The following is a 57,671-nucleotide window of genomic DNA, read 5'->3' as shown; positions in this document are numbered from 1 at the left end:
GTGGTTCCTTGGTCGTTCAGCCTGAAGAGCCGGGACGCCTATTACATGGCTTACCCGGAGCACATGGCGGACCTCTACAAGGTGCGCGCCTTCATCGATTGGATACGGGAACGCATCGTCTGAAGGCGAAACGCAAACGCCCCTGCCGAGGCAGGGGCGTGACGGCCGTCAAGGCATCGCCTTGTCAGCGGTTCAGGCCAGGCCGAGCTCGTGGGTGGCTTCCTCACGCATCTTGAACTTCTGGATCTTGCCGGTAACGGTCATCGGGAACTCGTCAACGAACTTCACGTAGCGCGGGATCTTGTAGTGGGCGATCTTGCCCTTGCAGAACTCCTTGAGCTCGTCGGAGGTAAGCTTCTGTCCATCGCCGAGCTTGACCCAGGCCATGACTTCCTCGCCGTACTTTTCGTCGGGCACGCCGATCACCTGCACGTCGGAGATGGCCGGATGGGTATAGAGGAAGTCCTCGATTTCACGCGGATAGATGTTTTCGCCGCCGCGAATGATCATGTCCTTGATCCGCCCGACGATGGCCACGTAGCCCTCTTCGTCCATGGTCGCCAGGTCGCCGGTGTGCATCCACCCCGCGCTGTCGATCGACTTGGCCGTGGCTTCCTCGTTGTTCCAGTAGCCGAGCATCACGCTGTAGCCGCGGGTGCACAGTTCGCCGGTTTCGCCGCGCGGTACCACCGCACCGGTCTCGGGGCTGACCAGCTTGACCTCCAGGTGGGGATGGATGGTGCCCACCGTGGTCACCCGCTTCTCCAGCGGGGCATCGGTCTGGGTCTGGAAGCTCACCGGGCTGGTCTCGGTCATGCCGTAGCAGATGGTGACGTCTTCCATGTGCATCTTGTCGATGACCTTGCGCATTACCTCGATGGGGCAGATGGAGCCAGCCATGATGCCGGTGCGCAGGGAGGAGAGATCGTACTGGGCGAAGTCGGGATGTTCCAGTTCGGCGATGAACATCGTCGGCACGCCGTAGAGCGCTGTGGCCTTTTCCTCGGAGACCGCCTTGAGCGTGGCTTCCGGATCGAAGCCGTCGCCAGGATAGATCATGGTGGCGCCGTGGGTCACGCAGCCCAGGTTGCCCATCACCATGCCGAAGCAGTGGTAGAGCGGCACCGGAATGACCAGGCGATCCTTCTCCGAAAAGCCCATGGTGCGGGCGACGAAGAAACCGTTGTTGAGGATGTTGTGGTGGGAGAGGGTGGCACCCTTGGGCGCACCGGTGGTGCCCGAGGTGTACTGGATGTTGATCGGTTCGTCGAACTGCAGCGTGGCCTGAATGTCGGCAAGGTGTTCATCCGAGACTTCATCGGCATGCGCCAGCATGCTCTGCCAGCTGAACATGCCGGTCAGGGTGCGGTCGGCATCGAGGCACACCACGCGCTTGAGCTCGGGCAGCTTGGCGCAGGAAAAAGTGGAGGGCGCGCCGTCACGCAGCTCCGGCGCCAGCTCCGCCAGGGTGGCCACGTAGTCGGAACTCTTGAACTGGCCCTGAAGGATCAGGGTGGAAGTGCCGGACTGCTTGAGCGCGTACTCGAGTTCGTGGGTGCGGTAGCTGGGGTTGATATTGACCAGGATGGCGCCGATCTTGGCTGTGGCGAACTGGGTGATGGTCCACTCGGCGCAGTTGGGTGACCAGATGCCGACTCGATCGCCTTTCTTCACGCCCAGCGCGAGCAGGGCTCGGGCGGCCTGATTCACCGACTGTTGAAGCTCCTGCCAGGTATAGCGCAGCCCTTGATGCAGACTGAGCAGCGCTTCGCCATCGGGAAAGCGCGCCACGGTCGCGTCGAAGCAGTCGCCGATGGTTTCGCCCTTGAGCGGTGTATCGCTGATGCCGCTGACGTAACTGTTCGATACGCGTTCAGGAAGTGCTTGGCGTGTCATCGTATTACCCGTCTTGTTGTGCAGTTGGCTGCGGTAGTCGATTGCCGATGAGCGCCATCACTGGCGGCCCATCCGTTGAACGGCGTGGCGAGGACGTAACGTTGCGGTGACCCGGCCTTAGGGCTGGGCGAGACGTTCGAGCACTTCGCGGGCGCGCATCTCCACGTCATCGAGTTCGCGCTGCATCAGGCGAATGTCCTCGAGCTGACGCTCCATGTTGCTGCGCTTGTCGGCCAGGATTTCCAGCAGGCGCTTGAGCTGTCGCGCGTTGCCGTCGGGCATGGCGTCGTACATCTCGATGACCTCGCGAATCTCGGCCAGCGAAAAGCCCAGACGCTTGCCGCGCAGGGTCAGCTTGAGGCGAACCCGGTCCTTTTCGTGGTAGATGCGGGTCTGGCCACGGCGCTCCGGCGCCAGCAGCCCCTCCTGCTCATAGAAGCGGATCGTGCGGGGGGTCACTTCGAACATCCGGGCCAATTCGCCTATCGAATAGGTACGGCGATGCCGGGGAAGGCTGTTGCCGTTGGCCGGGGGGGCGACTTCCGCTTTGGGTATGCTCATCTCATTCGTTTCCTATGAGTTGGACGGGCCGTCTGGCGATGTCCCTCCACTAATCGCAACACTAGACGACGTTGACGTTAACGTAAAGTGGTTGTCGACCAAGGGAGGTATGCGATAAAACCTAGCAAGTGCTAGGTTGGTTGGCGATGAGGTGCGGCCTCGTTGACCCAGCCAGCCGGTTTTTGCTGGACGAACGGACCGCCAAACTGCTTGAGGACAGCGCAATGGATTTCTCCCTTACCGACGATCAGAAGGCACTCGTCCAGGCCGCCGCGGATTTTTCGCGAGCGGAACTGGCCGATCACGCTGCCGAATGGGACGCCACTTCTCACTTTCCGGTCGATGTCATTCGCCGGGCAGGTGAGGCGGGCTTCCTCGGCATTTACATCCCCGAGGAGCGTGGCGGCCTGGGCCTGTCGCGGCTCGATGCCTCGCTGATCTTCGAGCAGCTCTCCCAGGGCTGCATCTCGACGACCGCCTATCTTACCATCCACAACATGGTGGCCTGGATGGTGGCCAGCTGGGGCAGCGAGGCGCTGCGCGAGAGCTGGGTCGAGCGCCTGATCAGCGGTGAGTGCCTGGGCTGCTACTGCCTGACTGAGCCGGGCTCCGGTTCGGATGCCGCCAGCCTGCGGACCAAGGCCGTGCGCGAGGGTGACGAGTATGTCATCACGGGTTCCAAGATGTTCATCTCCGGAGCCGGGGCCAACGACGTGATGGTGGTCATGGCACGCACCGGTGCGCCCGACAGCGGCGCCGGCGGCGTGTCGGCGATCCTGGTGCCGGCGGATGCCGCTGGCATCGAGTACGGCAAGAACGAAGAGAAGATGGGCTGGAAGAGCCAGCCCACCCGGCTGATCAGCTTCGATGGCGTGCGCGTGCCGGTGGGCAACCGGCTCGGCGAGGAGGGTGAAGGCTTCAAGCTGGCGATGAAGGGGCTTGACGGCGGCCGGCTGAATATCGCCAGCTGTTCGTTGGGCGCCGCTCAGCATGCGCTGACCTTGTCACGCAACTACCTGCAGGAGCGCAAGCAGTTCGGCCGAGAGCTGGCGCAATTCCAGGCGCTGCAGTTCAAGCTGGCCGATATGGCGACCGAGCTGGCGGCGGCGCGGCTGATGGTTCGCCACGCCGCCTGGCGCCTCGACCAGGGCGACCCGGAAGTCACGGCCTATTGCGCCATGGCCAAGCGTTTCGCTACCGATATGGGCTTCAACGTCTGCAACGAGGCGCTGCAGCTGCATGGCGGTTATGGTTACCTTAGGGAGTTTCCCCTGGAGCGCATGGTGCGCGATACCCGCGTTCACCAGATCCTCGAGGGTACCAACGAGATCATGCGTGTGATCGTGGCACGCCGTCTGCTGGCGGACGGCGTGATCGAAACGCTGCAATGAGCATTGGCTGCAACGAGCATAAGGAGAAAGCAGGCATGACGGATCTAGCAGTCATCTTCGATGAGCTGCCTACTCGCGACGGCGGACGCATCGGTGTCGCCACCCTCAACGCGCCCAAGTCGCTCAATGCCCTGTCGCTGGAGATGGCGCGGCAGCTCGATGCCAAGCTCGAGGCCTGGGCGGTGGATCGCAGCATCGTGGCGGTATGGCTGGAGGGGGCCGGAGAAAAGGCGTTCTGTGCCGGTGGTGATGTGGTGGCGCTGTACCGTTCTATGACCGAGGAAGGCGACGATCCCGGCGCCGGGCGCGACAGCCTCTTTGCCGAGAGCTACTTCACCACGGAATATCGTCTCGATTACCGCATCCACACCTATCCCAAGCCGATCCTGGTGTGGGGCGACGGCATCGTCATGGGCGGCGGCCTGGGTCTGATGGCGGGTGCCTCGCGGCGCTTGGTAACCGAAACCACGCTGATCGCCATGCCCGAGATCACCATCGGGCTCTATCCGGACATCGGTGCCAGCTGGTTCCTCAATCGCATGCCGCCGGGCGTTGGCGCCTATCTGGGCATTACCGGGGGCCAGCTCAATGCCCGCGATGCGCTCGATCTGGGGCTGGCCGACCACTTTGTGCCGCGCGAGCGACGTGAGGCTTTGCTGGAAGCGCTGGGCGAGACCGATTACGGAACCCGCAGCCCCCGTGACCTGCAGGCCGGAGTGCAGCGGGTCCTGGACGAGCTCGAGGCGCGCGACCGGGCACCAGCGCCGCAGGTTGCGCCGTTGATCGATCATATTCAGGCGCTGGTGGGCCAGGTCGATGCCGTCGCCGCGGTCGAACGTATCCTCGAGGACGCACGTGACGACACCTGGCTTGCCGCTAACCGCAAGCGGCTGGCGGCCGGCAGTCCGCTGAGCGCCCATCTGGTCTGGCGCATGCTCGAGCGACATCGCCACACCTGCCTGGCCGATGCCTTCCGCGAAGAGTTGAACCTCTCGGTGCAGTGCTGTCGCCTGGGCGATATCGCCGAGGGCGTGAGGGCCCTGCTGATCGACAAGGACAAGAGCCCCAAGTGGCAGCACGAAAGCGTTGCCCGCGTTCCTGAAGCGGACCTCAAGGCCCTGCTGGCGCCGCTGTGGAGCGAGGAGGAGCACCCGCTGCGCGACCTCGGCCGCGCCAAGCAAGGCCACTGACCCAGTCACTCATTCTCTCGCATAACGACAATCAGGAGCAGCACGCATGAAAATCGCCTTTATCGGCCTCGGCAACATGGGTGCGCCGATGGCCCTCAATCTTGTCAAGGCCGGCCATGAGGTCAGCGTATACGACCTGGTCGATGCCGCCATGCGGCGCCTCGAAGAAGCCGGCGCCCGGGCCGCCGCCAGCGCCCAGGACGCGACCAACGGGGCGGAGGTGGTCATCTCGATGCTGCCGGCCGGGCAGCATGTTCGCCGCCTCTATATGGGGCAGCCGGACGCCTCGGGACTGTTCGATGCGCTCGAGGGCAAGCCGCTGATCATCGACGCCTCCACCATCTCGCCGCAGGATGCACGCACCGTTGGCGAAGCCGCCGCCGAGCGCGGGCTGTCCTACCTCGACGCTCCGGTTTCCGGTGGGGTCGGCGGCGCCCAGGCCGGTACCTTGACCTTCATCGTAGGCGGCAGTCAGGCCGGTTTCGAGCAGGCCAGGCCGGTACTGGAAGCGATGGGCAAGAACATCTTCCATGCCGGTGAGGTCGGGGCCGGCCAGGTCGCCAAGATCTGCAACAACATGCTGCTCGGCATTCTCATGAGCGGCACCGCCGAAGCCTTGGCCCTGGGGGTCAAGAACGGTCTCGATCCGGCTGTGCTCTCCGAGATCATGAAGCAGAGCAGCGGCGGCAACTGGGCGCTCAACGTCTATAATCCGTGGCCCGGGGTGATGGAAGGGTCCGCCGCCTCGCGCGACTATCAGGGTGGCTTCCTCACCGACCTGATGGCCAAGGACCTGGGGCTGGCCTGGGAACTGGCGCTGGGCTGCAAGGCCACGGTGCCGATGGGCTCACAGGCGCGCAACCTGTTTGCCCTGCATGCGGCGCAGGGCAACGGTGGTCTCGACTTTTCCAGTATTCAGAAGCTCTATAGGGCTGGCGAATAGCCACATAGCCTTTTGGCGCTTTCCCTCGCAGCGGGCACAATCTTGTGCCCGCTTCTGCTTTTCGAGGCTTCATGAAATCCACCGTTTCCCCTTCTGGCGCAGGCGAGCGCCGCCCCATGCGACGGGAGCTGCTCGAAGGCCCCATCGCCCTGACCCTGCTGCGCAAGTGTCTGCCGGTGGTCGGCGGCATGATCGCCATGATGAGCTTCAACCTGGTCGATACCTGGTTCATCGCTCGGCTTGGGCCGCAGCCGCTGGCAGCGGTGTCGTTCACTTTTCCGGTGGTGTTCACGGTGATCAGCCTGGCCATCGGGATGGGTATCGGCACCTCGGCGGTGGTGGCCCGCCTGCTGGGGCGGGGCGATCACGCCACGGTACGGCGCAGGGCCACTGATGCCGCGCTGCTGGCGCTGGCGGTCGGCGTGCTGCTGAGCGTGCTGGGCCTGGCCACCCTCGAGCCGCTGTTCCGCCTGCTCGGGGCCGACGCCGCACTGCTGCCGCACATTCGTGACTACATGGGTACCTGGTACCTGGGCGCGGCGGCGGTGATCGTGCCACGAGTGCTCAACAGCGTGCTGAGGGCCCAGGGCAACACCCTTATCCCCGGACTGATGATGGCGCTGGCCGCGCTGCTCAACGGGCTGCTCGACTGGCTGCTGATCTTCGGCGTGGGGCCGCTGCCGGCACTCGGGGTGCAGGGGGCGGCCTTGGCCACGCTGCTGAGCTGGAGCGCCATGACTGCGGCGTTGTTCGGCCAGCGCGAGCTGCGCGAGTGTCTCGACCTGCGTCATCTCACTCCGGGCGGGCTGCTGGCGTCGTGGCGGGAGCTGGGTCGCATTGCCGTGCCGGCAGCGATAACCAGCGTGTTCACGCCGTTGGCCCTGGCACTCGTGACGCGCATCGTCGCCGGCCATGGCCACCATGCGGTGGCGGGCTACGGCGTGGGCACGCGCATCGAGGCCATTGCTCAGATCGGCGTACTGGCGCTCTCGATGACGCTGCCGCCCCTGGTCAGTCAGAACGTCGGGGCCGGGCAACACGAACGCGTGCGAAGGGCCATCTTCGGCTGCTTCGTCTTTGTGCTGGCGTGGCAGTTAGGTGTCTGGCTGCTATTGCAGCTATTGGCGCCCTGGCTCGTGGCCAGCTACACCCCGGGCGGCGAGATGAGCGAGGTACTGCGCAGTTTTCTTTGGTGGGTGCCGCTGGGGCTGGGGGCGCAGGGCGTAGTGATCCTGGCGGTGTCGTCGTTCAACGCCTTGCATGAGCCGGCCCGGGCCATGCGCCTCTCGGTGATCCGGCTGTTCCTGCTCACGGTGCCGCTGGCGTGGCTGGGTGGCGTAGTGGGCGGTATCGAGGGAATTTTCATTGGACTCTTGCTGGCCAATGTGGCGGTGGGCTCGGTGGCCTGGGGTGCGCTGCGTCGACGTCTCGCCGGCATGGAGATGGCAGCGCATGACGCCGGCCCCATGCGGCCAAAAGTGTAAGGAATGGAGGCAAGAAAGGGTTGGCTTTACGGCTTGTTTGCTCTACATTCGATAAAAATGTCGAAATTCCTCCAGGAGAGCCGCCATGAGCCAGATTACCCCCGTCACTTGGGAAGACCCGTTCCGCCTGATCGACCAGCTCGACGAAGACGAGCGCATGGTCCTGCAGACCGCCCATGACTACTGCCAGGACAAGCTCATGCCGCGCGTGCTCGAGGCCAACCGCCACGAGCGCTTCGACCGCGAGATCATGAGTGAAATGGGCGAGCTGGGCCTGCTCGGCGCCACCATCGACGGCTACGGCTGTGCCGGCATGAACTACGTCAGCTACGGCCTGATCGCCCGCGAGGTGGAGCGCGTCGACTCCGGCTACCGCAGCGCCATGAGCGTGCAGTCGAGCCTGGTGATGTACCCCATCCACGCCTTTGGCAGCGAAGCACAGCGCGAGAAGTACCTGCCCAAGCTGGCTAGCGGTGAGTGGGTGGGCTGCTTCGGCCTCACCGAGCCGGATCACGGCTCCGACCCGGGCGGCATGTCCACCCGTGCCGTGCGCACCGACAACGGCTGGCGCCTCAACGGCACCAAGACCTGGATCACCAACTCACCGATCGCCGACGTCTTCGTGGTCTGGGCACGTGACGAGGAGGGCGTGGTCAACGGCTTTATCCTCGAGAAGGGCATGAAGGGACTCACGGCGCCCAAGATCGAAGGCAAGTTCAGCCTGCGCGCCTCGATCACCGGGCAGATCGCCATCCAGGATGTGGAAGTCTCCGACGACCAGCGCCTGCCGGGCGTGACCGGCCTGAAGGGGCCGTTCTCGTGCCTCAACCGGGCACGCTATGGCATCGCCTGGGGTAGCATGGGGGCCGCCGAGGCTTGCTGGCACGCTGCCCGCCAGTACACTCTGGATCGCAAGCAGTTCGGCCGCCCCCTGGCCGCCAACCAACTGATTCAGAAGAAGCTTGCCGACATGCAGACCGAGATCGCCCTGGGCCTGCAGGCCGCGCTGCGGGTCGGCCGCATGATCGATTCCGGCCAGCTGGTGCCCGAGGCGATCTCGCTGATCAAGCGCAACAACTGCGGCAAGGCGCTGGACATAGCCCGCGTTTCCCGTGACATGCACGGCGGCAACGGCATCGCCGACGAGTACCACGTGATTCGCCACGTGATGAACCTCGAGGCGGTGAATACCTACGAGGGCACTCACGACGTTCACGCGCTGATTCTGGGTCGCGCGCAGACCGGTCTTCAAGCCTTCGCCAACTAATTCGCCAAGCGCCAAACGTTACCTCTAACGAGGAGCGACGCAGCGACGAATGTGGAAGGAGTCAAGATGAGTCGACCGCTGGAAGGCATCACGGTGCTCGACATGTCGCGAGTGCTGGCCGGCCCCTGGGCCGGCCAGCTGTTCGCCGACCTCGGCGCGCGGGTTATCAAGATCGAGCATCCCGAGCGCGGCGACGACACCCGCGGCTGGGGGCCACCTTGGCTCGCCGAATCTGACGAGGCTGAGAGAGTGGCGGCATATTTCCTGTGCGCCAATCGCGGCAAGCAGTCGCTGGCAGTGGATGTGGCAAGCGATAGGGGCCAGACACTGATTCGTCGACTTGCCGCCGGCGCCGATATCGTGCTGGAGAATTTCAAGGTCGGCGGTCTGGCCAAGTACGGCCTCGATTATGCCAGCCTCAAGGCGCTCAATCCGCGCCTGATCGGTTGCTCGATCACCGGCTTCGGCCAGGATGGCCCCTATGCGCATCGCGCCGGTTACGATTTCATGATCCAGGCCATGGGCGGATTAATGAGCATCGGCGGTGAGCCGGACGGCATGCCGATGAAGACTGGCGTAGCGATCACCGACGTCATGACCGGGCTCTACGCCACCATCGGCGTGCTGGCGGCACTGCACGAGCGCGACCGGACCGGGCAGGGGCGGCACGTGGACGTGGCGCTGCTCGACGTGCAGGTGGCGGCGCTCGCCAATCAGGCGCTCAATGCCCTGGTCAGCGGCGTCTCGCCCGAGCGCCACGGCAATGCCCACCCCAACATCGTGCCCTACCAGGCCTTCGCCTGCGCCGACGGGCATCTGGTGCTGACCGTGGGCAACGACAGCCAATTCGAGCGCCTGGCCGAGCTGCTGGGCCAGCCGCAATGGGCCAGCGACCCGGCCTATGCCACCAATGCGGCCCGGGTGGGCAATCGTGCAGACCTGGTGCCGCTGATTCAATCCATCTTCCTCACCCGCGGACGCGACGAATGGCTGGCCGAACTGGAGGCGCGGGGCATTCCCGCCGGGCCGATCAATACCATTGCCGAAGTCTTCGACGACCCTCAGGTGAAATATCGCGGCATGCAGCGTTCACTCAAGCGCGGCGAGCTCGACGTGCCCCAGGTAGCCTGTCCGCTGCGCTTCGACAGTGAGCCCGCCATGAGCGAGGTCGCGCCGCCCCGGCTGGGCCAGGATAGCGACGCGATACTCGCCGAAATGGGCCTGACCGCCGAGGACATCGAGCGGCTCAGGCGCGAGGGTATCGTTCGTTAGGCTCTCTCGTTCAGCGCGGCGAGAAGCGTCGCGTCAGCCCCGTCTCGGCGATCATGCGGGTGGAGATCTCCTCGATCGAGAAGCGCGTGGTATCGATGTAGGGAATGTGCATCTGACGATACAGGCCCTCGGCCTGTTCCACTTCCTGCACGCACTGGTCCAGCGAGCTGTAGCGGCTGTTGGGTCGCCGCTCATGGCGAATCGCAGCCAGCCTGCGTGGGTCGATGGTCAGGCCGAACAGCTTGTGACGGTACTGAGCGAGGGCGCGGGGCAGCTTGAGGGTTCCGTCCTCGTCGAGGTCGTCCTCGGTGAGCGGATAGTTGGCGGCGCGGATACCGAACTGCAGGGCGAGATAGAGCGAAGTCGGCGTCTTTCCACAGCGCGACACGCCGACCAGGATCACGTCGGCCTGATCGTACTGGTGCGTGCGGGCACCGTCGTCGTTGTCCAGGGCGAAGTGGACCGAGTGGATGCGGTCCATGTACACCTCGTCCTTGCCGATGGAGTGGGTGCGCCCCACGGTATAGCTCGAATGGGTGCCAAGCTCCTTTTCCAGTGGCTTGAGGAAGGTCGAGAAGATGTCGATCTTGAAACCGGGCGCGCTGCGGATCACCTCACGAATCGACTCATCGACGATGGTGTCGATGATGATCGGCTCCTCACCATCGCGCATCGCGGTGTCCGTAATGATCTCGACCAAGGTTTGGGCCTTGTCGAGCGAGTCGATGTAGGGCTTGGTCAGCATGCGCAGGTCGACGTTCTCGAATTGGGCGAGCAGACTGCGGCCCAGGCTCTCGGCAGTAATGCCGGTGCCGTCGGAAATGAAGAAGGCGGTACGGGACATGGCGTCGGCGGTATCCGTAGAGGGTTCGATGGAACATTGTCAGGGCTGGTGTCGGCGACGGCAAGGCGTGGTTCCTGCCGGTGGCACAGCGCTCGACTACAGAAACGGCTCGAAACGGACGATTGTTGTAAAAAACCTCCAGTGACTTCGATGTTAGACCAATGGCGAATATGGCCGCTTGCGTTTATGGTGGGCAGCATTGCGCACTTTGCCAGAAACCGGGCTTCGGATAAGCCTGGGCAACGAAGATTCAAGGGGGTTACGTGGAAGAGTACATCCTGTGGTTCGATCAACTCGGCATGGACGACGTCGAGCGGGTAGGCGGCAAGAACGCTTCGCTCGGCGAGATGATCTCCAACCTGTCGGGAGCCGGCGTCACCGTTCCTGGCGGCTTTGCCACGACTGCCCATGCCTATCGCGAATTCCTGGCCCATGAAGGGCTCAATGAGCGTATCAATCAGGCGCTGTCACGACTCGACGTGGACGACGTCGGTGAGCTCTCACGCGTCGGTGCCGAGATTCGCCAGTGGGTGATCGACACCCCGCTGCCGCCGACCTTCGAGGAACACCTGCGTACTGCTTACGACAAGCTGTCCAGCCTGCATCCCAGTCTCAAGGTGGCGGTGCGCAGCTCGGCTACCGCCGAGGATCTCCCCGATGCCTCTTTCGCCGGCCAGCAGGAAACATTCCTCAATATCGAAGGCTTCGACAACGTCAAGCGTGCCGTGCACGAGGTTTTCGCCTCGCTGTTCAACGACCGTGCCATCTCCTACCGCGTGCATCGCGGCTACGCCCACGAGAACGTGGCGCTGTCGGCGGGCATCCAAAAAATGGTGCGCTCCGAGACCGGAGCCTCGGGCGTGATGTTCACCCTCGACACCGAGTCCGGCTATCGTGACGCGGTGTTCGTCACCGCCTCCTGGGGGCTGGGGGAAACGGTCGTTCAGGGATCGGTCAATCCCGATGAGTTCTACGTGCACAAGCCGACGCTGGCCGCGGGACGCCCGGCCGTGCTGCGGCGTAACCTCGGCTCCAAGCTGATCAAGATGATCTACGGCAGCGATGCCAGCGCCGGCAAGTCGGTTTCCACCGTCGACGTACCGCTCAAGGACCGCGCGCGCTTCTGCATCAACGATGACCAGGTGATGGCATTGGCGCGCCAGGCGGTGACCATCGAGCAGCACTACGGCCGCCCCATGGACATCGAATGGGCGCTCGACGGCGATGACGGCGAGCTTTACATCGTCCAGGCGCGTCCGGAAACCGTGGTCTCCCAGCAGGAGGGCGGTAAGCTGGAGCGTTTCCATCTCAAGGAGAAGGGACGCACCCTGGTGAGCGGGCGCGCCATCGGCCAGCGTATCGGTCGCGGTGCGGTGAAGATCGTCTTTACCCCCGAGGAGATGGACAAGGTCAATGCCGGCGATGTGCTGGTGACCGACATGACCGATCCTGACTGGGAGCCGATCATGAAGCGTGCCTCGGCGATCGTCACCAACCGCGGCGGGCGCACCTGCCATGCGGCGATCATCGCTCGTGAGCTGGGTATCCCGGCGGTGGTTGGCTGCGGCGATGCCACCGAGATTCTCGAAGATGGTCGCGACGTCACCGTCTCCTGTGCCGAGGGCGACACCGGGCATGTCTACGAGGGGCTGCTCGACTACGACCGTCGCGTCACCAGCGTCGATTCGATGCCTGAGATCCCGTTCAAGATCATGATGAACGTAGGCAACCCGGATCGCGCCTTCAGCTTCGCCAGCCTTCCGCATGCCGGTGTCGGCCTGGCACGCCTGGAGTTCATCATCAATCGCATGATCGGCGTACATCCCAAGGCGCTGCTGGAATACGACACCCTGCCGCTGGACCTGCAGCAGACCATCAACCTGCGCACGGCCGGCTATGCCAGCCCGGTGGACTTCTACGTCGACAAGCTGGTCGAGGGTATCTCCACCCTGGCGGCGGCGTTCCATCCGCAGCGGGTCATTGTGCGCCTCTCCGACTTCAAGTCGAACGAGTACGAGAACCTGATCGGCGGCAAGCTCTACGAGCCGGGCGAAGAGAACCCCATGCTCGGTTTCCGCGGTGCCTCTCGCTACATCTCCGATGCCTTCCGCCCCTGCTTCGAGCTGGAGTGCAAGGCGCTCAAGCGTGTGCGCGACGAGATGGGACTCGACAACATCGAGATCATGGTGCCGTTCGTGCGTACCACCGACGAGGCCCGCGAGGTCGTGGAGCTGATGGCGGCCAACGGGCTCAAGCGCGGCGACAAGGGCCTCAAGATCATCATGATGTGCGAGCTGCCAGCCAACGCGCTGCTGGCCGATGAGTTCCTCGAGTATTTCGACGGTTTCTCTATCGGCTCCAACGACCTGACCCAATTGACGCTGGGCCTGGATCGCGACTCGGGTATCGTGGCGCACCTGTTCGACGAGCGCAATCCGGCGGTGAAGCGACTGCTGGCCATGGCCATCCAGGCCTGCCGGGCCAAGGGCAAGTACGTCGGCATCTGCGGCCAGGGCCCGTCCGACCACCCCGATCTTGCGAAGTGGCTCATGGAGCAAGGCATCGATTCCGTGTCGCTCAATCCCGATGCCGTACTCGAGACCTGGTTCATGCTGGCGGGAGAAACGCTCTCGTAGCTAAGTTTGCTTAATTTACAAACTTGCCCGATTGATGGCTCTCAATCGGGCATTTTTTCGCCTATGCTGTACACCTCTTACATGGAGTTACCGAGGGGCCCGCTCATGGACTTCCGATCAGTTTCCTTTCGTCGATACTGGTTAGTTACCGTTGCTTCAGCGTGCGTGCTGGGTACGCCGCTGTTGGCAACATCCGAGGTGGCCTTTCAATACGAAGCCCCGGCCATCGAGCCGGAGGCCGCGTCCGGCTACGAAGAAAAAACCGGCTGGGCCACCGAGCGCTTTGCCGTGGCAGCCGCCAATCCGCTGGCCACCGATGCCGGCTATCAGGTACTCAAGGCGGGTGGATCCGCCGTGGATGCCGCCATCGCCGTGCAGATGGTGCTCACGCTGGTGGAGCCCCAGTCGAGCGGCATCGGCGGGGGTGCCTTTCTGATGCACTACGACGGCAGCGGGGTGAAGGCCTACGATGGCCGCGAGACCGCCCCCCGTGCCGCCAGCGAATCGCTCTTCCTCAACGGCGGGGGCGAGCCCCTGGAGTTCATGGAAGCGGCAGCCAGTGGTCTGTCGGTCGGCGTACCGGGCACCGTGCGCATGCTCGAGATGGCTCATGAGAACCATGGCAAGTTGCCTTGGGCGGAGCTCTTCGCTCCCGCCATCACCCTGGCGGAAGAGGGCTTCGAGGTCAGCCCGCGCCTGCATACCAGCCTGGCCGCCGAAGAGCGGCTGCGCGACGATCCGCTGGCCAGCGAGTTCTACTACACCGAGGAGGGCGAGCCGCTGCCTGAGGGGCATCGCTTGCAGAATCCGGCACTTGCCGAGATTCTGCGGGAAATCGCCGAGAACGGCAGCAAGGCGCTGCATACCGGACCAATCGCCGAGGACCTCGTGCAGCGGGTGCAAGGCCATTCCTCCCGACCGGGGGCAATCAGCCTGGAGGATATGGCCACCTACGTGGCGAAGGCTCGTGACCCGTTGTGTACCGACTGGCAGGCATATCGTGTCTGCGGCTTCCCGCCGCCGTCCTCGGGGCACCTGACCATCATACAGATACTGGGCATCATGGAACACCTGCCGGATCTAGAAGAACCGCTTGAAGAGGATCGGCCCGGTACCGAGTGGCTGCACCGCTTCCTCGAAGCGTCACGGCTGGCATTCGCGGATCGAAACAAGTTCATCGCGGATCCGGATTTCGTCAGTCCTCCCGGCGGCAGCTGGAATAGCATGCTCGACGAGGACTACCTGGCCGAGCGCGCCGAGCTGGTCGGTGAGCAGAGCATGGGGCCCGACGGGGCACAGGCGGGCAATCCTGGCGAGGTGGAGACTGCATGGGCCGTTCAACCCATCCAGCCCGAGTACGGCACCAGTCATATCAGCATCGTCGACGAGGAAGGCAATGCCGTCGCCATGACCACGACCATCGAGTCAGCGTTCGGCTCTCGCATCATGGCCGATGGCGGCACCGGGCTGCCGGGCGGTTACCTGCTCAACAACGAGCTCACCGACTTTTCGTTCCGTCCGCTCGATAGCGATGGCTCGCCGATCGCCAATCGGGTCGAGGCCGGCAAGCGGCCCCGCTCGAGCATGAGTCCGACGCTGGTCTTCGACCGCGAAAGCGATGAGCTGATCGCCAGCCTGGGCTCGCCCGGTGGGGCGGCGATCATTCACTACACCGCCAAGGCGCTGGTGGCCATGCTCGACTGGGGCCTGGATGCCCAGGAGGCGCTCGACCTGCCTCACGCCATCACCTTGGGTGGGCCGGCCTATCTGGAAGAGGGCCGATTTCCTGCGGAAGTGATCGAGACGTTGAATGAACTGGGTCATGAAGCCAGCGAGCGCGAATTGACCAGCGGTTTGCAGGCAATTCAGCGCACCGAGGAGGGCTTCTTTGGGGGGGCTGATCCACGTCGTGAAGGCGTGGTGATGGGCGACTGACGAGACTTGGTGGCGCCCCCTGGGCGCCACCGTTCAACGTCGCAGCCAGTTGCGCAGCTTCACCAGCAGAATCGCCCCGTCGCTCAGCTCTCGACGATCGCGGATGAGTTCCGCGAGGCGTTCCGGGTGGTCGGTGATGATGGCATCGACGCCGAGATCGATCATCTGCGACATGCGCGCTCGGTCGTTGACTGTCCAGGCATGCACTTCGTAACCCAGCTCACGCGCCAGCCGGATCTCGTTCTCGGTGATGCGGTTATGGCGTAGCCCCAGAGCATCGAAACCGCGTCGATCGAGAGTCCCCGGCATGACCAGCTGTGCCAGCAGGGTCACGCGGAGATCCGGCTCCTGTTCCTTGATCATGTCCAGTACATTGGTCGACATCACCGCCAGCCTCGTCTCTCCGCTGACGTCGGGGCTGCCGCAACGGGCGGCTTGTGCTGGCGACACATGAGACAAGCACTCGCGGCGCGCTTCGGTTTCCCGCCGCAGTGACTCGAGTACGGCCTTCACCAGAGCGGCTTCTTCCCCCGGTTCCGGTTTCATGTCGATCATCAGGGCGCTCTTGCCGCGTACCGCGGCGAAAGCTTCGTCGAGGGTCGGAACACGTTCTCCGACGTAAGCGTCGCCGAACCAACTGCCGACATCGAATCGCCGCAGCGCCTCGAGGGACATTTCGTGCAGGAGGCGTGAGTCGCCGGTCAGACGCTGCAGGCTACGGTCGTGGTAAAGCACCGCCTCCCCATCGGCCGTCAGGCGCACATCCACTTCCACGTAGTGGGCGCGATCCGCGCTTGCCTGCTCGATTGCCGAAAGCGTGTTTTCGGGAGCGGCTGCCGAACTGCCACGATGTGCAATGATGGCCACATTGTCGCGAAGTTCGAAGCTGTTGACGATCCACCAGGCCTGAACCAGGGCGAACAGCACCACGGCCAACTCCACGCCCCAGGCGAGCCGGCCGGGGTGGGCATCGGGTGGTGGTGGGGCGGGGCGAGGCTCACGGTGGGCCAGGCGCAAGTAAAGGCAGGCCGAGAGCAGCGCATTCGCCGCGATACCGACGAAGGTGATTGCCAAGGTGGCCAGCACGTAGCCCGTGGCGTACGCCAGCATGGCCGGAATCAGCACCGCATTGCGTTCCGGTAGCCACCACAGTAGGGGGGTGAAGACATGATCGAAGATTGAGCTGGTCATGAACGGCAGGGCGACGATCACCAAGAGCATGGAGATCACCACCAACGCGACCTTGCCCCGATGGCCGCGGGTCAGTTCACGGCTGCGCTGCAGGGCGGCGAGAGGCGACAGGTTCTCCAGCATCGCAGTCGGCAGTGCCAGGATCCAGCGGACGTAGAGCCAGCCCGCGATGAGCGCCCAGGCGAGAGACAGAGGTATGGCACCAGCCAGGAAGAGCCATAATGCGGGCGGTCGCATGCGCAGCACGAAATAGGGGTCGACCCCGCCGATGACAATCTCGTATAGCCAGCCGAGCAGCAGCGCGACGGGAATCAGCAGCAGCAGGTGCGTGCCCACTTGCAGCACCACCAGGCCGGCTAGCACGGGGAGGCGGCGCAGAGTTTGCCACAGCGCGATGAAGGCCAGTTGGTAGTGATTGTCGCGACGCTTCACCGCCACCAGGATCATCCCGGCCTGTTGCAGGTAGAGCACCAGGAACGTCAGACCGATGGCCGCCAGTAGCCAGAGTATGCCCCCTGCGCTGAACAGCAGATCGAGTAGCGCGGCATTGGTCACGACCGTTCGGTCGAATCGCCTGAGCAGGCTGGTCAGCGTCCAGGCCACGCCCGGCAGCAGCAGGCTCGAGGCCAGCAGGGTGAAGAAGAGATGGTACGCCACCAGCGGACGCAGGTGCTCTCGCAGGCTGCGAAGGAGATCCACGCCTAGTGACGTCATCGATACGGAGGCTCCCGGTCAGAGTGCTTGCCACAAGCGTGGCACCGCCGCTGGCGAATGGACAAGCGCCGCCACGCGGCGCTTGGCATCAAGCGTCGAGAGGCAGGCGCTCTTCGGCCACCACGATGCCATTGTTGTCGGCATACAGCCACTGCCCCGGACGCAGGGTAGCGCCGGCAAACGTGACTGGTATGTCGCGGCTGCCTTCACCGCGTTTTTCGCTCTTGCGGGGATGGGCACCGAGGGCCTGAACGCCCAGATCGGTCTCGGCCAGGACGTCGACGTCGCGCACGCAACCATACATGACGACACCAGACCAGCCGTTCTCGACGGCCTGCTCGGCCAGCATGTCGCCGAGCATGGCGCAGCGCTGGGAGCCGCCGGCGTCGACCACCAGCACCGCACCTTCTCCAGGTTCGCCGACGGCCTGCTTGACCAGCGAGTTGTCCTCGAAGCACTTGACGGTGCGTATCGGACCGCAGAAGGCATCGCGCCCGCCGAAGTTGATGAAGATCGGGTCGAGAACCTGGACTTCAGGATGGGCGTCGCAGATGTCCGGTGTAATGATGGCGCTCATTGCAGGTTCCTTGCCTGGGAAATGTTGGTCGGGATGATGCCATGGTTCGTGCGCTCAGGCCTTCGTCGATTCGTCGCAGGCGGGCACGCCACCGGCGGTGGCACGGTGGCGTGGGTGAAGCGGGGCAGCGGAACTAGAAACGAAGCCCGACCGAAGCGGTAAAGGTGTCGAGAGTGTAGTCGCTGTCGAAGTCGTAGCGCTCGTACTCGGCACGGATCAGCACCGGATTGAGGTTGAATTGGGCACCGAGGCCGTAGACCGGGTCGAAGCCGTCGTTGTCTTCGAGATCGACGCTGGTGTCGCCCAGGTTGCCGTCGACATCGGTCTCCCAACTGGCAGCCCCGACCTTGGCGAAAGGTGTGAACCAGCTCGTGATCGGAAACTGGCCGATCAGGCTGGCGCCGTAGGCGGTGGACTCCAGGTCAGAGTTGGCGCCATCGGTGCCACGCAGGCGCACACGGCCGAGGTCGGCGTAGAAGGCCTCGGCGGCCAGGTAGCGGTTGAACTGGTAACCGGCGAAGCCCTTCCAGACGTTGTCGTCATCGTCGAGATCGAAATCGCTGCTGCCGCTCTCGATGAAGTTGTCCACGTCGTCGCGGTCGTTCTCCAGCGAACTGAAACCGGTACCGAGGCCCAGGTAGGCATAGCGCTCGTGCGGTGCGTTGGCCTGGGCTTGTGCCCCAGTGGCAAAAAGCAGCGTGGTGGAGGCGAGTGTTACGGTGAGGAGCGTTCTCTTCGACATGTTCTGACTCCTTGAATGTCCCTTGGCCTCGAATCCCTCTTCATTCTCGTGCCCGGACGACTTCAGGCCGCCAGCGCACAGAGGCTCCTTAAAGTTAGACTCGCAGGAAACGGCTCACAAGGCGAGGTAGGTAAAAAAACGTAGCGAAGCGTCGCCTCACGGCGACATGAAGGTAAGGCAATACAGTGACTTATAAAAAAAGCGCCCTCGTGGGAGGGCGCTTCGTTCATCGGCTCCGGCATCTTTTGCAAGGTGCCATCGATGTTGCGAGCATCGGAGTCGAACCTGATGCTATCGGAATTCGAGGTATCAGGCTTCCTGAGCGACCGGAATCACGTTGGAAGCGGCGTTCTGATACTCCTCGATCTCGTGGAAGTTCATGTAACGATAGATCTCGCCGGCCATGGCGTCGAATTCGCCCATGTATTGCCGGTACTCCTCGACGGTCGGCAGGCGACCCTCAACCGCGGCTACCGCGGCCAGTTCGGCCGACGCCAGATATACGTTGGCGCCGTCGCCCAGGCGGTTGGGGAAGTTGCGGGTCGAGGTGGAGACCACGGTGCTCTTGGCGGCGACACGGGCCTGGTTACCCATGCACAGCGAGCAACCCGGCATTTCCATGCGTGCGCCGGCGCGACCGTAGATACCGTAGTATCCCTCTTCGGTGAGCTGGTGCTGGTCCATCTTGGTCGGCGGTGCCAGCCACAGGCGGGTCTTCAGGCTGCCGGCGGGCTGCTTCTCGAGCAGCTTGCCGGCGGCGCGGAAGTGGCCAATGTTGGTCATGCATGAGCCGATGAAGACCTCGTCGATCTTCTCGCCAGCCACGTCGGAGAGCAGGCGGGCGTCGTCCGGGTCGTTCGGGGCGCACAGTACCGGCTCCTTGAGCTCGGCGAGGTCGATCTCGATGACCTCGGCGTACTCGGCGTCCTTGTCGGCGCGCATCAGGCTCGGGTTGGCCAGCCACTCTTCCATGGCCAGGATGCGGCGCTCGATGGTGCGCTTGTCGCCATAACCGTTGGCGATCATCCACTTGAGCAGGGTGATGTTGGACTTCAGGTACTCGGTGACGCTCTCCTCGGACAGCGTGATGGTACAGCCCGCAGCACTGCGCTCGGCGGAGGCGTCGGAAAGTTCGAAGGCCTGCTCGACGGTGAGGTCCTCGAGACCTTCGATCTCCAGCACGCGGCCGGAGAAGGCATTCTTCTTGCCCGATTTCTCGACGGTCAGCAGCCCCTGCTTGATGGCGTAGTAGGGGATCGCATGGACCAGGTCACGCAGGGTGACGCCGGGCTGACGCTTGCCCTTGAAGCGCACCAGCACCGATTCCGGCATGTCCAGCGGCATCACGCCGGTGGCGGCGGCGAAGGCGACCAGGCCCGAGCCGGCCGGGAACGAGATGCCCAGCGGGAAGCGCGTGTGGGAGTCGCCGCCGGTGCCCACGGTGTCGGGCAGCAGCATGCGGTTGAGCCAGCTGTGGATGATGCCGTCGCCCGGGCGCAGCGAAACGCCGCCGCGGTTCATGATGAAGTCGGGCAGGGTGTGGTGAGTCTCCACGTCGACCGGCTTCGGGTAGGCGGCGGTGTGACAGAAGGACTGCATCACCAGGTCGGCCTGGAAGCCGAGGCAGGCGAGATCCTTGAGCTCGTCGCGGGTCATCGGGCCGGTGGTGTCCTGGGAGCCCACGGTGGTCATCTTCGGCTCGCAGTACATGCCCGGACGCACGCCCTCCATGCCGCAGGCCTTGCCCACCATCTTCTGCGCCAGGGTGAAGCCCTTGCCGGTGTCCTTGGGCTGCTCGGGCAGGCGGAACACGTCGGACTGGGGCAGGCCCAGTGCCTCGCGCGCCTTGCCGGTCAGGCCGCGGCCGATGATCAGCGGGATACGGCCGCCGGCGCGTACCTCGTCGAGAATCACCTGGGTCTTGAGCTCGAAGGTCGAGACCACCTCATCGGTGCCGTGCTTGCACACCTTGCCTTCATAGGGGTAGACGTCGATCACGTCGCCCATCTCGAGCTTGGAAACGTCCATCTCGACGGGCAGGGCGCCGGCGTCTTCCATGGTGTTGAAGAAGATCGGGGCGATCTTGCCGCCGAAGCAGAAGCCGCCGGCGCGCTTGTTGGGCACGTTTGGAATGTCGTCGCCGAAGAACCACAGCACGGAGTTGGTGGCCGACTTGCGCGAGGAGCCGGTGCCGACCACGTCGCCGACGTAGGCGACCGGGAAGCCCTTGGCCTTCACCGCTTCGATCTGGGCCAGCGGGCCCTTGGTGCCGGGGACTTCAGGCTCGATGCCTTCGCGCTCGTTCTTGAGCATGGCATTGGCATGCAGCGGAATGTCGGGGCGCGACCAGGCATCGGGGGCCGGAGAGAGGTCGTCGGTGTTGGTCTCGCCCGGTACCTTGAACACCGTCAGGGTGATCTTCTCGGCCAGCGCCGGCTTGGACAGGAACCATTCGGCGTCGGCCCAGGATTGCAGAACATCCTTGGCCACGGCATTGCCGGCCTTGGCGCGCTCTTCCACATCGTGGAAGGCGTCGAACATCAGCAGGGTGTGCTTGAGCTGTTCACCGGCCTCCTTGGCCAGCCCGGCGTCGTCCAGCAGCTCGACTAAGGTGGCGATATTGTAGCCGCCCTGCATGGTCCCCAGCAGCTTGACGGCGTGCACCTTGTCGACCAGCGGCGACTCGGCCTCGCCCTTGGCGATGGCGGTGAGGAAGCCGGCCTTGACGTAGGCAGCCTCGTCGACGCCGGGGGGAACGCGGTTGGTGAGCAGGTCGAGAATGAACTCTTCTTCGCCAGCGGGCGGGTTCTTCAGCAGTTCGACCAGCGCAGCAGCCTGCTCGGCATTCAGGGGCTTCGGCGGGACGCCCTCGACGGCGCGTTCTTCGACATGTTGGCGATAGGCTTCAAGCACGTTGGGGCCCTCATCTGGTGTGTTGCCCAAGGCGGTTCGGTACGGCGACGAGCATCGGCGAAATGGCCGCCCTGGCGGGAAAACAACCGTAGTCACTGGGTGGCGCGATTCTACGGCAAACTGTCGACAATGTTAAGTTGGCCCTCCTGGCGCGGGGCTAGACTTTGGTCGTCGCAATGTCTGCTGAACTACAGGGTGCCACCCGGAGCAGGGCGCGTTACCATGGGCGGGTTAAACGATTAGGGGACGGGTAGATGTGCGCGCGTATCGCCTCGCCCTGCGTGGGGCTCTGTTCGACGACGCTGGGGGACCCGGTGTGCCGGGGCTGTCAGCGCACCGACGACGAGATCGGCGAATGGATGGCGTTGTCCGCCGAACAGCGCGACCATCGCATGACAGAGCTGGATGGCCTGCGTGAACGCGTGGCCGGCCGCTACCTGCGGGTCGACGACGCAGCCTGCCTCGAGGCGCAGCTGAAACGCCACCGTATTCGCTTTCGCTCCGAGCAGCCTTCGCTCTCCCGTGTCGTGGAGCTACTGCGGGTCGGGCGTGACCGCATACGCGACCTGCGGCGCTACGGGGTGACGCCGCGGGAAGGGGCGGTGGGGCTCGATGCCGCCGCACTCCACGACCGCCTGAGCGCAGAGCTCATGGTCGAGGCGGGTGAGCGTCGGCGTGCGCAGCGAGCGTGTACGGACTCCCCCTGTTGCTTGCCTGACCCAGAATTGCCGAGCTGACACCATGTCCGAGACCCTGGATGCGACCCGCAACGACATCGAGCTGCCGCCTGGCCTGCTTACCTTTCTTGCCTGCCCCACGCCCGACGCCTGGGTCGAGTGGGCGCTGAACAATCCTGAGCTGCTGCTGATCGATCACGCCCAGTGCGAGAAGAAAGCCGCCTCGACCGCCATGAGCCTGCTCTATCGCTATGTGAACCAACCGCTGCTGCTTTCCAAGATGTCCCAACTGGCCCGTGAGGAACTGTTGCACTTCGAACAGGTGGTCAAGCTGATGGAGTCGCGGGGCATCGAGTATCGGCACCTGAGCGCATCACGCTATGCCGAAGCGCTACGCCGACACGTTCGTCCTCAAGAACCCGACAGGTTGGTCGATATTCTCATCATAGGGGCTTTCATCGAGGCGAGGAGCTGCGAACGTTTTGCCAGGCTGATCCCGCACCTGGATACCGAGCTGGCTCGCTTCTACCGCTCGCTGGTGAAATCGGAAGGCCGGCACTACGAAGACTACCTGATGCTGGCGCGATATCTTTCGTCGGATGCCATTGACAAGCGAGTGGATTTCTTTGCCGAATGCGAAGCACAACTAATAGTCACGCCGGACACGGCGTTTCGTTTCCATAGTGGCGTGCCGGCCTGATGCCGCCACTTTGCCATGCAGGGTTCCGTCATGCAGGACGCTTCTGTAACCGAGCATAACAGTGAGGATGGCGATCATCTGACGCTGTTCGGCCAGTTCTCGCTGGTGCTGGGCGATGATGTGCTGACCCAGTTCAGCTACGACAAGGTCAAGGCACTGCTGGTCTACCTGCTGTTGCATCAGCAGCCGGTCAACCGAGCCAGTCTGGCCGAATTGCTATGGCCCGATCAGGGGCTCTCTTCGGGGCGCACCAACCTGCGCCACGCGCTGCACTGCCTGCGCCAGTCACTGGGCGAACACGCCGAGCAAGTACTGGTCGTTTCTCGTCAGACCATTGCCTTTCGCCGCCCTGATGGCTGGCGTTTCGACCTGCACGAACTCCAGCAGTTGCTGGAGGGCACGCAGGACGTGGCCACGCTCGAGCGGCTGCTGCGACGCTATCGCGGCGATCTGGTGGAAGAGCTGCAGCTGTCGTCTTGCACCGAGTTCCAGCGCTGGCTGGTGCAACTGCGTAACGAGTGGCGCCAGCGTGTGATCCGTTTCGCCGAAGGCGTGCTCGAGCGAAACGAGGACGTGCCCGATGCGCTGCTGCATACCCTGGTCAGCCGCTTCTCGGGTTATGGTCCGTTCCATGAGCGCCTGGTGGGTCAGCTTGCCGAGCAGGGTCAGCTCGCCGCGGCTCACGAACAGTACAATGCCTACCTGCAGCTGCTGGCGCTCTCCGGCCAGCAGCCCGAGCCGAACTTTCTCCAACTGGCGCGCTACTGGTCGGACGGCAGTCCGGATCTGCAGAGCCTGTCGCCCCAAGGCGCATTCTCTCGCACGCTGGCGGCCGGCAGTTCGCCACTGCGCGAGGACGAGATCGAGCAGCGTCAGCTCTCGGTGATGGCGATTCGCCTGCGGGTCAACGGGGAGTTCTCCGCCCGCGACGAAATCCGCGCCTGCCTGGCCCTGCAGATCGAGCTGATGCGTTGGCTTGAGCAGCAGTGCCACCACCTGGGGGGGTTCTGGTTGCCTGGAGCTACCGGTGGCTTGGGGTTGGCCTGCTTCGGCACTCACGGCCCGGCACACCAGCTGGCCGAGCTGGTAGCGCTCTACGAGCATTGTCGCCGTGTGTTGCCCGAAGAAGTCGCGCGCCATTGGAGCGGCGAAGACGAAGCGCCGCGCATCGAGTTGGCGGCCGGTCTCAATAGCGGCCGTGTCGTCTATTTGCCCGAGCGCCAGCTGGTCGACCCGTTGGGCCAGGTGACCCAGGGCGCGCTTGACCTGATGTGTGCCGCCGAAGGTAGCGAGTTGGTCATTTCCCAGGAAGCAAGCCAGCACATGCCGCCGGCGCTGGACCTGCAGCCGCGTCTTTCCTCGCGGCTGGTGGCGAGCGACGGTCGGGTACGTCTGCGTGCACTGGTGCTGGGTCAGAACGAGGGCGGTCGCGATGCCATGCCGCCGAGCCTGGTTGGCCGTGAGTCCTCGCTGCGCGTGCTGCGCGACGCTCTGGCCCGGGCCGGCATCGGCCTGCGCCAGAGCGTGCTGGTGCGAGGTGCGTCCGGCATGGGCAAGTCGGCCCTGATGGTAGGATTTCGGCAGCTCGAACTGAGCCGTGACGCGGCCATCTGCTGGAAGCCCACCACTCGCCTGTCGGTACTGGAGCCTTACGGGGTAGCGCGTACGCTGCTGCGCTGGCGGCTCGACGGCACGCTCGACAAAGAGGGACTCAAGGGCCTGATCAGCCAGTGCGAATTCGCACTGAGCCCCGAGCAACTGGCGTTGCTCGAGGAGGCGCTGGGCGTCAGAGAGTCTTCCGAGGTGGCGCAGCTGGCCAAGAGCGGCGAGGCGGTGGATCTTGTCGTTGCGCTGTTGTGCCGGGTCATCGAGCGACATGCCGCCGAGCGTCCACAGGTGTTGATGATCGATGATCTGCAGTGGCTAGACGAACCTTCGTTCCGCGTGCTGGCCGGCCTGCAGGCACGCCTGCCGATCAATTGTGCCTTTCTGCTGGTGGCCAGCCACCATGGCCGCGAGACCCTGCCCACGCGACTGCACTGGGACCAGCAGGTTGCCCTGAGCCATCTCGATGCGATGCAGTCGTCACGCCTGCTGTCGCAACTGGCCAGGCGCTACCGGCTGCACCTCAGCCCGCGCCTGCGAGGCCAGATCATAGAGCGCTGTGATGGCGTGCCGCTCTACATGCAGGAGATCTGCCGACGCCTGGAAATGGACCGTCGCGAGGGGCGCAGCGTACAGCTCGATGAGTTGCCGCGTGGTCTGCTTGGTCTGCTGGCCGGACGCATCGACCAGCTCGATGGCGACCGTGAGGTCGCGCATGTCGCCGCCGTGCTGGGCCGCCGTTTCCGGCTCGACTTCCTGGCCGAGTGCAGCGGCTGGGACATGACCCAGCTCAACCGAGCCCTCGAGCAGATGCGCCGGCTCGAGATCATTGAGCCCGCCGGGGGCGAAGGCGGATGCCGCGAATACCAGTTCAGTCACCAGTTGCTGCAGGAAGCCGCCTACCTCTCCTGTCCTCGTGACGTGCGGGTGCGTATTCACCGTCAGGTCGTCAGCCTGATCGAGGAGCGCTTCCCGATGTGGATCGGACGGCATCCCGGCGATTTTGCCACCCACCTGCGGCGCAGCGGACATTACGCCCGAGGGGCGCGCTATTTTGAACTGGCGGCGCGCGAGGCGCTCAAGGTCAGCGCCAACCGCACCGCACTGAAGATGGCCGACTTCGGCCTGGCCAGCCTGCGCCACGTGGAAGGCCAGGAGGAACGCGAGATCAGCCTGCTGACCGTGCGTGGTCAGGCTGCCTTCGCCCTCGAGGGACACGGTTCACCGACCGCTCACGAAAGCTTCGTGCGCGCCCGCGAGTTGCTGGTGCAGCATGGCGGTTGCCATGCCGAGGATGCCGAGGACCTCGAGCAGGCCTTCCTGGTCAAGTGGGGGCTATGGGTGGGCTGCAGCCAGCGCCATGCACATGCCGATGCCTTCTCCCTGGCCGCCAGCCTGGCTTCCATAGCCGGGCGCCTCGACGATCCTCGCTACCAGCGTCTCGCCGACTACGCCCGTGCCAACTGCGAGTACTGGGCGGGCCGTATTCGGCAGGCATTCGAACATCTCGACGAGATCGCTCCGCTGGAGCAGCCGATGCTGATCGAATGGCTGCCATTCTCCGAACACCCCCAGGTGGCCGCAGCTTGCTTTCAGGGCTGGGCGATTTGCCTGCGCGGCGACTACCGGCGCGCCGAACAGCAGGTCGAGGCGGCAATCCGCCTGGCCGAGCGAATCGGGCACCCCGGCTCGCTGGCCATGGCGCTGCTGTTTGCCGCGGCGCTCTACCGACAGCTTGGCCATGTGCACCTGGCGGCACGCCGTGCCGAGCAGGCAGTAGCTCTGACGGAGACTCCGGACTTGCATCTGTGGCAGGTATCGGCCCAGGCGATTCTGGGCTGGCGCCGGGCTCTCTCCGGTGATCGCGATGGCCTGAAGATGATGGAGCTGGCTCAGGAGGAACTCGGGGAGATCACCGGCCGCGACCGTTACCATCGACCTACTCTGTGGTACAGCGACGCCTGCCTGGCGCTGGATGAACTCCCTCGGGCAGAGGATTACCTGGACCAGTGCCTGATGATCGCGCGCGAGCGCAGTACCCTTTTCGTCTCCGAACTGGCGGTGCAGCTCGCACGCGTACGCCACCGTCTCGGGCGCCCGACGAGCGAAGTGCGGCTGCTGGTGGAGCAGGCGCTGGAGTGCGCTCGCCTGCATGAGAACCGTCACCAGGAGCTCTGTGCACTCGAGGCGTGGCTGACCTTGATTGATGGCCAGGATGAAGCCACGCGCGATCAGTTTCGGGCGCTGCTCGACAGTGTGAGCCACAGCGATGCCCCGGTACTGATTCGCTGGCGCATGCTGCTCGACCGCCAGCTACCGCAGTCGCTCGATATCGCCGGGCGCGTGGCAGTCGGCAACGGGTGAAGGTGTCAGGGCTGAGCGTGTCAGGAAGAGGTGCCGCACTCGAGCATGGCAATGCGCTGCAATGCCTGGGTGCGGTCCTCTCCGCATAGCGCGCTGTCGAAAGCGAAACGTTCGCACACCGTGGGACGGTTCGAATCGCCGAACAGGCGACAGAGGTTATGCTCGTCGAGCTGCACGCAACGCACGCCGGCCGGTTTGCCATGAGGCATGCCGGGTATCGGCGAACTGATCGAGGGAGCAATGCAGCAGGCGCCGCAGCCGGGGCGGCACGACTCGGCGGCGTCAGCGGAAGCCTGCTGGCTCATGGTCTGACCTCGGCGATGGCGCCCTTGTCGATCCCCTCGAATGCCTGCACCCGCGTGGACAGTCCCGTCTGGCCGGCGATCTGCCGTGCCAGCCATTCGGCAATATGTTCGACCGTGGTGGGAGAGTCGAGCACGATGCAGCGCTCCAGCGGCAGCCGCAGTTGAAAGCGGCCCTGCTCGGCGCGGTAGCGGCTGGTCAGGCTGGGAGAAATCTCGAATTCGGCCTGGTCGATGACGTCGGTTGCATCGACCAGGTAGCGATCGTCCAGATAGCGTGCCCACTGGGTCTCCAGCGCGGGGCAGCGCTCGCCGCGCTGCCAGATGTGCAGGCGTGAGCGGTGACCATGAGCGATACGCTGGCAGTTGCCGGCGTGATGCTTGAGACCGTGGCTGTACGTGTAGGCGGCGCCATCGAAGACTTCCGCACGCAGGCGCAGGCGAATGTCGCTGACCCGTGGCGGTGGGCGCTTCATCAGCTCCCGGGCGAGGAAGTCGGCGAGTCGCTCCGGAGTGACCTCGGCCCAGGGCAGCAGCGTGAAGGCCTGTCGCGGAGCGCGAACCTCCAGCGAGTAGGGGTGCGAGGTACGTAGGCAGATCCCCTCGCTGCATTCACTGACGCTGATGCCGGGTGCGCGCGTCGGCACCAGCAGCGTATGGTCGGCGCCGGCATCCAGGCGCGACTTGATCCATGGCTTGACCTCGCCGAAATCGAACAGCATGCCATCCTCGCCGAGCTCGCCGTCGAGCTCGGCATCCACGTACCAGCTGACACCGATCAGCCCGCGCTGCGGGCACCAGAGTGAGGCGTCGAGCTGGCTCAACCGGTTGACGAACAGAGTCATCAGTCGATTCCCGTTATCTTGTGGGTCTGCAGCGACAGGCGCCACTGCGGATTGGCCAGACAGTAGGCCACGGTCGCGTCCAGGTGCCGGGTTCTCTCGGCAAGCGGCGTGGTGTCCAGCGGTTGCAGGTAGAAGTGGCGAAAGTCGAGATCGGTGAAGCGCTCGGGCGGCGCCTCCTGCTGCGGGTAGACCAGCTTGAGTTCGTCGCCCCGGGTCAGCGCCAGCGACGTGGCGGCCTTGGGACTGACACACAGCCAATCGATACCGGCAGGCGCGGGCAGGGTGCCGTTGGTTTCCACTGCCACTTCGAAGCCACGCGCATGCATGGCATCGATCAGCGCCTCGTCGAGCTGCAGCAACGGCTCGCCGCCGGTGAATACCACATAAGGTGCTGCCCGCTCCTGTGCCTCGGGCCAGAGCGACATCAAGTGCTCCGACAGGGCATCGGCGCTGGCGAAGCGTCCACCGTGCTGCCCATCGGTACCGATGAAGTCGGTATCGCAGAAGCGACAAGCGGCACTTGCCCGGTCCTGTTCGCGCCCCGACCACAGGTTGCAGCCGCTGAAGCGACAGAAGACGCTGGCACGACCGGCTCGTGCCCCCTCGCCCTGGAGTGTGTAGAAGGCTTCCTTGACGTGATACATCAGGCCCCTCCGCTGACGAGGTCGGGGCGCGGCGCATCGGTGGTATACCCCAGTGGGTCGCTCACACCGTTGGCGGCGAAGGCGGCAAGCCGTTCGCGGCAGCTGCCGCAGCGGCCACAGGCAAGCGTATCGCCGCGATAGCAGGTCCAGGTCTCGGCGTAGTCGAGACCCATGGCCAAGCCCTCGGCGAGTATTTCCGCCTTGCTCGCGCGCAGGTAGGGCGCACGGATCTCGACCGGCTCGAAGTTGGCGATACCGGCCACCGCATTCATGGCGTCGACGAATTCGGGGCGACAGTCGGGATAGAGCACGTGGTCGCCGCCGTGGGCACCGTAGTCGACCCGCCTGGCGCCGATATTCACCGCCTTGGCAATGGCCAGCGACAGCAGCACCATGTTGCGGTTGGGCACCACCGTAGCGGTGAGGTTCTCCTCGCCATAGTCGCCCTCGGGCATGTCGCGGCGGGTATCGGTCAGCGCCGAATTGTCGATCAGACCATGAATGGCGCGGATGTCCACCACCTGGTGCGGCACGCCCAGTGCGCTGCACACGCGGGCGGCGGCTTCCAGCTCGCGGGCGTGGCGCTGACCGTAGTCGAAGGAGAGGGCATGAACATCGCAGCCCTCGTTCAGGGCGCGATGGAGGACGGTGTAGGAGTCCATGCCGCCGGAGTAGATCACCACGGTGGCATCGGGGGAGACGTTGGTCATAGTGAGGCTCTGAGTCGGAGAATTTGTCACTCCCGCCTTGGGCGGGCGCCGGGATCCGGTCCGGCGCGCGTCAGTCTACCGGTTGGAGCGAACGCTGGCCAGAGCCCCACCCGCTTGCTAGACTTTCCGCCCTCTCTATCTCAGCACTGCGTTTCGCCGACAGCGAAAATCGTGCAGCGCTGCATCGTCCTGACAACGGTGACCCCACATGAAAGCTCCCGAACTGCTCTCCCCGGCGGGGACGTTCAAGAACATGCGCTATGCGTTCGCCTATGGCGCCGATGCCGTCTACGCCGGCCAGCCGCGCTATTCGCTGCGCGTGCGCAACAACGACTTCAAGCTCGACAACCTGCATCGCGGGATCGCCTATGCTCACGAGCGCGGCAAGCAGTTCTACGTGGCGTCGAACATCGCGCCGCACAACAGCAAGTTGAAGACCTACCTGCGCGACATGGAACCCGTCATCGAGGCCGGGCCGGATGCGTTGATCATGTCCGATCCAGGGCTGATCATGATGATCCGCGAGCGCTGGCCCGAGCAGGTGATCCATCTCTCAGTGCAGTCCAACGTGGTCAACTGGGCGGCCGCCAAGTTCTGGCAGCGACAGGGCATCAGCCGCATCATCCTGTCGCGGGAGCTGTCGCTGGAGGAAATTGCCGAGATTCGTGCCGAGTGCCCCGACCTCGAGATCGAGACCTTCGTGCATGGCGCCCTTTGCATCGCCTATTCGGGCCGTTGCCTGCTCTCCGGCTATTTCAATCACCGCGACCCCAACCAGGGTACCTGTACCAATGCCTGCCGCTGGCAGTACAACACCGTAGCCGCCGCCCAGGACGAGACCGGCGACCTGGTACCGGCGAACTCCGCGGCGGCCCATGCGGCCAGCGGCGTGTGGACGCCCGGCCAGGGCGGGCTGATCGCCTCCGGTGGCGGTAGCACGACCCACAGCACGGCAACGGCTGGAGGGGTGGAAGGCCAGGACGAGCTTTCCGCCTTGATCGAGGATGCCACCCGACCGGGCGAGCTGATGCCGATCTTCGAGGACGAGCACGGCACCTACATCATGAACTCGAAGGACCTGCGCGCCGTGCAGCACGTGCCCCGGCTTGCCGAAATGGGCGTGACGTCACTCAAGATCGAAGGGCGCACCAAGTCCCACTACTACGTGGCGCGCACCGCTCAGGTCTATCGGCGTGCCATCGACGATGCCGTAGCGGGCCGGCCCTTCGATATGCGGCTGATGGACGAACTCGATAACCTGGCCAACCGTGGCTACACCGAAGGCTTCTATCGCCGCCACGTACATGACGAGTACCAGAACTACGAGCGTGGCAACTCGGTCGGCGTACATCAGCAGTTCGTCGGCGAGGTGATCGGCTACGATCCCGGTCGCGGCGTCCTCGAAGTGGACGTCAAGAACCGCTTCGAGGTGGGTGATGGCATGGAGCTGATGCTGCCCGGCGGCAATCGGCGCTTCAAGCTCGAGCACATCGAGAACAAGCACGGTGAGTCGGTCCAGGCGGCGCCGGGCTCCGGTCACGTAGTGCGCATTCCGGTGCCGGGCGAGAGCATTGCACCGGAACGAATCGAGTTCGCCCTGCTGATGCGCGATTTGCCGGGCTAGGGCATTGTGACTGTCGGATCAAGATGACGAAGGCGGCCAATGGCCGCCTTCGTCGTCTTGTCGAGGCATCCGGTGAGAGTCAATCGGAAGCGTCCGGCTCATGGTAGTGTCCCACGCCGTCACGACCGTCGTGCTTGACGCGGTACATGGCCTTGTCTGCGGCGTCGACCAGGCTGGCGGCATCCTCGAATTCGCCATCTTCCAGATCGGCAATGCCGATGGAGGCGGTCACGTGCAACGGCTTGCCGTCGGCCTGGGCCAAGGGTTGGGTGGCGAGGTATTCGCGAATTCGGTCGGCCAGGATGCCGGCATGCTGACGGCGGGTGTTGGGCATGATGACCAGGAACTCCTCGCCGCCATAGCGTCCCGCGATATCGCTTTCCCGCACCATGTTGTTGAGCGCGGCGGCGAAGTGGATCAGGACCTCGTCGCCGAAACGGTGCCCAAAGCGGTCGTTGATCCGCTTGAAGTGGTCGAGGTCGATGAACATCACCGAAAGAGGCTGTCGGGCACGCTTGGCGCACGTGAAGTGCTGGTCGAGGCGCTTCTCCAGCCAGGGGCGATTGGCCAACTGCGTGAGATGATCGGTGCGGTGCTGTTCGTCGAGCACGACATGGCTGGCATGCAGCGCCTCCAGTTCGCGCTGCTGTTCGGCCAGCCGAATCGTCATTTTCAGGTTCTGCTCGAACAGCAGCTCCTTGGCCTCGGCCAGCAGGTGGGTGCTGTCGATGGCAGGCGGGCAGGTGATCTCGAACAGGCGCGCCAGTGAGGGTAGGCGATGCTGCAGCTCCTGCATGACCGTCATCAACATGACGATGTCCAGCGAGGCCACCGACGCCAGCTGGCGCAGCAGGGCGCTGAAGGCGGAGGCCGAGTCAGCGGCGAGCCAGCAGTCGGCGATGCGGCACGAGAGGCGCAGGCAGAGCTTGCGCGCGTCGCCGTCGGCCAGCGGACCATGGCTATCGATGATGCCCAGCGCAATGGGGCTGGGCACGCCCCAGCTCATGGCGATCCACGCTCCTACCAGGGCGTGATCGCAGCCGTAGCGTTCTTGCTCGGCCTCGCTCAGCTTCTGGTGTTGGCGAAGGTCGGGAACGTGCGCGGCATAGGCATCGCCATCCAGCGCCTCGAAAGCCAGTATGCCGATGTCCTGCAGCAGGGCGATGGTGAACAGCTGAGGGGCTTCGTGAGGACACAGGTGCTGGGCCAGTTCCTGGGTGGCGGTGGCGGCGATGATGGCTCGCTGGCACAGGTACTCATGGTCGAGGACGGCGTTGGCTCCTGGGCGGGGGAGACCGAAGCTCAAGGCGATGGCCAGCGTCGCATCCAGACCGATGCGCGAGACGCCGTCCAGGCAGGTGGAAACGGTATTTCCGCCCCGTGAATAGGAGGCGCTGTTGGCCATTGAGAGGAGTCGCAGGGTAAGGGCGGGATCCTGCTCGATGGCGCGGGCGTAATCGGCAAGGCAGGGGTCAGAAGAGCGGGCAATGGCAATCAAGCGCGCCGCCGCCGCCGGCAGGCTGGGCAGCGTACGGCATTCGGCCAGTCGGCTTCGCAGGACTTCGGGCAAGGGCGGTAATGCTTGAGTGGCGAGGCCGGCCACGTCAGAAGATTCCGCTATCGATATCCTATCGATCGGCATAGTGTTCCCCGCCCGTATTGGTTCTTGTTGTCCCCGGCCAAGCCTAGCAGAACGGCATTCGACCAAGCGTTTGAAAAATTATTGCTTTCTCAACGATGCATCGAGGTGGTCGACGACCTCCGCCCAGTCTGCATCCTCCTCCAGCGCCGTGTACAGGAACTCGGCCTGAGCGGGATTCCAGAAAGGCGCCTGATACAAGGCCATTTCGGGCGGCAGTGGGGCATGCTGCTCGAGGAAAGCCTTGATCGAGGCTTCATCGGCCGCAAGGCCCAACTGTTCGAACAGCTCGCTGAAGGGGTGGTCGGGATGCTCCATGTTGCAACTCCTTACGCCTGGGGTTTTGCTTCGTTACGTTCAACTTAGCCCGACAGCGGCGAGACGCCAGCCGCTGCGGCAGGCATGGCGGGCCGGCGCCGCCCGGATCAGCGCTCGCCGACCAGCGGTGTGAGAAATCGTCGGCGACGCTCCTGCTCGTCGAGCGGCTGCGCCAGGAGATGTACCAGCTTGGTCATGGCGGCCTCCGAGGTCATGGCGTCCCCCGAGAGGACCCCGGCCTGCACCAGCCCTTGGCCGGCTGCGTAATGCCCCGGTGCAATGCCGCCGATCGGGCACTGACTGATCGCGGCAAGCAGTTTGCCCTCGCCGCTGGCCTTGGCCAGCACACCGACCAGTTCAGGATCGTCTGGAACGTTCCCCCCTCCCCAGACCTCGAGCAGCGCACCGCGTACTCGATTGTCGCCGAGCCAGGCGTCGAGCTGCCAGGGCTGGATCCCGGGCCAGAGCGTGAGCCTGACCACGCCGCCCTCGGCCAGCGAGGTATAGTCCGGCAGTTCGAAGCGAGGGGCGCCGCGCTGCTGGGCTTCGAGTCCGCGACCGGGATAGAGGACCGCGTCGTCGTCGATGCGCTCGCCCAGCACGGGGTAGTTGAAACTGGCAAAGGCGTCGTCGGCCTCGCTGTGAGTCTTGCGTGTGCGCACCCCCCGCAGCAGGCGCCCGGCGAAGGCGATGGCGACTTCCTGCAGCTCCGGCTTGGCGGCGAAGCGCAGGGCGAGTTCGATGTTGTCGAGCGCATCGCTGCCTTCGCTCTCCAGGGGGTGCATGGCCCCGGTCACCACCACGGGGCGGTCCAGTCCCTGTAGCTGATAGGCCAGGCTGGAAGCCGTCCAGGACAGGGTGTCGGTGCCGTGCAGGAGGACCACGCCGGCGTAGTCGCCCACCTGGGCGGCGATGGAAGCGCCCAGGCGCTGCCAGTCACGGGGCGTCGCCGCGCTCGAGTCGATGGGGTCGCTTGTCGACTGAACGGTGAAGCGTGGCAGGCTAGCCTGGCGGCTCGGGGGCAGGCCAGCCAGCGCCCGTCGCAACCTCGCCTCGATATCGCCTCCCGGGGCCAGCCCTTCGGCACTGGGAATCATGCCCAGGGTGCCGCCGGTGTAGAGCACCAGTACGGGGCAGTCGGAAGAGGCGGATTCGATCATGGCAGTTCCTGAGGTCAGAGGTTCGTTGAGACACGCCAAAGTGCGCAGCGAGCGACATGATAACGGGAGTCGCTAGGGAACTCACTCGTCGGCTCTGACTCTGACGCCTTCCGCGACTCGTTCACCGGGATGAGTGATCACCGTTTCGCCCGCCTCGAGCCCCGAGAGTACTTGGCTGACGAGCCCCTGGCGTCGCCCCAATTCCACTGGCCGGTGCACGGCGCGCCCCGCTTCGATCACGAAGACGCTCCACTCTCCCTGGTGGCGAAACAGTGCGCTGGTAGGCATCTGCAGGACCTCATCGGCCGCCCAGACCAGAAATTCGGCATCGACACGAAAGCCGCTGCCCAGGCCCAGCGTGGCCAGGTCGAGACCATCGGCGAAGTCCACGATCACGGGGACCCGCTGTTCGTCCACGCCCAGCGCCGAGGTACGGGTGAAGCCGGAAGGCGCAATGCGCCTGACGTGGCCTGTCAGCGGCTTGCCGCCCCAGCCGGTGATGTTGACGCCCATGCCGGGACGCAGGCGCACGGCGTCCATGGAAAGCAGATCGACCTGAATCTCAAGGTCGTCGAGGCTGCCCAACTCCAGGATCGGCTCACCGGCCGCGACGCTGCCCTCGCAACAGCGGTAGCGTGTCAGCACCAGCCCCGAGACCGGTGCGCGCACCTGAAGTACCGGTTGGTCCGACTCGCTGCGCTGGCCGCTGGCCACGGCGAGCAGTGCCCTGGCGCTTTCCACCTCGAAGCGCGCGACCTCGACCCCGGATGCAGCGGAATTTTCCAGCGCCCGAAGCCGGTCACGCTGGTTCTGGCGCTGCTCCAGCTCGGCAGTGGAGATGAGGCTGCGTTCATGCAACTGGCGATAGCGCTGATACTCGGCCTCGGCGAATCGCCGGTCGGCTCGTGCCGTCTCGAGGTTGGCCTGGGCGGCACGTAGCCGGGCCTGAGCAGCCAGCAAGCTGTCTTCTGCCTGCTGTCGAGTACGCACGTCCAGCGCCGGAGCAGGGCTCGGCTCGAGGCGGAACAGCGTATCGCCTTCCGCGACCCGATCGCCCTCTTCGAGCGTCACGCGCTGGAGAAAACCCGTGATCGGTGCCGAGACGTTCCAGGTATCACGCAGGCGGGTACGACCCTCTTCGATGATCGAGTCGGTGAAAGGCCCCACGCTGACCCGCGCCACGTTGACCGGCACCGGCATGGGGCGCAGCGCCCAGGCCAGCAGGGCGAGCAGCGCTAGTCCCAGCGCGGCCCAGATGGCGTAGCGAATCCAACGGCGACCTTTATTCATGCTCTTCCCCCGTTCATGCTCTTTCCCTGTTGTACTGGAGCCATGGATCGTCACTCCACGGCCTTGAGGACGCGCAGCTTGTCGAGACGTCCGAGGCGGCGGAAGACGAGGACGCCGACCACCACTGAAGCGATCAGCACGCCTGCGGCTGCAAAGCCGAAGACCTGGGAGGTGAAGACCAGCGGTATGCGGAACAGGTCGTTGCTGAAAGCCGTATGCAGCAGGCGAACGAATACGCTACCGATGGCCCAGCCCAGCGGGATGGCTGCCAGGGTGAGCAGGGCGATCTCTCCCAGCAGTATCCGCGAGACCTCCGCCCGGGTGTATCCCAGCACCTGCAGGGTCGCCAGCTCCCGGGCGCGCTCGGCGAAGGCGATACGAGCATTGTTGTAGACCACGCCGAAGGCGATGGAGGAGGCGATGGCAACGAAGATCACCGCGAACATGCGCAGGGTCTCGTCCATGTAGTCGCGAATGCCGCGCTCGGCCTCGTTGAGCAGGCCGATCGAGGCCACCATGGGCATCTCCCACAATGCGGCATGCAGCTCGGTAGTGTATGCGGGGTCTATCAGCAGCCAGGCGCCGCTCACCGCAGGACCTTCATGCATCAGCGCGTTGAGGGTGTCGCGTCGCAGGTAGGCACCGACGCCCAGCGGTTCGTCCACCACGGCCGTCAGCGGCAGGCGCAGGCGCTCGCGCCGCCCCTCCATGACCGCCACGTCCAGCGTATCGCCGACCCTGGCATCGAGAACCCCCGCCAGGTGGCGTGTCAGCATGATTCCCGCTTCGGGCACGGGTTGAGCCTGGCCATGGGAATCGAGCACCCGGCGCAGCTGTGGCTCCGGCTCCATTCCCAGCAGGCTGGTACGGTACTCGCGGTGGCCATGAATCAGTGTCGCCGGCACCCGGCGCCAGGTTTCCACCGCCAGTACGCCAGGCTGATGGCGCAATTCACCGGCTGCCCGTGCCGGTGTCGGTTCGTTGAAGGTGAGTTCGACGTCCATCTGCAGTACCTGGCGGTACTGCTGGTCGATCATCTTTTCCACGGCGGCGAGCTGGTAGGCGCCGATCATCAGCAGGCCGGCAGACAGGGCAATACCCACGATGGAGAAGCCGGCCTTGGCTGGATGCCGGGCCAGGTTGCGCAGCACGATACGTCCTTCGTTGCCGAGCAGGGCGGGGGGAACGCAACGCTCCAGCCAGCTGCGGCGAAAGCGGTGCGGAGCCGGCGGACGCATTGCCTCTGCGGGCGGGCGCCTGACTGCCCGCCATACTGCATGCCAGGTGCCAGCCAGGGCGGCGCATAGCGTCACCGTGAACGACAGGGCCAATGCCCAGGCGGGTACGCCGAAGCGCATCTCGGGGAAGCGGAAATACGCCCGATAGACCTCGGCCAGACCGCTGGCGGCCCAGCCGCCCAGCGCAACGCCCATGACCCAGCCGAGCGTGACGATCGATGCCGCCAGCAGGCCGTAGTGCCGAGCCAGTTCGGTGTCGTGATAGCCAAAGGCCTTGAGGATGGCCAACTGCTCGCGCTGGGTCTGGATGATGCGCCCCATCACCACGTTGAGCAGGAAGGCCGACACCGTCAGGAAGATCGTCGGCAGTACGGTGGCCATGATGCGCTGCTGGTTGAGCTCCTCCTCGATGAAGCGATGCGACTGCTGATCATGGCGGGTCTGCGCCCCGGTGGCGCCATAGCGGGCCAGCGCCAGGTCGAGGGCATCGATGATGTCGTCCTGACTGGCCCCGGCCTGCAGCGTCAGGCTGATGCTGTTGAAGGCCCCTTCCATGCCGTAGGCGCGGGATAGCGAACGCTGATTCATCCATAGCACCGCATAGCGGCGATAGTCCGGCATCAGGTCGGTGGGAGCGGCCTGATAGAGAAACTCGGGGCTCAGCGCGATGCCGGAGATCGTCAGCCGGGTATGACGGCCGTTGACGATCGCTTCCAGGGTGTCGCCCGGTTGCAGTCCATGCGCTTCGGCAAAGGCATCCGAGACGACGGCCTGGTCGTCGCGCCCGGCTTCCGGCAGGCTGCCGCTCAGCAGGTGGAGTCGATTGAGCAGTGGCTGGCGGCCGTCGGGCAGCGACAGCAACTGGCCGCGCACCGGATCTCCGTATCCGGGTACCGCCAGCCGAACCGTGGCACGAACCCGAGGTTCGATCAGGTTGACGCCATCGACTCGCTGCAGCTGCTCGAGTACGCCCAAGGGAGCGCGCTTGACCTCGGCGAATACCTCGGCGAAGTGATGACTGGCATAGAACCGGTCGCGGGCACCGGACAAGGCTTCCAGGGTGGTAACGGCGAGAATCAGCGTCATCACGCCGCTGGCGATGACCAGGGCAATGGCCAGCGCCTGACCCTTGAGACGCCACAGGTCGCGATACAGTTTGCGGTCGAGTGTCTGCATGCCTGTGTCCGTGGCTACCAGCGCAGCTCGTGCGGCATGCGGCGCTGGGCATTGACCTGCAGCTGCTCGACCCTGCCGTCGCGCAGGCGCACGATGCGATCGGCCATGTCGCCGATCACCTCGTTGTGGGTAATGATCGCCACGGTGGTGCCGGTTTCGCGATTGATACGCTCGAGCACTTCCAGCACCCGGATGCCGGTCTGGAAGTCGAGGGCGCCGGTGGGTTCGTCGCATAGCAGCACGTCAGGCTGCTTGGCCACGGCGCGGGCAATGGCAACCCGTTGTTGCTCGCCGCCAGAGAGCTGCGAAGGGAAGTGGTCGAGGCGATGTTCGAGACCCACCAGCGCCAGGGCCTCCTCGGGGGGCAGCGGGTGGCGGCTGATATCGGTGACGACGGCGACGTTCTCCCGCGCAGTAAGACTCGATATCAGGTTGTAGAACTGGAACACGAAACCGACGTGATGACGGCGAAAGCGGGTCAGTTCCCGCTGGTTGGCGCGTGCCAGGTCGATGCCCTGCGCCAGGGCGGGCGAATCGCTATTTGAGTGACGAGAGACGGAGTGGTGAGAGTCGCGTGGGTCGCTCGGATAATAAAGCAGCGAGCCCTCACTGGGGCTGTCCAGGCCGCCCAGGATGTTGAGCAGGGTGGACTTGCCCGATCCGGAAGCGCCCAGCATTACCACCAGCTCTGCCGCATGCAGCTCCAGGTCGACGCCGCGCAGCGCCTGGATGGTGATTTCGCCCATCGGGTAGAAGCGCTTCAGGCCGCAGGCCTGGAACACGACGCGGGACATGGCGTAGGGACTGCCTCATGTAAAGAATAGAAACAGGCTAGCACGCCGAGGCGTCGACATATGGTTGATCGAGGTCAAGCAGCGTTCAGGTTGGCAAGGGTTAATGCGTGAACAGCTTCCCGCTCTTGTCCAGATCGAGGCGACGGTTGCGTCCGGCCAGCATGGCGAAGGCGGCAGCCGCGGCCACGATGAGCAGCAGCACTAAGGTGATGGCATCGAGGGAAACCTCGAGCTGCAACAGCACGCCCACGGCCAGCGGTCCCATGGCCGCCAGGGTATAGCCGCCGCCCTGGGCCAGGCCGGAGAGCTTGCCGGACAGTCGCGAATTGGCCGTACGCAGCACGATCAGGGTCAGCGCAAGGCTGAAGCTGCCACCCTGGCCCAAGCCCAGCAGCACCACGCCCGGCCAGCGCCATTGAATGTCGGCCTGAAGCAGCAGCCACAGGCCGCCCGCAACGCAGCCTAGCACCAGCAGCAGCGCCGGGCGCTGGTCGCGGCCGAAACGCGCGAGCCACGGTGCGCCCAGCGCCGAGACCAGTTGCACCATGACCGAAGCCCCCATCAGCCAGCCGGCCTCGGCTTCGCTGTAGCCGCGGCTCTGGAGCAGCGTCGGCAGCCAGCCGAAGACGATATAGGCCAGCGAAGACTGCGTGCCCATCAGCAGCATCACCTGCCAAGCCAGCGGCTGCCCGAGCAGCTCGCGCATGCTGCCACCGGCCTGCGGCGTCGTTATGGCACGTGGCGTGCGTGGCATCAGCGATACCCAGGCGACCAGGGCGATGCCGGCGAGCAGGCCCCAACTGATCAGGCTGAAACGCCAACCACCCAGCAGATCGGCGAGAGGAATGCTCAGGCCCGCACCGAGAGCGCCTCCCAGGCACAAGGCCATGGTATAGACCCCCGTCATCAGGTCCGCCCCACCGGGCAGCTCGCGCTTGACCAACGCCGGAAGCAGCGTGCCGGCAATCCCGATGGCGGCACCGGCAAGCAGGGTGCCGATGAAAAGCGACGGAACACTAGGGGTGCCGCGCAGCAGCAGCCCGGCAATGAGGATACCCAAGGCCAGGGTCAGTGTACGCTCGGGACCTATGCGCTTGGCGAGCCATGGCGCCAGCGGTGCGAAGACACCCAGGCAGAGCACCGGCAGCGTGGTCAGGGCGCCGATGGCCAGTGGCGAAAGGCCGGTTTCAACCTGGATGCGCAGCAGCAGCGGGGCGAGCGAAGAGAGGGCAGGCCTCAGATTGAGACCTACCAGCACCATCAATAGAAGAAACAGGATAAGGCGTCGTCGATTGGGGCGTGATTCAGTCGTCATGGCCCCGCCATTTGTCGCTGCTCCTGACGAAGGGGTTCTTTCCCTCGGCGGCCCTGTCCCCGTCGTGGCGCGCCAGCGAGGGGGGCTCGTTGACGCCGCGCGGGTCGTAGTTGACCCGCCCGGGGGTGGCGGCACTCTGCACCTGGCGGCGAATGTCGGAAACGTCCTCGACGCTGATGAGCTGTTCCTGATTGCCTAATACCTGGCGCTGGGTGACCAGGCGACCTTCGAAGGTCCAGCAGCGCTGGGGAGTCTGGGCGACGTACCAGTGGCGACCGTTCCAGTGGGCATGGCCCTGATCGTCCAGCTGCAGGGCCTCGAGCGGCACCAGGGCGGCAAACAGGCGGGCATTGAGGACCAGGCCGCCGTTAGCCATGCTCACCGCGCCTTCGTAGCGACCGGCGTGGAGGGCGTCGATGACGCTGCTGCGTTTGGCTTGAGGCTCGATGCTGCCTTGGCCGCAGAGATGCAGCAGACTGTCATCGATCTGCTTGATGACCCAGACCGGAATCGGTTGCTTTCCGGTCAGCCATTTCAGCATGCTCGAGCCTCCTCGCGTCTGGTCGTGTTTGCTGCGTATTCAGTCGTTTGCGTTGCGCCAATCTATGAAGATAAGGATACGACGAACCGTATACCATACCAGGCTCGCCGCCAACCGCCGTGCCCGTGCGGGCGCCGTTCAGGCGCGTCGCGTACGCTGACCGCCGCGGCTGCGCCGACGACGCGGTGCCTGGCCGTCACCATTGGCCGCATTGCCATTGCCATTGCCATTGCCATTGCCATTGCCATTGCCGCCATTGCCATTGCGTTGGCTCGACTGGCTGCGATTGGCGCCGCCCTGGCCCGAACGGCCGCCGCGGCGGTTGCGTCCGTTCTCGATCGGCTCGGGCTTGGCGTTCGGGTCCGGTTCGAAGCCGGGCTCGATGTGCTTTTCCAGGTCGCGCTTGATCAGTCGCTCGATCCCCTTCAGCAGCCCGTGCTCGTCGACACAGACCAGCGAGACCGCCTGGCCTTCGCTGCCGGCGCGGCCGGTACGTCCGATGCGGTGAACGTAGTCCTCGGCGACGTTGGGCAGCTCGAAGTTGACCACATGGGGCAGTTCGTTGATGTCCAGCCCACGCGCAGCGATGTCGGTGGCCACCAGCACCTGCAGATCGCCACTCTTGAAGGCCGCCAGCGCCTTGGTACGTGCCGACTGGCTCTTGTTGCCGTGGATGGCCATGGCCGGGATCTCCTGCTTGGAGAGCTGTTCGGCCAGGCGATTGGCGCCGTGCTTGGTGCGGGTGAAGACCAGCACCTGATGCCAGGCGTGGCGGGTGATGAGGTGAGCAAGAAGATCGCGCTTCTTGTCGCGATCGACCCGATACACCGCCTGATCGACGGTCTCCGCCGTGGTATTGCGGCGCGCCACCTCGATCTTTTCGGGGTTGTCGAGCAGCTTGGCGGCCAAGGACTGGATCTCGTCGGAAAAGGTCGCCGAGAACAGCAGGTTCTGACGTTTCTCGGGCAGCACCCGCAGAACTTTCTTGATGTCGTGGATGAAGCCCATGTCGAGCATGCGGTCGGCTTCGTCGAGCACCAGGATCTCCACCCGGGAGAGGTCAACGTGCTTCTGCTGGTGCAGGTCGAGCAGTCGCCCGGGGGTGGCGACCAGCACGTCGAGGCCGGGACGAATCGCGTCCACCTGGGGCTGCTGGCCAACCCCGCCGAAGATGACGTGACTCTTCAGGGTCAGGTGGCGGCCATAGTCGGCCACGCTCTCGCCGACCTGGGCGGCGAGTTCACGAGTGGGCGTGAGCACCAGCGCACGAACCTGGCGCTGGCCGGGACGCGGGCCGCCGGCCAGGCGTTGCAGCATCGGCAGGGTGAAGCCAGCGGTCTTGCCGGTGCCGGTCTGGGCGCTGGCGAGCAGGTCGCCACCCTTGAGCACCGCGGGAATGGCCTGACGCTGGATCGGGGTCGGGGTGGTGTAGCCCTGCGCCTCGACGGCACGCAGAAGTTCGGCCCGCAGGCCGAGATCGGAAAAGAGGGTCATGCGGTCTCCGCAGGTACGTCCTGGCCTCGCCGTGTGCGACATGCACATGACCAGTCCCGGGCCAAGACGTGAGAAATTCGGTTCAGGGGCGCGGCAGGAGGGACCACGGATCGCCGCGAGCCCGCATTATGCCACAGCACGGTTGAACATGCAGCAACGAGGGCGCTCACCGCGCCTGCCGGATACCCGAGGCGATCTCAGTGGCCACCTGGTCCCAACCGCTGCCCAGCGCGCGTACCAGGGCGGGGTAGCCGTCGTCTTCCAGCGCTGTCTGCTCATGAAAGCGTTCCATGGCCAGCAGACGACCATCGGGCGCGAGCAGTTGCCATTCGCCGCTGACGATGGCGAAACCGTCGTGGTGTCCCTGGAAGCGATCCACCTCGAGCCGCAGGCGCAGGGCCTCGCTGCGTCCTAGGCTGGCTTCGTCGTGCATGATCCGGGTGTCGGGGAGTTGCGTGGCGAGCCTGTCGCGCAAACCGCGTTCCAGCTGGCGTCCCAGTGGCTCGACCCAGAGGTGCTGGCGCGCGGTGTTGAGCGTGATGTCGTCGAGCTGCAAGACGATGCCATCGGTATCCAGATAGTGCGCCAGGCGCGGTGGCTGGACGATCAGCAGGCGGCTGGGATCGGAGGCGGCGCTCGGCAGCGCGGCTCCGCTGTCGGGCAGCATGTAACGATTGGGCGGTTCAGTGGGCGAAGCGCAGCCGGTAAGCAGCATGCTCACCGTCACGACGAGCCAGATCATCCATCTCATGCCATGATTCCTTTCGATGCGACAAGGACAGCATAGTGCTTCATCGGGCAAGCCTCATCAGTTGCTGCGCGGGGCGCGGGGTATCGGATCTTCGGCGTCGAGACTGTCGAACAGCAGGGCCCGCGGGTTTTCGTTGAGCGTGCGCGTCACCGGCTGCAGGTCTCGCAGGGTTCGCTCCAGCCGCTCGGCGGCACCGGTCAGCTCGCGATAGGCGCTGGAATCCGGCGAAATCCCCGCCAGCGTCTCGCGCAGTGCTTCCAGCGAGGCGTTGAGGTTGGCCGGAAGGTTGCGCGTACCCGGGTCGTCGAGCATCCCTTGCACCGAGGCACTGAGTTCGCGGACTTCGCCGAGCATGGCTTCGGAGGCCGTCAGGTTGCGCTCAAGACCTGCCAGCAGCGGCTCGATCTCCAGCGCGTTCAGTTTTTCCAGCAGCGCGGTGACCTGGGACTCGATCTGAGCGAAGCCAGTCGAGGTGGTGGGGAACACGGTGCGTTCGCTGAACGTTTCGGCGACGTAGTTATCCGCCTCTTCACGATAGAAGTTGATGTCGACGAACAACGATCCGGTGAGTAAATTGCCGGACTTGAGCGAGGCGCGCAGACCGCGACCGAAGAGGCGGTGGAAGCGTTGGTCCCACTCCTCGAGGTCGATCTGCTGGTTCTCGATCCCCAGACGCTGCGGTTCGATGCGAATCAGCACCGGGATGGCGAAGCTGCCGCGGTTTTCCGGCTGGGTCGCGGTAAACTGCCAGGGCACGCTGGCCACGGTGCCGATGCGCACGCCACGAAACTCCACCGGGGCGCCGCGAGAGAGCCCGCGCACGCTATCCTCCACCAGCAGCACGTACTCGAGGTAACGGTTGAAGGTACCCTGGCGCGCACTCTCCTCGTCGGGGTAGAGATTGAAGGTGGCGCCATCCTCGACCGCCCGGCCGCGGGGGAGGTCGTCGGGAACGCCGAAGGTGACGCCTCCTCCCAGTAGCGCCTCGATCGATTCCACGTTGACGCGAATGCCATCGGCATCGAGGCGCAGGTCGACCCCGCTGGCCGACCAGAAACGAGTGCCGTCGGTAACCAGTCGGTCGTAGGGACTCTCGATGAAGATGCGCTGATTCATGCGCCGGGCTTCGGGATCGAAGTCGACCTCCTCGACACGCCCCACGGTATAGCCCTGGTAGGTGACCGGATCCCCCGTGCGCAGGGAGTTGCCGAGCTGGCTGATGAGGGTGACGCGTATCCCGGCGGCGTCGGCGGGGGCGATGGGAGGTTGATCGCTGACCTCGAACTCACGCTCGCCGGGCTCGCCGCTGCCCGGCTCTAGCTGAATGTAGGCACCGGAGAGCACCGTGCCCAACCCGCTGATCCCCTCGCGCCCGATGCGCGGCTTGACCACCCAGAAGCGGCTGCCTTCCGTCAGCAGAGCGTCGGTGTCGGGCGACATCCGCGCGGTGATCACGGCGTGGGACATATCTTCGGAGAGCTGTACGCGCTCGACCCGGCCGACCTCGACGTTGCGGGTCTTGATCAGGGTACTGCCGGCCTCGATGCCTTCCGCGCTGCTCATGGTCAGGGTGATCTGCGGGCCGCGACTGCGGTAGTTGTCGTAGACCAGCCACAGCCCGATCAGCATGGCCACGATGGGCACGATCCAGATCGGCGAGAGGCGTAGCTGCGGCGTGGTACGCGCGCGGTGCATGTCGCTGTTGGCCTCGTTGTCGCGCGGAGTGTCGCTCATCCAGTGGTTCCTTGCGTTGCATGGCGGTCACGCGGCAGGGGCGTGTCCCAGATCAGGCGGGGGTCGAAGGTCATGGCGGCCAGCATGGTCAGCACCACCACAGCGGCGAAGGCCAGGGCGGCGGGGCCGGGGGTGATCGACATCAGCGTGCCGGCGCGAATCAGCGCCACGAGTATGGCGACCACGAAGACGTCGACCATCGACCAGCGGCCGATGAACTCGGTCAATCGGTAGAGCCAGGTGCGATGGGCGGCGTTGAGCTCATTGCTGCGCTTCACCACCAGGCAGAGCCAGGCCAGCGCCACCAGCTTGCCCACCGGTACGATGACGCTGGCCATGAAGATGACCACAGCCACCGGCCACGAGCCCATCTGTATTAGCTCAACCACGCCGCCGATGATGGTGGAAGGGTCGCTGTGGCCGAGGCTGGTGGTGGTCATGATGGGGTAGACGTTGGCCGGGATGTACATCAATGCGGCAGCGGCCAGCAGTGCCCAGGTACGCTGCAGGCTGTGCGGCAGGCGGGCGTGCAGCCGCTCCCCGCAGCGCAGGCAGTGTCCGCGACCGCTTGCCTCCAGGCGATTGACCAGCCCGCAGGTGGGGCAGCCGGCCAGGCCCTGGGGGGCGGCGGTGGTGCCGGTGCGGGTGCCCTCGGGCGCGAGCGGCTCGCCGGCCAGCGAGAACCACATCCAGTCCGAATCGATGGACTGGGTGGTGAACAGCAGCAGCAGGGCGAAGACGCAGTAGGCCCAGAACGAGAGGCCGAGTTCGATCTGCGCCAGGTCCGACACCTTGATCAGGCTGACCAGAGCGCCAACGATGAAAACGTCGGCCATCATCCACGGGTTGAGATGCGCCAGGCTGCGGGCGATGTGCCGACTGGCCGGCAGAGGCTGGTCCTGGAGCAGGCCCAGTTGCAGCCACATGACGCCGAGCAGATAGAGGCCTGGCAGCACGGCGATCGTCATGATGACCGCAATCGCCACCAGGGGTTGATCGAAGCCGATCAGCGTGGTGGCCGTATGGGTCAGTTCGATACGGTTGCCGACGCCGCTGGTACTGAAGCTCACGAACGGAAAGGAGATCGCCAGCAGTAGCGCGACCATGGCCGCCATGGCCAGCGCCATGCTGCGCTGGGCGGGTTGACGGTGGCGAGTCGCCAAGGTGTGCCCGCAGCGAGGGCAGTTCGCCCGCTGGCCGGGGCTTAGCGGCGGCAGGGCCACGAGCCAGTCGCACTCGTGGCAGGCACGCAGCCGGCGGCGTGAGCTGCGGGCCTCCGGTGGGGCCTGATCGACCAAGGGGGCGCTGGGGACGAGTGATGGAGGCTGAAGACGATAAGGCACTGACGAGTCGACTCGAATACTGGTGGAGCGAGGCTGCTCGCATCCTGTCATCGGAAAGCCGTGTCGGCTGCATCAAAGTGTGGCATGTTGACGCCCCGCGTACCATATACAAACATTCGCCCCTGAATGTTCCTTGAGGAGACGACATTGTTACTTCCCCTGTTGGCCGTGCTGGCTGGTCTCGTACTGCTGGTCTGGAGTGCCGAACGCTTCGTCGACGGAGCGGCGGCGACATCGCGACGTCTGGGTGTGTCGCCATTGCTGGTCGGCATGCTGGTGATTGGCTTCGGCACCTCGGCGCCCGAGCTGATGGTGTCTTCGCTGGCGGCGGGGCAAGGCAATCCTGGGCTGGCGCTGGGCAACGGCTACGGCTCCAACATCGCCAACATTGGCTTGATCCTGGGGCTGGTGGCGGTCGTCTCGCCGCTGGCGGTGCACTCCAGCGTGGTACGCCGTGAACTGCCGATTCTGGTAGCGGTTACGTTCTTGTCGGCGCTGCTGATGTGGGGCGGGATGATCAGCCGTCTCGAAGGCACCCTGCTGCTCGTGCTGCTGGCCGCCATGATCGGCTACAGCATCTGGCAGGCCCGTCGCAGTGGGTCCGACCCCCTGGCAGACGAGACCGAGGAAAGCCTGCAGGCGCATCCCATGTCGCTGCGCCGCGGCGTGATCTGGACCGTCGTCGGCCTGGCATTGCTGGTGCTGAGTTCGCGTGTGCTGGTGTGGGGAGCCGTGGAGATCGCCGTCGGCTTCGGCGTCAGCGACCTGATCATCGGCTTGACCATCGTCGCCGTCGGCACCTCACTGCCGGAACTGGCGTCCTCCTTCAGCGCCCTGCGCAAGGGCGAGCACGACCTGGTGGTGGGCAACGTGGTCGGCTCCAACCTGTTCAACACCCTGGGCGTGGTGGGCCTGGCCGCGGTGATTCATCCGATTGAGGCGGGCAGCGAGGTGCTGCTGCGCGACTGGATGTTGATGACCGTGATGACGCTGTTGATGACCGTCTTTGCGATCGGCTGGAAAGGGCGCCCCGGGCGCATCAATCGCCTCGAGGGCGCGACGCTGCTGGCGCTGTTCATCGGTTATACCGTTTTCATGGTGCATCTGGTCCTGCGTAGTGCCGGTGCACTCTAGCGGGACCGCACGACGCTGCTGCGACATCCCGACACATCGGTAACCCGCGACCCGGCGCCTGCGCTCTAGTAGGCTTGAGTGCAAGCACACAATGCGGTGACGAGTATTGATCCAGGACAGTGTCAAGGCATGTAGGGTTTTGTAAGTTTCGCAACCCTGCATGTCTCACTGTTCTAGGCTCTTGGTACACCCAGCCGAGTGTCGAGGTGGAATGCGTCACGACATGTCCAGGAAGGACGTGGTCGGAAGCACAACAACAGCACCCCGTGTGCTTTCGCATCCCTTGAGACGTTGACTCTTTCGCAGCCAAGAGGTACGTCATGGAGCTTGATCCGGTATTGCTCTCGCGATTGCAGTTCGCCTTCGTGGTTTCCTTTCACGCCATCTTTCCGGTCTTCACCATCGGTCTGGCGTCCTATCTCGCCGTGCTTCACGGTCTCTTCTACAAGACGCGCAATCCCGCCTGGGACCGCCTGGCACAGCTGTGGACCCGGGTCTTCGCGGTGGCCTTCGGCATGGGGGTGGTGTCGGGCATCGTGATGTCCTTCCAGTTCGGCACCAACTGGAGCAACTTCTCCCAGGCGAGCGCCAACTTCATCGGGCCGCTGCTGAGCTATGAAGTGGTCACCGCCTTCTTCCTGGAGGCCGCATTCCTCGGCGTGCTGCTGTTCGGGCGCGGTCGGGTTCCCCAAGGCGTCCATCTGTTCGCCGCCATCATGGTGGCATTGGGCACCTTCATCTCCACGTTCTGGATCCTGGCGGCCAACAGCTGGATGCACACTCCAGCCGGCGTCGATTTCACCGATGGCGTCTTCCGCATCACCTCCTGGACCGAGGCGATCTTCAATCCCTCGTTCCCGTTCCGCCTGGCCCACATGGCGCTGGCCTCGTTCATTACCGGCGGTTTCGTGGTGGCCGGGGTGAGCGCCTGGTACCTGCTGATCGGTCGCGATGTCGAGGCCAACCGCAAGGCCCTGTCGATGTGCCTGTGGCTGCTGCTGGTGTTGACGCCGACCCAGGCGCTGGTCGGCGACTTCCATGGGCTGAACACCCTCGAGCACCAGCCGGTCAAGCTTTCCGCCATGGAGGGGCATTGGGAGACTCGCAGCGCGGTACCCTTCCTGGTGTTCGCCGTGCCGGACCAGGAAGCGCAGGAGAATCGCTTCGAAATCGGTATTCCCTACGCGGCAAGCTTGATCCTGACGCATGATCCGAACGGCGTGGTGCCGGGGTTGAACGAGGTGCCGCCGGAGGAGCATCCACCGGTGGCGATAGTCTTCTGGGCGTTTCGCGTCATGGTCGGTCTCGGCCTGTTGATGATCGCCGTCTCGCTGGCAGGCCTCTACCTGCGTCGCGGTGGCAGGGTCTACCATTCGCGTCCCTATCTCCAGACGCTGCGGTTGATGTCGGTGACTCCCTTCGTCGCCGTGCTTGCCGGCTGGATCACCACCGAGTCGGGGCGGGCGCCGTGGCTGGTCTACGGCATGATGACCCACGCCGAGGGGGTGACCCCATCGCTCACCGGCGGCATGGCGCTGTTCACCTTGATCGGCTACATGGCGGTCTATGGGGTGATCTTCTATGCCGGTACCTATTACCTGACGCGGGTCATTCGCTACGGCATGCAGGATAAGGAAGACGACCAGGTGATCGACGACTTCGAGACGCCCAAGCGTCCCTGGTCGGCGACCCACACGCCGTTCGACGCCGATCCGACCGAGAAGGGGGCCTGATGATGGAAATGTTCGACCTATCGCTGATCTGGGCGCTGATCATCGGCTTCGGCATCATGATGTACGTGCTGATGGACGGCTTCGATCTGGGGCTCGGCATCCTCTTTCCGTTCGCCCCGGACGAGGACGCCCGCGACGTCATGATGAACTCCGTGGCACCGGTGTGGGACGGCAACGAAACCTGGCTGGTGCTGGGGGGCGCTGGGCTGCTGGCGGCGTTTCCGTTGGTCTATTCGGTGTTCCTGCCGGCGCTGTACATCGGCGTGTTCCTGATGCTGGCGGGCCTGGTGTTTCGCGGCGTGGCCTTCGAGCTGCGCTTCAAGTCGACCCGCGGCCGTCGCGGCCGCCGGCTGTGGAATCTCGCCTTCAGCGGCGGCTCCGCGGTGGCGGCCTTCGCCCAGGGCGCCGTGGTGGGTACCTACATCCAGGGCTTCGCCACCGAGAACAGGGTCTACGTCGGTGGGCCGTTCGACTGGCTCACGCCGTTTACGCTGCTGACCGGTGTCGGCATCATGATCGGCTATGCGTTGCTCGGCACCACCTGGCTGATCCTCAAGTCCGAGGGTTATATCCAGCAGTGGGCCTACCGGCTGACCACGCCGCTGCTACTGGCCGTACTGGTGATCTTTGGCATCATCAGCATCTGGACGCCGCTGGTGAATGTCATGGTCTGGGAGCGTTGGTTCGGCCACATTCACGTGATCTGGGTGCTGCCGGCGCTGACACTGTTGAGCATGTTCACGGTGTACTGGGCCTCGCGCCGCGGTCACGAGGTGCTGCCGTTCATCGCCACGCTGGGGATTTTCCTGTTCACCTACCTGGGCCTGGTGGTCAGCAAGTGGCCCTGGATCGTGCCGCCCAACTACACCATCTGGGACGCGGCCTCGGCGCCGGAATCCCAGCTCTTCCTGCTGATCGGCGTGCTCTTCGTGCTGCCTTTCGTGCTGTTCTATACCTTCTGGTCCTACTGGGTGTTCCGCGGCAAGGTGCGTGTCGGCGAAGGCTACCACTGAGCCGATGATGCGCGACGCCCGATCGGCCTCCTCGCCGCGGCAGTGGCTGGCGGCCCATGCCGTCGGCCAGCGCCGCTGGCTGGGCCTGGCGGCGATGGCCGGGGTCGCCGTCGGCGTACTGACGATCATCCAGATGGCGCTGCTGGCCTGGATCGTCAGCCGTCTGCTGGTCGTCGGCGATTCCCTGGCGGCACTGACCTGGGCATTTCTCAGCTTGATCGCCGTGCTGGTCGTAAGGGCATTGTGTCAGTGGGGCCAGGAAGTGGCCGGTCAGGAGGCGAGCCTGCGTATCCGCGATGCGATTCGCGGCGAGCTGCTGGAACACCTGGCCGCCATGGGGCCGGTACGGGCCGGCGCGAGGCATAGCGGCGCGCTCGCCAACCAGCTGGTGGAGCAGGTCGAGGCGCTGGACGGCTACTTTGCCCGTTTCCTGCCGCAACTGCGCCTCAGCGTGATCGTCCCGCTGCTGATTCTCCTGGTCGTCGTGTGGCTCGACTGGCTGGCGGCGCTCTTCCTGTTGCTCTCCGCGCCCTTGATTCCTCTGTTCATGGCGCTGGTCGGCATGGGTGCGGAGCGGCTCAACCGCGAGCAGTTTGCCGCCGTCAGCCGACTCTCGGGGCACTTTCTCGATCGGGTGCGAGGCATCGCCACGCTGCAGCTGTTCCACCAGACCCGTGAAGCCGGCGAGGAAGTGCATGAGGCCGCGGATCGCTATCGGCGCCTGAGCATGCGCACGCTGCGGGTGGCCTTTCTCTCCTCGGCGGTACTCGAATTCTTCGCCTCGGTGGCGATTGCCGTGGTCGCGATCTATGTCGGCTTCGGCCTGCTGGGCTACATCGAGTTCGGTCCCGCCGATGAGCTGACGCTGTTCAGCGGCCTGCTGATCCTGCTGCTGGCGCCGGAATTCTTCCAGCCGCTGAGAACCCTGGCCCAGCACTATCATGACCGAGCAGCGGCCCTGGGGGCCGCCGATGGCATGCTGGCGCTGCTTGCCGAACCGGTGCGCCGGGTCGAGGGCAGTGCAGCGTTGCCGTCGGCTGACGAGCGGCTGGTGAGCCTGGAAGGCGTGACCCTGTCGCACCCGGGGCGCGGTCGAGTGCTGGGGCCGCTAAGCGTCGAGGTGGCAGCCGGCGAGACGCTCGTCGTCACCGGGCCCTCAGGGGCGGGCAAGTCGGCCTTGCTGCAATTGCTGGCGGGCTTCGTGGCGCCCGACGAGGGGGCGCGGCGCACGCAGGCTGGGCTGACGTTCGCCTGGATGGATCAGCGCCCGGTGCTGATCCATGGCAGCCTGGCCGAGAACCTTCGCCTGGCCGCGCCCGAGGCGAGCGAAGCCGACCTGCAGCGGGCACTCGAACGTGCCGGGTTGGCCGAGCTGGTGGCCTCGCTACCGCACGGGCTCGAAACGCCGCTGGGGGAGCGGGGCTCGGGCCTGTCGGGAGGCCAGGCGCAGCGTCTGGCACTGGCTCGCATATTTCTCTCGGACGCCAGCCTGGTGCTGCTCGACGAACCGACCGCGAGCCTGGACGAGGCGAGCGAAGCGCGGGTCATCGAATCGCTGACCAGGCTGGTCGAGGAGGGCAGGTCGCTGGTCATCGCCACCCACCATCCCGCCCTGATGGCCATGGCGAGCCGGCGGCTCGAACTCGATGCAGGCGCTATCAAGGCCCAGGCAACGGGAGTTCCTCTCCATGAGTGAGTCGCTGAAAGCCACCCTTTCCCCTTGGCTGCGACTGCTTGCGCGGCGCCCGCGGCGGCTCGCCATCGGCGTGTTGCTGCTGGTGGTGACGGTGTTCTCGGCGGTGGGCCTGCTGGCGCTGTCGGGCTGGTTCATTGCCGCCAGTGCACTCACTGGCATAGCCCTGGCGATGGGCCTCGCGGCAAGCCTTGACGTCTACGTGCCCGGCGGCGGGATACGCTTCTTCGCCGTCAGTCGTACCGTGGCACGCTACCTGGAGCGGCTCTACAACCACGACACCGTGCTGCGCCTGCTGGCCGACCTGCGCGGTCGCCTGTTCGGCGCCATGGCCAGGCTCGATGACCGCAGCCTGGCCCGGCAGCGCTCCAGCGACTGGCTCAACCGATTGACCGCCGACATTGATACCCTCGACAGCCTCTATCTGCGCCTGCTGGCCCCGCCGGCGGTGGCGCTGGTGGCGGTCGTGCTGGTCGCTGCCTTCCTTGCGCTATGGGTACCGGCGGCGGGTCTCGCGGTCGCGGCGCTGTTGCTACCCACCTGGGTCTGGCTGACGGCCGGCCAGGCGCGGCTCGGCATGGCCGCGAGCCGACGCCAGGTCGGTCACCTCCAGCGCCTGCGCAGCCAGGCCATCGAGTACCTGACCGGCTTGGCGGAACTCGAGGCCTACGGCAGCCGGGCCTGGCACCGGCGCGGTTTTCGTCAGCGTGAGGACGCACTGCGGCGCGACCAGCGGCGCACCGGCCGGTTGGCCGCTTTCGGCACCGCGCTGGTGAACCTGATGGTCGGGCTGGGCATGGTCGCGACGCTGTGGCTGGCGGCGGCGGCCTGGCAACAGGAGGCGATCGGCGGCCCCATTCTGGTCATGCTGCCGCTGGCGGTGTTCGCCATCGGCGAAGCGCTGGCGCTGCTCCCGGCAGCCTTTACCCAGCTAGGTGCGACCCGTGGCGCGGCCGAGCGGCTCAATGCGGTGGAGCGGGCGAGCGAAAGCGTGCCCGAGGGCGGTAACGTCGAGCTGCCCGCCGGTGCACTGTCCCTGCGGCTCGAGGCTGTCAGCCTGCATTATCCCGGCGCGCTTGCGCCGGCGCTGCGGAACATCGCGTTTGAGCTGATGCCGGGCGAGAGACTGGCGCTCAGCGGGGCTTCCGGTGCGGGCAAGAGCAGCGTGGCGGCATTGCTGACCCGACGGCTTCCTCCCAGCCAGGGGGTGATCATTCTCGCGGACGTGCCGCTCGAGCAGGTCGACGAACGTTCGCTGCGTGAGCGCGTCGCGATTCTCGGCCAGCGCATCGATCTGTTCCAGGGCAGCCTGGCGACGAACTTGCGGCTGGCGGCGCCGGAGGCCAGCGAATCCCGGCTCTGGCAGGCCCTGGCCGCGGTCGATCTGGCGCAGTGGGCGGAAAGCCTGCCGCATGGGCTGGCCACCCGGGTGGGCGAAGGAGGGCGCGCCCTGTCAGGCGGCCAGGCACGGCGCCTGGCCCTGGCGCGGCTGATGCTGCGCGACCCGGGGCTGGTCATCCTGGACGAGCCCTTCGCCGGCCTGGATGCCGATACTGTGGCACGCCTCTCGCCACGGCTCGACCAATGGCTTCAAGGGCGCAGCGTGCTCTACCTGGTGCATCAGCTCGACGGCGGCGGTTTCGAGCCGCCGGGCATCACCCGCGAGCGGCGTCTCGAGCAAGGAGAATTGACCGTTTGCGCAAAATCCGAGTATCCATCAGGATAAAGGGATAAAGGCAAAGAGGTGCACCATGCGCGACTTCCTGAAGCGACTGCCGAAGGTCGAACTCCACCTGCACATCGAGGGCTCGCTGGAGCCGGAGCTGATGTTCGCTCTGGCCAGGCGCAACGGGGTCGAGTTGCCCTTCGCCTCTGTCGAGGAGGTGCGTGCCGCCTATGACTTCCAGGACCTCCCATCCTTCCTCGAGCTCTATTATCGCGGCATGAGCGTGCTCAAGCGCGCCGAGGATTTCCACGACCTGGCCATGGACTATTTTCGGCGTGCCCATGCCGAAGGCGTGGTGCACGTGGAGATGCACTTCGACCCCCAGGCCCACCTGGCCCGAGGCATCGAACTCGACGTCGTCATGGAGGGGCTCAGCCTGGCGCGGCGCGAAGCCGAGCGTGAGCTGGGCATGTCCACGGCGCTGATCATGGCTTTCCTGCGCGACCGGCCTGCCGACGAGGCGATGAAGGTACTCGAGAGTGCCGCTCCCTATTGGGAAATGCTCGATGCCGTGGGGCTCGACAGCGCCGAGCGCGGCCACCCGCCCTCCAAGTTCACCGAGGTCTTCCAGCGCGCCAAGATGCTGGGAATCCCCCGGGTCGCGCATGCCGGCGAGGAGGGACCGCCCGACTACATTCGCGAGGCCCTAGATCTGCTCGACGTATGCCGTGTCGACCACGGCGTGCGCTGCCTGGAGGATCCCGACCTGGTCGCGCGGCTGAGAGACGAGGCCATCGTGCTCACCGTCTGCCCGCTTTCCAACGTACGTCTGAAAGTGGTGGAGCGTATCGAGGATCATCCCTTGCCCCAGTTGCTCGACGCCGGGCTTAGGTTGACCATCAATTCGGACGACCCGGCCTATTTCGGCGGCGGCATGCTGGACAACTTCGTCGCCTGCCACGATGCCTTCGGCTGGTCGAAGGAGACCTTCATCCAGCTCGCCGGTACCGCCATCGAAGACGCCTTCATGAGCGACGCACGCCGTCTCGAACTGCATCGGCAACTCGCCGAGAGCGCCTGAACGACAGCGCCCCCGGCGGTTGCCAGGGGCGCATTCCCCTTGCTTTCTGCCTCAGAACGGCGATTCAGGGCGTGTCGCTACCGACTCAGGGCAGCGCCGGCACCTCGAAGTCGGGCATCTCACCGGTCAGGCTATGCAGGAAAGCGGTGATGTCGGCGATGGTGGCATCGTCGAATTCACGATTGAGCATCTCCTTGCCCATGATCGCCACGGCTTCCTCGAGGGTCTCGGTGGCGCCGTTGTTCATGTACGGATAGGTCACGCCGACGTTGCGCAGCGTGGGCGTGCGGAACTTGTGCATGTCGGCTTCGTCACCGGTGACATCGAAGCGCCCTACATCGGTGGAGCCGGGTACCTGGATGGCGTAGAAGTTGCTGTCGGTGAAGGCCGGGCCGCTGTGACAGGCGATGCAGCCGTTGTCGACGAAGGCCACCATGCCGTCCTTCTGCTGCTGGCTAAGCGCGTCCATGTCGCCCCGCAGGTAGCGATCAAACGGTGAGTTTGGCGTGTTCAGCGTGCGCTCGAAGCTGGCGATCGCCATCGCCAGGTTATCCTTGTTGATCGGGTTCTCGTCACCGGGGAAGGCGGCGGCGAATTTTTCCTGATAGAGCGGGAAGCCGTCGAGGCGCTCGATGGCCATGTCGAGGGCCATGGCCATCTCGATGCTGGCCTGGATCGGGCCCAGCGACTGGCCTTCGAGATCGGGCTCACGACCGTCCCAGAACTGCGCGCCGAGGAAACCGGAATTGAGTACGGTGGGTGTATTGCGCTCGCCGATCTGGCCGTCGTGGCCGGTGGCGCGCGGTATGCGGTCGCTCCAGCCCAGCGCCGGGTTGTGACAGGTGGCGCAGCTGATCACCCCACTGGAGGATATCCGCGGCTCGAAGAACAGCATGTTGCCGAGTTCGACCTTCTCCTTGGTGAGCGAGTTTTCCGCCGGGATCGGCGGCAGGTGGGGCAGCGGCTCGAAGCGGTCGCGATAGTTGCCGAGGCCGTCGTCGGCGGTGGCACCGGTAGCCGCCAGAGCGGCGCTCAGCGACACTGCAGCGGCGAGACGGGTCGGTCGGACGAGAGCGTGATGTGTCATGACGAATCCCCTTGGTTGCAAGCTAGAGACGGTTTTAGCCTGTTATGCAACATCAGGTTACGGATGCGTCTTGAGCCGTATCAACCAAGTGAAATAGTCGGAATGGAGTGCTTATTGAGGTGGGTCAAACTTTAATTCGTTCCCGCTCTTACGGACGAACAAACGCTTGTCTTCAGGTTCCTGAGTGTGATCCTCGATAGCAGTCTGAAAAAGGTTGGTAATGGGGCCGGCTTTCGCCGGCCCGCTCCCTCTCAATGCGTTGTTACCAGCATCACCACGCTCAGTGCGGCCGAGACCCACATGGCCGGCTTGATGTCGTAGAGCTTGCCGGTAGCGAGCTTGATCAGCACGAAGCTCAGGAAGCCGAAGGCGATACCCAGCGTGATCGAGTAGGTCAGCGGCATCAGGATGATCGCCAGAAAGGCGGGGAACGCCTGCTCGAACCGCGACCAGTCGATCTTGCTGATCGGTGCCAGCATGAACAGCCCGACCAGCACCAGTGCCGGCGCCGTGGCGATGCCGGGCACCAGCGACAGCAGCGGCGAGAGGAACAGGAAGGGCAGGAACAGCAGGGCGATGGTCACCGCCACCAGCCCGGTACGGCCACCCTGGGCCACGCCGGCGCCGGACTCGATGAAGGTCTGCGCCGCACTGGTGCCCAGCGGGGCGGCGATCATCGAAGCGAAGGCATCCACGGTCATCGAGCGCTTGAGGTTGCGCGGGTTGCCGTTCTTGTCCTTGAGGTCAGCCGACTCGGACAGCGCCATGAAGCAGGAGAGCGCGTCGAAGAAGTTGGTGAACAGCATCACGAAGATGAACGGCAGGTAGGCGACCTTCAGCGCCCCCCAGATATCCACCTTCATCACGGCGCTGAAGTCCGGCCAGGCGGCCAGGCCGTTCCACTCCACCACAACGTCGCCGCCCCACATCCTTCCCATGGGGGTGGCCAGCAGGGTGGTCAGGGCGATACCCAGGATCAGGGCGCCATTGAACCGCATGATCACCATGATGGCGGTGGCCATCATGCCGATGAAGAAGGTGATCAACGAGGCGTCCATATTGCCCAGCGTGACCAGGGTGGCATCGCTGCCGACGATGAAGCCGGCGTTCTTGAAGCCGATGAAGGTGATGAACAGGCCGATGCCGCAGGTGATGGCGTAACGCAGCGAGGGCGGAATCGCATCGATGATCGCCTCGCGCACGTTGAACATGGCCAGGGTGGCGAACAGCACGCCGGACCAGAACACGCAGCCCAGCGCTACCTCCCACGACAGGCCGGCGCCCAGCACCAGGGTATAGGTGAACAGCGCGTTCATGCCCATGCCCGGCGCCACCAGGATCGGATTGCGCGCATACAGCCCCATCGCCAGGCTGCTCATGAAGCTGATCAGCACGGTGGCGGAGAGGGCGGCGGAGAAGGGGATGCCGGCGTCGGAAAGGATCGCCGGGTTGACCACGATGATGTACATCGAAGCCAGGAAGGTGGCGATGCCCGCCAGGATCTCGGTCTTGAGGCTCGAGCCGCGACGGCTCACGCCGAAGTAGGTGTCCAGCCAGTGGGCCTTGCCTGTGGCCCGCCCGAGGGACTGGCCATCAGCCTTGTCGGCCAGGGTAGAGGAGGTCGGTTCCATAGCTTGTGTCCGTTGTTGTTGGATGGCGTCGTCGAATAAGGGTTATGGGGTGTCCTGCGACATGCCTGACCGTTTGGTCAGGCTGTGCACGGCTACAGCCTAGACGTTATTTGACCGATTGGACAGGTGGGTTGCGACCAAGGTCGTAGAGGCAGGTGGGAAAGGTTTCGAGGGTGAAGGGAGGTGACGTAGGTACTGAAGGAGGCGTTGCCCTCAACGTTTCGCTTGGTTACGGTAGGTAATAAAGCCACAGCAGATGGTTAACTGATCAAGACGTACTCAGGGATGCCGCATTAGGGATGATGGGAATCGTCATCCATTCTGCCAGCAGGGCGGTAGCGTCCCTGAAAATCACGGCTCAGCCCAACGGGCGATGCATTCCGGCAAAGCCTTTGCCAGCACATGCCTCCGCACCATAGATCTTCATGGGCCAGCGCAGTCGAGCTTTAGGCGCATGGTCACCTTTACCTTATCGATGAGTTTCAAGGCAGGTGTGTGTCTTTATACTTGGCTTCTTTGTATAAGAATATGTGCATACAGTATATTGATTACGGCAGAACGCGCGTGCTCGCGAATTCAGCATAGGTGGCCGAGCTATGCTTAAGTGAATGAAAAATCAATGAGTTGTAAGAAATGAAGCGCGACAGATAATTTTATTGAACGCGCAGGGGTGTTCATCCAATATCAGGACGCGCAGTCCAATCACTGTTGAACTAAACCGCTTCGCGGTAGCTGTCCGGTAAGCCGTCGTCGAGGCACGTCTTTTGCCTCATCGCACCACACTGTTCTTTGACCCACGTGGGTCAGAGAACA

General features: G+C 64.8%; 44 protein-coding genes (1 of these 44 running past the window's edge). 19 read left to right on the top strand and 25 right to left on the bottom strand.

From position 1 onward, the window contains the following. Positions 1-123: the 3' end of a transcriptional regulator GcvA gene (gcvA, locus tag KPL81_RS08300; protein ID WP_209472219.1), read on the top strand. 765 nt of this gene lie to the left of the window's left edge; the window shows 123 of its 888 coding nt (coding positions 766-888); its start codon lies off the left edge, out of view; the stop codon is at positions 121-123. A 69-nt stretch (positions 124-192) separates the two neighbouring features. Here the strand turns inward: gcvA and KPL81_RS08295 are convergent, their stop codons facing one another. Next, positions 193-1,896: an AMP-binding protein gene (locus KPL81_RS08295; protein ID WP_219791429.1), complete on the bottom strand. Its 1,704-nt coding sequence runs from the start codon at positions 1,894-1,896 to the stop codon at positions 193-195. Positions 1,897-2,013: 117 nt separating this feature from the next. After that, a complete protein-coding gene (locus KPL81_RS08290) occupies positions 2,014-2,457 on the bottom strand; it encodes a MerR family transcriptional regulator (RefSeq protein ID WP_209472217.1) in 444 nt (147 codons plus the stop codon). 224 nt (positions 2,458-2,681) lie between these two features. On the opposite strand from KPL81_RS08290, the gene KPL81_RS08285 reads away from it, so the two are divergent. The 6 genes from KPL81_RS08285 (at position 2,682) to KPL81_RS08260 (ending at position 10,004) form a co-directional block, all read left to right on the top strand. After that, positions 2,682-3,848 (top strand): acyl-CoA dehydrogenase family protein, encoded by a 1,167-nt coding sequence (locus KPL81_RS08285; RefSeq protein ID WP_219791428.1) that lies wholly within the window; start codon positions 2,682-2,684, stop codon positions 3,846-3,848. A gap of 35 nt (positions 3,849-3,883) precedes the next feature. Further along, entirely contained in the window at positions 3,884-5,038 is a 1,155-nt protein-coding gene (locus tag KPL81_RS08280) for an enoyl-CoA hydratase/isomerase family protein (RefSeq protein WP_219791427.1), read from the top strand. Positions 5,039-5,084: 46 nt separating this feature from the next. Further along, positions 5,085-5,981, top strand: coding sequence for a 3-hydroxyisobutyrate dehydrogenase (gene mmsB / locus KPL81_RS08275; RefSeq protein ID WP_219791426.1), 897 nt, complete (start codon positions 5,085-5,087; stop codon positions 5,979-5,981). Between the two features lie 71 nt (positions 5,982-6,052). Next, entirely contained in the window at positions 6,053-7,465 is a 1,413-nt protein-coding gene (locus tag KPL81_RS08270) for an MATE family efflux transporter (RefSeq protein ID WP_240549144.1), read from the top strand. An 85-nt stretch (positions 7,466-7,550) separates the two neighbouring features. Next, the gene (locus KPL81_RS08265) at positions 7,551-8,732 is read left to right on the top strand and encodes an acyl-CoA dehydrogenase (protein ID WP_219791425.1); all 1,182 of its coding nucleotides are present in this window, start codon (positions 7,551-7,553) and stop codon (positions 8,730-8,732) included. Between the two features lie 66 nt (positions 8,733-8,798). Further along, on the top strand, positions 8,799-10,004 hold the full coding sequence (locus KPL81_RS08260) for a CaiB/BaiF CoA transferase family protein (protein ID WP_219791424.1): 1,206 nt from the start codon (positions 8,799-8,801) through the stop codon (positions 10,002-10,004). A 10-nt stretch (positions 10,005-10,014) separates the two neighbouring features. Here KPL81_RS08260 and ppsR read toward each other — a convergent pair whose 3' ends face one another. Further along, positions 10,015-10,848 (bottom strand): posphoenolpyruvate synthetase regulatory kinase/phosphorylase PpsR, encoded by an 834-nt coding sequence (gene ppsR, locus KPL81_RS08255; RefSeq protein WP_209472211.1) that lies wholly within the window; start codon positions 10,846-10,848, stop codon positions 10,015-10,017. 263 nt (positions 10,849-11,111) lie between these two features. Between ppsR and ppsA the strand changes: the two genes are divergently transcribed. Together ppsA and ggt are read left to right on the top strand one after the other, a co-directional pair. After that, the gene (gene ppsA / locus KPL81_RS08250; RefSeq protein ID WP_219791423.1) at positions 11,112-13,484 is read left to right on the top strand and encodes a phosphoenolpyruvate synthase; all 2,373 of its coding nucleotides are present in this window, start codon (positions 11,112-11,114) and stop codon (positions 13,482-13,484) included. Positions 13,485-13,589: 105 nt separating this feature from the next. After that, positions 13,590-15,419, top strand: a complete 1,830-nt coding sequence (gene ggt / locus KPL81_RS08245) for a gamma-glutamyltransferase (RefSeq protein WP_219791422.1) — start codon at positions 13,590-13,592, stop codon at positions 15,417-15,419. A gap of 33 nt (positions 15,420-15,452) precedes the next feature. On the opposite strand, the gene KPL81_RS08240 is transcribed toward ggt, so the two are convergent. The 4 genes from KPL81_RS08240 to acnB all read right to left on the bottom strand — a co-directional run bounded on the left by KPL81_RS08240 (position 15,453) and on the right by acnB (position 21,556). Further along, entirely contained in the window at positions 15,453-17,324 is a 1,872-nt protein-coding gene (locus KPL81_RS08240; protein ID WP_219791421.1) for a glycerophosphodiester phosphodiesterase family protein, read from the bottom strand. Positions 17,325-17,412: 88 nt separating this feature from the next. Further along, on the bottom strand, positions 17,413-17,901 hold the full coding sequence (gene rraA / locus KPL81_RS08235; protein WP_219791420.1) for a ribonuclease E activity regulator RraA: 489 nt from the start codon (positions 17,899-17,901) through the stop codon (positions 17,413-17,415). Positions 17,902-18,034: 133 nt separating this feature from the next. Then, a complete protein-coding gene (locus tag KPL81_RS08230) occupies positions 18,035-18,643 on the bottom strand; it encodes a porin family protein (protein WP_219791419.1) in 609 nt (202 codons plus the stop codon). Between the two features lie 309 nt (positions 18,644-18,952). Further along, positions 18,953-21,556: a bifunctional aconitate hydratase 2/2-methylisocitrate dehydratase gene (gene acnB, locus KPL81_RS08225; protein WP_209472205.1), complete on the bottom strand. Its 2,604-nt coding sequence runs from the start codon at positions 21,554-21,556 to the stop codon at positions 18,953-18,955. Between the two features lie 254 nt (positions 21,557-21,810). On the opposite strand from acnB, the gene KPL81_RS08220 reads away from it, so the two are divergent. The 3 genes from KPL81_RS08220 to KPL81_RS08210 are packed head-to-tail and all read left to right on the top strand — an operon-like array spanning position 21,811 to position 26,902. Next, positions 21,811-22,293 carry a DUF1289 domain-containing protein gene (locus tag KPL81_RS08220; RefSeq protein WP_219791418.1) on the top strand — a complete coding sequence of 161 codons (483 nt, stop codon included), beginning with the start codon at positions 21,811-21,813 and terminating at the stop codon, positions 22,291-22,293. 4 nt (positions 22,294-22,297) lie between these two features. Further along, positions 22,298-22,933: a MiaE family protein gene (locus KPL81_RS08215; protein WP_209472203.1), complete on the top strand. Its 636-nt coding sequence runs from the start codon at positions 22,298-22,300 to the stop codon at positions 22,931-22,933. Between the two features lie 30 nt (positions 22,934-22,963). Beyond that, positions 22,964-26,902: an ATP-binding protein gene (locus KPL81_RS08210; RefSeq protein ID WP_219791417.1), complete on the top strand. Its 3,939-nt coding sequence runs from the start codon at positions 22,964-22,966 to the stop codon at positions 26,900-26,902. 20 nt (positions 26,903-26,922) lie between these two features. Here KPL81_RS08210 and KPL81_RS08205 read toward each other — a convergent pair whose 3' ends face one another. From KPL81_RS08205 to queC, 4 genes are read right to left on the bottom strand one after another with little or no spacing between them, the layout of a single operon-like run. After that, positions 26,923-27,207 (bottom strand): YkgJ family cysteine cluster protein, encoded by a 285-nt coding sequence (locus KPL81_RS08205; RefSeq protein WP_219791416.1) that lies wholly within the window; start codon positions 27,205-27,207, stop codon positions 26,923-26,925. Continuing rightward, positions 27,204-28,049 (bottom strand): 6-carboxytetrahydropterin synthase, encoded by an 846-nt coding sequence (locus KPL81_RS08200; RefSeq protein WP_219791415.1) that lies wholly within the window; start codon positions 28,047-28,049, stop codon positions 27,204-27,206. Before KPL81_RS08200 ends, KPL81_RS08205 begins: the two co-directional genes overlap by 4 nt. Continuing rightward, entirely contained in the window at positions 28,049-28,693 is a 645-nt protein-coding gene (gene queE / locus KPL81_RS08195) for a 7-carboxy-7-deazaguanine synthase (RefSeq protein ID WP_219791414.1), read from the bottom strand. The genes KPL81_RS08200 and queE overlap by 1 nt, the downstream gene beginning before the upstream one ends. Beyond that, positions 28,693-29,403: a 7-cyano-7-deazaguanine synthase QueC gene (gene queC / locus KPL81_RS08190; protein WP_219791413.1), complete on the bottom strand. Its 711-nt coding sequence runs from the start codon at positions 29,401-29,403 to the stop codon at positions 28,693-28,695. Before queC ends, queE begins: the two co-directional genes overlap by 1 nt. Positions 29,404-29,611: 208 nt before the next feature. Here queC and trhP point away from each other — a divergent pair, with 208 nt between their 5' ends. Continuing rightward, positions 29,612-31,027 (top strand): prephenate-dependent tRNA uridine(34) hydroxylase TrhP, encoded by a 1,416-nt coding sequence (gene trhP / locus KPL81_RS08185; protein ID WP_219791412.1) that lies wholly within the window; start codon positions 29,612-29,614, stop codon positions 31,025-31,027. A gap of 79 nt (positions 31,028-31,106) precedes the next feature. On the opposite strand, the gene KPL81_RS08180 is transcribed toward trhP, so the two are convergent. The 12 genes from KPL81_RS08180 to KPL81_RS08125 all read right to left on the bottom strand — a co-directional run bounded on the left by KPL81_RS08180 (position 31,107) and on the right by KPL81_RS08125 (position 45,775). Beyond that, positions 31,107-32,630: a sensor domain-containing diguanylate cyclase gene (locus KPL81_RS08180; protein ID WP_219791411.1), complete on the bottom strand. Its 1,524-nt coding sequence runs from the start codon at positions 32,628-32,630 to the stop codon at positions 31,107-31,109. A 117-nt stretch (positions 32,631-32,747) separates the two neighbouring features. Next, entirely contained in the window at positions 32,748-32,984 is a 237-nt protein-coding gene (locus tag KPL81_RS08175; protein ID WP_209472195.1) for a DUF2789 domain-containing protein, read from the bottom strand. Positions 32,985-33,091: 107 nt separating this feature from the next. Further along, the gene (locus KPL81_RS08170) at positions 33,092-34,144 is read right to left on the bottom strand and encodes an asparaginase (protein ID WP_219791410.1); all 1,053 of its coding nucleotides are present in this window, start codon (positions 34,142-34,144) and stop codon (positions 33,092-33,094) included. An 81-nt stretch (positions 34,145-34,225) separates the two neighbouring features. Continuing rightward, on the bottom strand, positions 34,226-35,434 hold the full coding sequence (locus tag KPL81_RS08165) for an efflux RND transporter periplasmic adaptor subunit (RefSeq protein WP_219791409.1): 1,209 nt from the start codon (positions 35,432-35,434) through the stop codon (positions 34,226-34,228). Positions 35,435-35,484: 50 nt separating this feature from the next. Next, a complete protein-coding gene (locus KPL81_RS08160) occupies positions 35,485-37,848 on the bottom strand; it encodes an ABC transporter permease (protein ID WP_219791408.1) in 2,364 nt (787 codons plus the stop codon). A gap of 14 nt (positions 37,849-37,862) precedes the next feature. Further along, a complete protein-coding gene (locus tag KPL81_RS08155; protein ID WP_219791407.1) occupies positions 37,863-38,642 on the bottom strand; it encodes an ABC transporter ATP-binding protein in 780 nt (259 codons plus the stop codon). A 100-nt stretch (positions 38,643-38,742) separates the two neighbouring features. Beyond that, on the bottom strand, positions 38,743-39,957 hold the full coding sequence (locus tag KPL81_RS08150) for an MFS transporter (RefSeq protein WP_219791406.1): 1,215 nt from the start codon (positions 39,955-39,957) through the stop codon (positions 38,743-38,745). Further along, positions 39,947-40,498 (bottom strand): hypothetical protein, encoded by a 552-nt coding sequence (locus KPL81_RS08145; RefSeq protein WP_219791405.1) that lies wholly within the window; start codon positions 40,496-40,498, stop codon positions 39,947-39,949. The genes KPL81_RS08150 and KPL81_RS08145 overlap by 11 nt, the downstream gene beginning before the upstream one ends. Positions 40,499-40,636: 138 nt before the next feature. Then, positions 40,637-41,992: a DEAD/DEAH box helicase gene (locus KPL81_RS08140; RefSeq protein ID WP_219791404.1), complete on the bottom strand. Its 1,356-nt coding sequence runs from the start codon at positions 41,990-41,992 to the stop codon at positions 40,637-40,639. Positions 41,993-42,158: 166 nt separating this feature from the next. Then, the gene (locus KPL81_RS08135; protein ID WP_219791403.1) at positions 42,159-42,743 is read right to left on the bottom strand and encodes a PqiC family protein; all 585 of its coding nucleotides are present in this window, start codon (positions 42,741-42,743) and stop codon (positions 42,159-42,161) included. A gap of 57 nt (positions 42,744-42,800) precedes the next feature. Further along, positions 42,801-44,477 carry an intermembrane transport protein PqiB gene (gene pqiB, locus KPL81_RS08130; protein WP_219791402.1) on the bottom strand — a complete coding sequence of 559 codons (1,677 nt, stop codon included), beginning with the start codon at positions 44,475-44,477 and terminating at the stop codon, positions 42,801-42,803. Beyond that, positions 44,474-45,775 (bottom strand): paraquat-inducible protein A, encoded by a 1,302-nt coding sequence (locus KPL81_RS08125; RefSeq protein WP_240549141.1) that lies wholly within the window; start codon positions 45,773-45,775, stop codon positions 44,474-44,476. The genes pqiB and KPL81_RS08125 overlap by 4 nt, the downstream gene beginning before the upstream one ends. Before the next feature lie 192 nt (positions 45,776-45,967). Between KPL81_RS08125 and KPL81_RS08120 the strand changes: the two genes are divergently transcribed. The 6 genes from KPL81_RS08120 to KPL81_RS08095 all read left to right on the top strand — a co-directional run bounded on the left by KPL81_RS08120 (position 45,968) and on the right by KPL81_RS08095 (position 54,140). Beyond that, positions 45,968-46,954, top strand: a complete 987-nt coding sequence (locus KPL81_RS08120) for a calcium/sodium antiporter (protein ID WP_219791400.1) — start codon at positions 45,968-45,970, stop codon at positions 46,952-46,954. A gap of 320 nt (positions 46,955-47,274) precedes the next feature. Then, positions 47,275-48,687 carry a cytochrome ubiquinol oxidase subunit I gene (locus KPL81_RS08115; RefSeq protein ID WP_219791399.1) on the top strand — a complete coding sequence of 471 codons (1,413 nt, stop codon included), beginning with the start codon at positions 47,275-47,277 and terminating at the stop codon, positions 48,685-48,687. A 2-nt stretch (positions 48,688-48,689) separates the two neighbouring features. Continuing rightward, positions 48,690-49,700, top strand: coding sequence for a cytochrome d ubiquinol oxidase subunit II (gene cydB / locus KPL81_RS08110; RefSeq protein ID WP_219792162.1), 1,011 nt, complete (start codon positions 48,690-48,692; stop codon positions 49,698-49,700). A 4-nt stretch (positions 49,701-49,704) separates the two neighbouring features. Beyond that, positions 49,705-51,396: a thiol reductant ABC exporter subunit CydD gene (cydD, locus tag KPL81_RS08105; protein WP_219792160.1), complete on the top strand. Its 1,692-nt coding sequence runs from the start codon at positions 49,705-49,707 to the stop codon at positions 51,394-51,396. Next, the gene (gene cydC, locus KPL81_RS08100) at positions 51,389-53,119 is read left to right on the top strand and encodes a thiol reductant ABC exporter subunit CydC (protein WP_219791398.1); all 1,731 of its coding nucleotides are present in this window, start codon (positions 51,389-51,391) and stop codon (positions 53,117-53,119) included. Before cydD ends, cydC begins: the two co-directional genes overlap by 8 nt. A gap of 25 nt (positions 53,120-53,144) precedes the next feature. Further along, positions 53,145-54,140: an adenosine deaminase gene (locus tag KPL81_RS08095; RefSeq protein WP_219791397.1), complete on the top strand. Its 996-nt coding sequence runs from the start codon at positions 53,145-53,147 to the stop codon at positions 54,138-54,140. 85 nt (positions 54,141-54,225) lie between these two features. Here the strand turns inward: KPL81_RS08095 and KPL81_RS08090 are convergent, their stop codons facing one another. Continuing rightward, positions 54,226-55,227, bottom strand: coding sequence for a cytochrome-c peroxidase (locus tag KPL81_RS08090; protein ID WP_219791396.1), 1,002 nt, complete (start codon positions 55,225-55,227; stop codon positions 54,226-54,228). 251 nt (positions 55,228-55,478) lie between these two features. Then, positions 55,479-56,858, bottom strand: a complete 1,380-nt coding sequence (locus KPL81_RS08085) for an NCS2 family permease (protein ID WP_219791395.1) — start codon at positions 56,856-56,858, stop codon at positions 55,479-55,481. Positions 56,859-57,671: the final 813 nt, after the last annotated feature.

Source organism: Billgrantia antri, assembly GCF_019430905.1.
Classification (GTDB): Bacteria; Pseudomonadota; Gammaproteobacteria; order Pseudomonadales; family Halomonadaceae; genus Halomonas; species Halomonas antri.
This window is presented reverse-complemented; position numbering and strand designations above follow the sequence as displayed.

Bases quoted from the DNA above. Each gene is read 5' to 3' on its own strand.
- KPL81_RS08295 (WP_219791429.1), bottom strand. From the start codon at position 1,896: ATGACACGCCAAGCACTTCCTGAACGCGTATCGAACAGTTACGTCAGC.
- KPL81_RS08290 (WP_209472217.1), bottom strand. From the start codon at position 2,457: ATGAGCATACCCAAAGCGGAAGTCGCCCCCCCGGCCAACGGCAACAGC.
- KPL81_RS08285 (WP_219791428.1), top strand. From the start codon at position 2,682: ATGGATTTCTCCCTTACCGACGATCAGAAGGCACTCGTCCAGGCCGCC.
- KPL81_RS08280 (WP_219791427.1), top strand. From the start codon at position 3,884: ATGACGGATCTAGCAGTCATCTTCGATGAGCTGCCTACTCGCGACGGC.
- mmsB (WP_219791426.1), top strand. From the start codon at position 5,085: ATGAAAATCGCCTTTATCGGCCTCGGCAACATGGGTGCGCCGATGGCC.
- KPL81_RS08270 (WP_240549144.1), top strand. From the start codon at position 6,053: ATGAAATCCACCGTTTCCCCTTCTGGCGCAGGCGAGCGCCGCCCCATG.
- KPL81_RS08265 (WP_219791425.1), top strand. From the start codon at position 7,551: ATGAGCCAGATTACCCCCGTCACTTGGGAAGACCCGTTCCGCCTGATC.
- KPL81_RS08260 (WP_219791424.1), top strand. From the start codon at position 8,799: ATGAGTCGACCGCTGGAAGGCATCACGGTGCTCGACATGTCGCGAGTG.
- ppsR (WP_209472211.1), bottom strand. From the start codon at position 10,848: ATGTCCCGTACCGCCTTCTTCATTTCCGACGGCACCGGCATTACTGCC.
- ggt (WP_219791422.1), top strand. From the start codon at position 13,590: ATGGACTTCCGATCAGTTTCCTTTCGTCGATACTGGTTAGTTACCGTT.
- KPL81_RS08240 (WP_219791421.1), bottom strand. From the start codon at position 17,324: ATGACGTCACTAGGCGTGGATCTCCTTCGCAGCCTGCGAGAGCACCTG.
- rraA (WP_219791420.1), bottom strand. From the start codon at position 17,901: ATGAGCGCCATCATTACACCGGACATCTGCGACGCCCATCCTGAAGTC.
- KPL81_RS08230 (WP_219791419.1), bottom strand. From the start codon at position 18,643: ATGTCGAAGAGAACGCTCCTCACCGTAACACTCGCCTCCACCACGCTG.
- KPL81_RS08220 (WP_219791418.1), top strand. From the start codon at position 21,811: ATGTGCGCGCGTATCGCCTCGCCCTGCGTGGGGCTCTGTTCGACGACG.
- KPL81_RS08215 (WP_209472203.1), top strand. From the start codon at position 22,298: ATGTCCGAGACCCTGGATGCGACCCGCAACGACATCGAGCTGCCGCCT.
- KPL81_RS08210 (WP_219791417.1), top strand. From the start codon at position 22,964: ATGCAGGACGCTTCTGTAACCGAGCATAACAGTGAGGATGGCGATCAT.
- KPL81_RS08205 (WP_219791416.1), bottom strand. From the start codon at position 27,207: ATGAGCCAGCAGGCTTCCGCTGACGCCGCCGAGTCGTGCCGCCCCGGC.
- KPL81_RS08200 (WP_219791415.1), bottom strand. From the start codon at position 28,049: ATGACTCTGTTCGTCAACCGGTTGAGCCAGCTCGACGCCTCACTCTGG.
- queE (WP_219791414.1), bottom strand. From the start codon at position 28,693: ATGTATCACGTCAAGGAAGCCTTCTACACACTCCAGGGCGAGGGGGCA.
- queC (WP_219791413.1), bottom strand. From the start codon at position 29,403: ATGACCAACGTCTCCCCCGATGCCACCGTGGTGATCTACTCCGGCGGC.
- trhP (WP_219791412.1), top strand. From the start codon at position 29,612: ATGAAAGCTCCCGAACTGCTCTCCCCGGCGGGGACGTTCAAGAACATG.
- KPL81_RS08175 (WP_209472195.1), bottom strand. From the start codon at position 32,984: ATGGAGCATCCCGACCACCCCTTCAGCGAGCTGTTCGAACAGTTGGGC.
- KPL81_RS08170 (WP_219791410.1), bottom strand. From the start codon at position 34,144: ATGATCGAATCCGCCTCTTCCGACTGCCCCGTACTGGTGCTCTACACC.
- KPL81_RS08165 (WP_219791409.1), bottom strand. From the start codon at position 35,434: ATGAATAAAGGTCGCCGTTGGATTCGCTACGCCATCTGGGCCGCGCTG.
- KPL81_RS08160 (WP_219791408.1), bottom strand. From the start codon at position 37,848: ATGCAGACACTCGACCGCAAACTGTATCGCGACCTGTGGCGTCTCAAG.
- KPL81_RS08155 (WP_219791407.1), bottom strand. From the start codon at position 38,642: ATGTCCCGCGTCGTGTTCCAGGCCTGCGGCCTGAAGCGCTTCTACCCG.
- KPL81_RS08150 (WP_219791406.1), bottom strand. From the start codon at position 39,957: ATGACGACTGAATCACGCCCCAATCGACGACGCCTTATCCTGTTTCTT.
- KPL81_RS08145 (WP_219791405.1), bottom strand. From the start codon at position 40,498: ATGCTGAAATGGCTGACCGGAAAGCAACCGATTCCGGTCTGGGTCATC.
- KPL81_RS08140 (WP_219791404.1), bottom strand. From the start codon at position 41,992: ATGACCCTCTTTTCCGATCTCGGCCTGCGGGCCGAACTTCTGCGTGCC.
- KPL81_RS08135 (WP_219791403.1), bottom strand. From the start codon at position 42,743: ATGAGATGGATGATCTGGCTCGTCGTGACGGTGAGCATGCTGCTTACC.
- pqiB (WP_219791402.1), bottom strand. From the start codon at position 44,477: ATGAGCGACACTCCGCGCGACAACGAGGCCAACAGCGACATGCACCGC.
- KPL81_RS08115 (WP_219791399.1), top strand. From the start codon at position 47,275: ATGGAGCTTGATCCGGTATTGCTCTCGCGATTGCAGTTCGCCTTCGTG.
- cydB (WP_219792162.1), top strand. From the start codon at position 48,690: ATGGAAATGTTCGACCTATCGCTGATCTGGGCGCTGATCATCGGCTTC.
- cydD (WP_219792160.1), top strand. From the start codon at position 49,705: ATGATGCGCGACGCCCGATCGGCCTCCTCGCCGCGGCAGTGGCTGGCG.
- cydC (WP_219791398.1), top strand. From the start codon at position 51,389: ATGAGTGAGTCGCTGAAAGCCACCCTTTCCCCTTGGCTGCGACTGCTT.
- KPL81_RS08095 (WP_219791397.1), top strand. From the start codon at position 53,145: ATGCGCGACTTCCTGAAGCGACTGCCGAAGGTCGAACTCCACCTGCAC.
- KPL81_RS08090 (WP_219791396.1), bottom strand. From the start codon at position 55,227: ATGACACATCACGCTCTCGTCCGACCGACCCGTCTCGCCGCTGCAGTG.
- KPL81_RS08085 (WP_219791395.1), bottom strand. From the start codon at position 56,858: ATGGAACCGACCTCCTCTACCCTGGCCGACAAGGCTGATGGCCAGTCC.